General features: G+C 35.8%; 50 protein-coding genes (2 of these 50 only partly in view). 27 read left to right on the forward strand and 23 right to left on the reverse strand.

The annotated features are described in order from the left end of the window. From FNE73_RS02405 to FNE73_RS02425, 5 genes are all read right to left on the reverse strand, one after another. On the reverse strand, positions 1-1,391 hold the 5' portion of the coding sequence (locus tag FNE73_RS02405; protein WP_185147276.1) for a TonB-dependent receptor domain-containing protein. It extends 1,303 nt beyond the left edge of the window; 1,391 of the gene's 2,694 nt are visible here — the first part of the coding sequence; its start codon is at positions 1,389-1,391; its stop codon lies beyond the left edge, outside the window. A gap of 68 nt (positions 1,392-1,459) precedes the next feature. Further along, a complete protein-coding gene (locus tag FNE73_RS02410; RefSeq protein ID WP_228429842.1) occupies positions 1,460-1,819 on the reverse strand; it encodes a hypothetical protein in 360 nt (119 codons plus the stop codon). 23 nt (positions 1,820-1,842) lie between these two features. Continuing rightward, positions 1,843-2,493, reverse strand: a complete 651-nt coding sequence (locus FNE73_RS02415; RefSeq protein ID WP_143883804.1) for a hypothetical protein — start codon at positions 2,491-2,493, stop codon at positions 1,843-1,845. A gap of 79 nt (positions 2,494-2,572) precedes the next feature. Then, positions 2,573-3,259, reverse strand: a complete 687-nt coding sequence (locus FNE73_RS02420) for a response regulator transcription factor (protein ID WP_089741596.1) — start codon at positions 3,257-3,259, stop codon at positions 2,573-2,575. Between the two features lie 29 nt (positions 3,260-3,288). Then, positions 3,289-4,836: a sensor histidine kinase gene (locus tag FNE73_RS02425; protein WP_143883188.1), complete on the reverse strand. Its 1,548-nt coding sequence runs from the start codon at positions 4,834-4,836 to the stop codon at positions 3,289-3,291. Positions 4,837-5,037: 201 nt separating this feature from the next. Here FNE73_RS02425 and FNE73_RS02430 point away from each other — a divergent pair, with 201 nt between their 5' ends. The 4 genes from FNE73_RS02430 to FNE73_RS02445 all read left to right on the forward strand — a co-directional run bounded on the left by FNE73_RS02430 (position 5,038) and on the right by FNE73_RS02445 (position 11,185). Further along, the gene (locus FNE73_RS02430) at positions 5,038-5,526 is read left to right on the forward strand and encodes an SRPBCC family protein (protein ID WP_143883189.1); all 489 of its coding nucleotides are present in this window, start codon (positions 5,038-5,040) and stop codon (positions 5,524-5,526) included. A gap of 41 nt (positions 5,527-5,567) precedes the next feature. Continuing rightward, the gene (locus FNE73_RS02435; RefSeq protein WP_143883190.1) at positions 5,568-6,248 is read left to right on the forward strand and encodes an RluA family pseudouridine synthase; all 681 of its coding nucleotides are present in this window, start codon (positions 5,568-5,570) and stop codon (positions 6,246-6,248) included. 232 nt (positions 6,249-6,480) lie between these two features. After that, positions 6,481-8,931 carry a fibronectin type III domain-containing protein gene (locus FNE73_RS02440; RefSeq protein ID WP_143883191.1) on the forward strand — a complete coding sequence of 817 codons (2,451 nt, stop codon included), beginning with the start codon at positions 6,481-6,483 and terminating at the stop codon, positions 8,929-8,931. A gap of 151 nt (positions 8,932-9,082) precedes the next feature. Then, a complete protein-coding gene (locus FNE73_RS02445) occupies positions 9,083-11,185 on the forward strand; it encodes an Ig-like domain-containing protein (protein ID WP_143883192.1) in 2,103 nt (700 codons plus the stop codon). A gap of 66 nt (positions 11,186-11,251) precedes the next feature. On the opposite strand, the gene FNE73_RS02450 is transcribed toward FNE73_RS02445, so the two are convergent. The 3 genes from FNE73_RS02450 to FNE73_RS02460 form a co-directional block, all read right to left on the reverse strand. After that, positions 11,252-13,483: an outer membrane beta-barrel protein gene (locus tag FNE73_RS02450; protein ID WP_143883193.1), complete on the reverse strand. Its 2,232-nt coding sequence runs from the start codon at positions 13,481-13,483 to the stop codon at positions 11,252-11,254. A gap of 221 nt (positions 13,484-13,704) precedes the next feature. Next, positions 13,705-15,972 (reverse strand): aconitate hydratase, encoded by a 2,268-nt coding sequence (locus FNE73_RS02455; protein ID WP_143883194.1) that lies wholly within the window; start codon positions 15,970-15,972, stop codon positions 13,705-13,707. Between the two features lie 311 nt (positions 15,973-16,283). Beyond that, on the reverse strand, positions 16,284-19,067 hold the full coding sequence (locus FNE73_RS02460) for a bifunctional aconitate hydratase 2/2-methylisocitrate dehydratase (RefSeq protein WP_143883195.1): 2,784 nt from the start codon (positions 19,065-19,067) through the stop codon (positions 16,284-16,286). A gap of 303 nt (positions 19,068-19,370) precedes the next feature. Here FNE73_RS02460 and FNE73_RS02465 point away from each other — a divergent pair, with 303 nt between their 5' ends. From FNE73_RS02465 to FNE73_RS02520, 12 genes are all read left to right on the forward strand, one after another. Continuing rightward, positions 19,371-20,141 carry a WG repeat-containing protein gene (locus FNE73_RS02465; protein WP_143883196.1) on the forward strand — a complete coding sequence of 257 codons (771 nt, stop codon included), beginning with the start codon at positions 19,371-19,373 and terminating at the stop codon, positions 20,139-20,141. 246 nt (positions 20,142-20,387) lie between these two features. Further along, the gene (locus FNE73_RS02470) at positions 20,388-22,490 is read left to right on the forward strand and encodes a TonB-dependent receptor (RefSeq protein WP_143883197.1); all 2,103 of its coding nucleotides are present in this window, start codon (positions 20,388-20,390) and stop codon (positions 22,488-22,490) included. A gap of 199 nt (positions 22,491-22,689) precedes the next feature. Continuing rightward, the gene (locus FNE73_RS02475; protein ID WP_143883198.1) at positions 22,690-23,454 is read left to right on the forward strand and encodes an HU domain-containing protein; all 765 of its coding nucleotides are present in this window, start codon (positions 22,690-22,692) and stop codon (positions 23,452-23,454) included. Next, positions 23,442-23,969 (forward strand): acyl-CoA thioesterase, encoded by a 528-nt coding sequence (locus FNE73_RS02480; protein WP_143883199.1) that lies wholly within the window; start codon positions 23,442-23,444, stop codon positions 23,967-23,969. The genes FNE73_RS02475 and FNE73_RS02480 overlap by 13 nt, the downstream gene beginning before the upstream one ends. Before the next feature lie 22 nt (positions 23,970-23,991). Continuing rightward, positions 23,992-25,191, forward strand: coding sequence for a beta-ketoacyl-[acyl-carrier-protein] synthase family protein (locus tag FNE73_RS02485; protein WP_143883200.1), 1,200 nt, complete (start codon positions 23,992-23,994; stop codon positions 25,189-25,191). Next, complete coding sequence (locus FNE73_RS02490; RefSeq protein ID WP_143883201.1) at positions 25,188-26,249, forward strand: beta-ketoacyl synthase N-terminal-like domain-containing protein; 1,062 nt, start codon at positions 25,188-25,190, stop codon at positions 26,247-26,249. Before FNE73_RS02485 ends, FNE73_RS02490 begins: the two co-directional genes overlap by 4 nt. A gap of 143 nt (positions 26,250-26,392) precedes the next feature. Further along, positions 26,393-27,142 carry a polysaccharide deacetylase family protein gene (locus tag FNE73_RS02495; protein WP_143883202.1) on the forward strand — a complete coding sequence of 250 codons (750 nt, stop codon included), beginning with the start codon at positions 26,393-26,395 and terminating at the stop codon, positions 27,140-27,142. Then, entirely contained in the window at positions 27,142-27,768 is a 627-nt protein-coding gene (locus FNE73_RS02500) for a LolA family protein (RefSeq protein ID WP_143883203.1), read from the forward strand. The genes FNE73_RS02495 and FNE73_RS02500 overlap by 1 nt, the downstream gene beginning before the upstream one ends. A gap of 133 nt (positions 27,769-27,901) precedes the next feature. Then, positions 27,902-28,378, forward strand: a complete 477-nt coding sequence (locus FNE73_RS02505) for a hypothetical protein (protein WP_228429844.1) — start codon at positions 27,902-27,904, stop codon at positions 28,376-28,378. A gap of 1 nt (position 28,379) precedes the next feature. Continuing rightward, positions 28,380-28,754 carry a 3-hydroxyacyl-ACP dehydratase gene (locus FNE73_RS02510; RefSeq protein ID WP_143883205.1) on the forward strand — a complete coding sequence of 125 codons (375 nt, stop codon included), beginning with the start codon at positions 28,380-28,382 and terminating at the stop codon, positions 28,752-28,754. Further along, the gene (locus tag FNE73_RS02515; protein ID WP_143883206.1) at positions 28,751-29,236 is read left to right on the forward strand and encodes a hypothetical protein; all 486 of its coding nucleotides are present in this window, start codon (positions 28,751-28,753) and stop codon (positions 29,234-29,236) included. Before FNE73_RS02510 ends, FNE73_RS02515 begins: the two co-directional genes overlap by 4 nt. Next, a complete protein-coding gene (locus FNE73_RS02520) occupies positions 29,236-30,408 on the forward strand; it encodes a DUF2062 domain-containing protein (protein ID WP_143883207.1) in 1,173 nt (390 codons plus the stop codon). Before FNE73_RS02515 ends, FNE73_RS02520 begins: the two co-directional genes overlap by 1 nt. A gap of 217 nt (positions 30,409-30,625) precedes the next feature. Here FNE73_RS02520 and FNE73_RS02525 read toward each other — a convergent pair whose 3' ends face one another. Then, positions 30,626-31,825, reverse strand: a complete 1,200-nt coding sequence (locus FNE73_RS02525; protein ID WP_143883208.1) for an endonuclease/exonuclease/phosphatase family protein — start codon at positions 31,823-31,825, stop codon at positions 30,626-30,628. 240 nt (positions 31,826-32,065) lie between these two features. Here FNE73_RS02525 and FNE73_RS02530 point away from each other — a divergent pair, with 240 nt between their 5' ends. Then, positions 32,066-34,846 carry a TonB-dependent receptor gene (locus FNE73_RS02530; protein ID WP_143883209.1) on the forward strand — a complete coding sequence of 927 codons (2,781 nt, stop codon included), beginning with the start codon at positions 32,066-32,068 and terminating at the stop codon, positions 34,844-34,846. Between the two features lie 11 nt (positions 34,847-34,857). Then, positions 34,858-36,963, forward strand: a complete 2,106-nt coding sequence (locus tag FNE73_RS02535) for a DUF5689 domain-containing protein (protein ID WP_143883210.1) — start codon at positions 34,858-34,860, stop codon at positions 36,961-36,963. A 400-nt stretch (positions 36,964-37,363) separates the two neighbouring features. On the opposite strand, the gene FNE73_RS02540 is transcribed toward FNE73_RS02535, so the two are convergent. The 8 genes from FNE73_RS02540 to FNE73_RS02575 form a co-directional block, all read right to left on the reverse strand. Then, the gene (locus tag FNE73_RS02540) at positions 37,364-38,125 is read right to left on the reverse strand and encodes a sulfite exporter TauE/SafE family protein (RefSeq protein ID WP_143883211.1); all 762 of its coding nucleotides are present in this window, start codon (positions 38,123-38,125) and stop codon (positions 37,364-37,366) included. Beyond that, on the reverse strand, positions 38,116-38,568 hold the full coding sequence (locus FNE73_RS02545; RefSeq protein ID WP_143883212.1) for a FixH family protein: 453 nt from the start codon (positions 38,566-38,568) through the stop codon (positions 38,116-38,118). The genes FNE73_RS02540 and FNE73_RS02545 overlap by 10 nt, the downstream gene beginning before the upstream one ends. An 11-nt stretch (positions 38,569-38,579) precedes the next feature. Then, positions 38,580-40,034, reverse strand: a complete 1,455-nt coding sequence (gene ccoG, locus FNE73_RS02550; protein WP_143883213.1) for a cytochrome c oxidase accessory protein CcoG — start codon at positions 40,032-40,034, stop codon at positions 38,580-38,582. A 91-nt stretch (positions 40,035-40,125) separates the two neighbouring features. After that, the gene (locus tag FNE73_RS02555) at positions 40,126-41,004 is read right to left on the reverse strand and encodes a c-type cytochrome (protein WP_143883214.1); all 879 of its coding nucleotides are present in this window, start codon (positions 41,002-41,004) and stop codon (positions 40,126-40,128) included. Positions 41,005-41,014: 10 nt separating this feature from the next. Beyond that, positions 41,015-41,212, reverse strand: a complete 198-nt coding sequence (locus tag FNE73_RS02560; protein ID WP_143883215.1) for a cbb3-type cytochrome oxidase subunit 3 — start codon at positions 41,210-41,212, stop codon at positions 41,015-41,017. Positions 41,213-41,229: 17 nt separating this feature from the next. Beyond that, positions 41,230-43,491, reverse strand: a complete 2,262-nt coding sequence (ccoN, locus tag FNE73_RS02565) for a cytochrome-c oxidase, cbb3-type subunit I (RefSeq protein ID WP_143883216.1) — start codon at positions 43,489-43,491, stop codon at positions 41,230-41,232. A 5-nt stretch (positions 43,492-43,496) separates the two neighbouring features. After that, entirely contained in the window at positions 43,497-43,721 is a 225-nt protein-coding gene (ccoS, locus tag FNE73_RS02570; protein ID WP_143883217.1) for a cbb3-type cytochrome oxidase assembly protein CcoS, read from the reverse strand. Between the two features lie 110 nt (positions 43,722-43,831). Then, positions 43,832-46,210, reverse strand: coding sequence for a heavy metal translocating P-type ATPase (locus FNE73_RS02575; protein ID WP_185147277.1), 2,379 nt, complete (start codon positions 46,208-46,210; stop codon positions 43,832-43,834). Between the two features lie 89 nt (positions 46,211-46,299). On the opposite strand from FNE73_RS02575, the gene FNE73_RS02580 reads away from it, so the two are divergent. The 3 genes from FNE73_RS02580 to FNE73_RS02590 all read left to right on the forward strand — a co-directional run bounded on the left by FNE73_RS02580 (position 46,300) and on the right by FNE73_RS02590 (position 48,263). After that, positions 46,300-47,013, forward strand: coding sequence for a Crp/Fnr family transcriptional regulator (locus FNE73_RS02580; protein WP_143883805.1), 714 nt, complete (start codon positions 46,300-46,302; stop codon positions 47,011-47,013). Between the two features lie 108 nt (positions 47,014-47,121). Continuing rightward, positions 47,122-47,937 carry a 3-methyl-2-oxobutanoate hydroxymethyltransferase gene (gene panB, locus FNE73_RS02585; protein ID WP_143883219.1) on the forward strand — a complete coding sequence of 272 codons (816 nt, stop codon included), beginning with the start codon at positions 47,122-47,124 and terminating at the stop codon, positions 47,935-47,937. Continuing rightward, the gene (locus FNE73_RS02590) at positions 47,937-48,263 is read left to right on the forward strand and encodes a hypothetical protein (RefSeq protein ID WP_143883220.1); all 327 of its coding nucleotides are present in this window, start codon (positions 47,937-47,939) and stop codon (positions 48,261-48,263) included. The genes panB and FNE73_RS02590 overlap by 1 nt, the downstream gene beginning before the upstream one ends. A gap of 61 nt (positions 48,264-48,324) precedes the next feature. Here FNE73_RS02590 and FNE73_RS02595 read toward each other — a convergent pair whose 3' ends face one another. The 5 genes from FNE73_RS02595 to FNE73_RS02615 all read right to left on the reverse strand — a co-directional run bounded on the left by FNE73_RS02595 (position 48,325) and on the right by FNE73_RS02615 (position 52,433). Beyond that, positions 48,325-48,669, reverse strand: coding sequence for a hypothetical protein (locus tag FNE73_RS02595; RefSeq protein WP_143883221.1), 345 nt, complete (start codon positions 48,667-48,669; stop codon positions 48,325-48,327). Positions 48,670-48,681: 12 nt separating this feature from the next. After that, the gene (locus FNE73_RS02600; protein WP_143883222.1) at positions 48,682-48,876 is read right to left on the reverse strand and encodes a hypothetical protein; all 195 of its coding nucleotides are present in this window, start codon (positions 48,874-48,876) and stop codon (positions 48,682-48,684) included. A gap of 6 nt (positions 48,877-48,882) precedes the next feature. Beyond that, entirely contained in the window at positions 48,883-50,925 is a 2,043-nt protein-coding gene (locus FNE73_RS02605; RefSeq protein WP_143883223.1) for a S9 family peptidase, read from the reverse strand. Positions 50,926-51,012: 87 nt separating this feature from the next. Then, entirely contained in the window at positions 51,013-51,753 is a 741-nt protein-coding gene (locus FNE73_RS02610) for a uroporphyrinogen-III synthase (protein ID WP_143883806.1), read from the reverse strand. An 11-nt stretch (positions 51,754-51,764) separates the two neighbouring features. Further along, positions 51,765-52,433 (reverse strand): DUF4271 domain-containing protein, encoded by a 669-nt coding sequence (locus FNE73_RS02615; RefSeq protein ID WP_143883224.1) that lies wholly within the window; start codon positions 52,431-52,433, stop codon positions 51,765-51,767. Positions 52,434-52,510: 77 nt separating this feature from the next. Between FNE73_RS02615 and FNE73_RS02620 the strand changes: the two genes are divergently transcribed. The 4 genes from FNE73_RS02620 (at position 52,511) to FNE73_RS02635 (ending at position 55,962) form a co-directional block, all read left to right on the forward strand. Next, positions 52,511-53,227 (forward strand): polyprenol monophosphomannose synthase, encoded by a 717-nt coding sequence (locus FNE73_RS02620; RefSeq protein WP_143883225.1) that lies wholly within the window; start codon positions 52,511-52,513, stop codon positions 53,225-53,227. A 61-nt stretch (positions 53,228-53,288) separates the two neighbouring features. Then, entirely contained in the window at positions 53,289-53,663 is a 375-nt protein-coding gene (locus tag FNE73_RS02625; protein WP_143883226.1) for a DUF4296 domain-containing protein, read from the forward strand. A 46-nt stretch (positions 53,664-53,709) separates the two neighbouring features. Beyond that, a complete protein-coding gene (gene tgt / locus FNE73_RS02630; RefSeq protein WP_143883227.1) occupies positions 53,710-54,840 on the forward strand; it encodes a tRNA guanosine(34) transglycosylase Tgt in 1,131 nt (376 codons plus the stop codon). A 9-nt stretch (positions 54,841-54,849) separates the two neighbouring features. Further along, positions 54,850-55,962 carry an LptF/LptG family permease gene (locus tag FNE73_RS02635; RefSeq protein WP_143883228.1) on the forward strand — a complete coding sequence of 371 codons (1,113 nt, stop codon included), beginning with the start codon at positions 54,850-54,852 and terminating at the stop codon, positions 55,960-55,962. Here FNE73_RS02635 and FNE73_RS02640 read toward each other — a convergent pair. Continuing rightward, positions 55,956-56,669: a biotin--[acetyl-CoA-carboxylase] ligase gene (locus FNE73_RS02640; protein WP_143883229.1), complete on the reverse strand. Its 714-nt coding sequence runs from the start codon at positions 56,667-56,669 to the stop codon at positions 55,956-55,958. The two genes, FNE73_RS02635 and FNE73_RS02640, sit on opposite strands and share 7 nt — an antisense overlap. 85 nt (positions 56,670-56,754) lie before the next feature. Between FNE73_RS02640 and rsfS the strand changes: the two genes are divergently transcribed. Further along, positions 56,755-57,123, forward strand: a complete 369-nt coding sequence (gene rsfS / locus FNE73_RS02645) for a ribosome silencing factor (protein WP_143883230.1) — start codon at positions 56,755-56,757, stop codon at positions 57,121-57,123. A gap of 16 nt (positions 57,124-57,139) precedes the next feature. Next, positions 57,140-57,671, forward strand: partial view of an ATP-dependent zinc metalloprotease FtsH gene (gene ftsH / locus FNE73_RS02650; RefSeq protein ID WP_143883231.1) — the beginning only. 1,481 nt of this gene lie beyond the right edge of the window; the window shows 532 of its 2,013 coding nt (coding positions 1-532); its start codon is at positions 57,140-57,142; its stop codon lies off the right edge, out of view.

Here is a 57,671-nt window from a genome sequence, read left to right on the forward strand (position 1 = left end):
AAATGTGAGCCAAAACCTGAGTGTTCTAAATCATTGAAATTTAATAAATAAGCAGCATTGATCTGAGTTCCTTTGGGTCTGTCCAGAAAACTGTCGTTATTCATATCGGTATCTCCGAAAGTTCCGTTTCCATGAAGAAGGAAAGTCTGAGTCCAGTGATCGTTAATGGGTTCCACATGGGTAATGTTGGCTTCTGCTCTTCCGTTGAAATCCGCAAAAAGGTTGAGCGAAGTTTCCGATTTTTCCGAATGTTTGATTAATTCGGTATTGATCTGACCTGTAATGCTTTCATAGCCGTTGGTAACGGTGCTTCCGCCTTTGGTAAGCTGAATGTTTTCAATCCATCTTCCGGGTATAAAATTCAGTCCGTATGCAGAAGCCAGTCCTCTGATTTCCGGAAGCAACTCTTTAGTCAGGCTTGTGTATTTTTGGTCTAAACCCAACATTTTGAGCTGTTTCGTTCCGGTTACTGCGTTGCTGAAAGATACATCAACCGTTGCGTTGGTCTCAAAGCTTTCAGACAAATTGCAGCAGGCTGCTTTCAGCAGTTCTTTTTTATCAATATTAAAAACCAGTCCGGCGTCGTTTTTATTAATTGAAGTGGCAGCTTTTGAGCCTGTAATATTCACTTGCTCAATTTTTTTTTCTGAACCGGAATGTGAAGTGTGATCTTCTGAATCATTATGATTGATGTGATTTTGTTTTTGGGATTCTTCTTCAAAATGAACTTTAGGATTGGTCTCCCCAAAAGCAATATTGCGGTCATAAAGACAGCAGCCGGGGAGTTTTTTATACACTTCATCTGTGGTTTTGTACATCTCGTTATCATGACCAACATCAGCAATTTTCTTTAGAATTTTGTCTGCTGAAGTTTTTGATGAATCAAAATGTAAGATAACGCTTTGTTTTTCAGCATTCCATTCGGCTGAATCGGCTCCGGCATCCTGAGCGGCTTTTTCAATTCTTGCTTTACAAGAACCGCAGTTCCCTTTTACGAAAAATTCGTTCTCACTTTTTTTATGTTCAGAATGCGGCATTTCCAAAACGGAAGATTGTGTAGATCTCTCATAATGACAACATGCAGGAAGATTTTTGTAAACGTTATCATCAGCCTTATATTTTTCGTTGTCGTGACCGGCTTCTGCTACTTTTGACAGAATCTGGTCTGCTGAAATATTTTCTTTGGTTTCAAAACTCAACGTTTGCGAATCTATTGAGTATACAGCCGATTTGGCGCCAGCTTTTTTTGCAGTACTTTCAATTCTTTCTTTACACATTCCACAGTTTCCTTTCACCATAAACTGATGTTTGGTAAGATTTTGTGCAGAAATAGATATGGATAAAAATAACAGGAATGTTCCCAGAAATGTCCGGGTAATATATGATTTCATAAGTTTTCTAAATTAAATTAAATAAAATAGCTGTTCATTACATGCGTAATAAACCTGTGAATTGTTATTTAAGCTAATTTAGGCGGCTGCCAGATTTCCTTTAAACTGTCTGAAATAAAAGGGTCAATATACTGAACCTGTATTTTGGTAATGGTAGGAAAAGAAGTAAATTCTCCGAAGTTGTCTTTTGTGAAATTATTTTCCAGAAATGTATGACAGGTCATACAGAAAGAACAGCAGTCATCATTGCAGGATTGATGTTCTTTTTTTGATTCCTTAGAATGGTCACCTTCTGTATCGCAGCATGATTTTGTCTTCGATTCTGTTTTACAGCAATTTTCCTGCGAAACCTGCGCGTAGAAATTATCTTTAGGAATCAGAAAAATTCCTAAACATAAGATAATGAATAAAAAGCGGATGGGTTTCACAGTGCAAATTTAAGAAAAATTGTTTAAAGTGCTTCACCAACTTTTTTAGCACAGTCATGCCAAGGCTCACCGTGTGCAGGATTGAGTTTTGGTTTTGGTCCTGTATTGGCAACAGCAGGTTGCGGAGCAGGAACGGGAACTACTTGCGGAGCATTTTGTACAGGCGTGTTGCTTGGTGCAGGTTGAGCAGCAGGCTTGCTGTTTAAAGGCTGACCGACAGGAATATCACATCGGTGTCCCGGTTGTCCGTGAGGCGGATTCATTCCCGGCGCTGTTTTTACCTGTTTTCCATTATTGTCTATGGCAATTTTCCCCGGACTTACGGCATTGGGATCTATTTGTACCGAACCATTAGGGGAAACATTAATATTTTGTGCTGAAGAATTTGCAGGCTGAGCTGCGCTTCCATTGAGTGGCTGTCCTACAGGAATGTCACATCGGTGACCAGGTTCTCCGTGTGGAGGATTCATTCCGGGAGCTGTAACCATGGTTGATCCGGCTTGAGTATTAGATTTTATACCTGCCTGATCCATCAACGTTGTCTGAGGCTTGCTGAACGCTACATTAGGCTGTTGTGCAACTCCCTCTTCTTTTATATAAGTTGGCTTTTCGTCTTTTTTACATGAAACAGCAACAAACGAAGCTGCAAAAATTCCTAAAAGTAAATTTCTCATATCAAATCTCTTCATAAAAACAAAATTAGCAAAACATTTTGAATTGTTTTGCTAATTTAGAATTTATATAGTTTTTACTTTAATTTTTCACCAAAAGTCTAAAACCTTCTCCGTGGACGTTGATGATTTCCAACCCTTCATCATCTTTCAGAAGCTTACGCAGTTTGGCAATGTAAACATCCATACTTCTTGCGGTAAAATAATTTTCTTTTTTCCAGATTTTTCTTAATGCGAGATCTCTTGGCATAAAGTCATTTCTGTGGAGACACAGCAATTTTAAAAGCTCATTTTCTTTCGGAGAAAGTTTGTATTCTTTATCACCTACTCTTAGCTGTCTCAGCATAGAGTCAAAGAAAATATTGCTGATTTTAAACTGCTCCTGCTCTTCATTTTCAAGAGTGGAACTTCTTTGAAGGATTGCCTTTATTTTATACAAAAGCAGCTCAGTATCAAACGGTTTTGTGATGTAATCATCTGCTCCGAGCTGATAACCTTTCAGTATATCTTCCCTCATATTTCTTGCAGTAAGGAAAATGATGGGTGTATTTTTATCAATTTTTTTTACGTCTTCTGCTAAAGAAAATCCATCTTTTTTAGGCATCATCACATCGAAAATGCAGATGTCGAACTCATTTTCAGTAAATTCTTTCAACCCCTGTTCTCCGTCTACGGCAAGGGTAACTTCAAAATTATTGATGGTGAGATAATCTTTCAGTACTGCACCGAAACTCTGATCGTCTTCTACTAATAATATTCTGTTGCTCATATTTATATTTTTTAATTTATTATTTGATTTTAAGCCATTGGAAGTTTTATGATAAACTTGCTTCCTTTATCTTTCTGAGATTCTACAATAATCTGACCTTTATGAAGTTCTACGATTTTTTTCACGTAAGACAACCCTAATCCCTGACCTTTTACATTGTGGATGTTTCCTGTTTCTTCACGGAAAAATTTTTCAAAAATCTTGGTTTTATTTTGGGTTTCCATTCCCATTCCTTTGTCTGAAACTTCAAGAACGTAGAAGTTGCCTTCATTTCTCGTTTCTATTTTTATTTCCGGTGTGTTGGGTGAATATTTGTTGGCATTATCCAAAAGATTGACCAGCATATTGGAGATATGAAATTCATCAATTTTAAACTGATATTTTTCAGCATGGAAGTTCTGGGTAAGAATTCCATTCCGTTGCGCGACAATCAGTCCGAAAGATTCTGTTGTTTTCTTTATTAATTCCCGTACGTTGGTTTCTTTTAAAAATAATTTCACCTCATTTCGTTCAAGCTTAGACATGTTAAGAACATTTTCAACCTGTTTTTTCATTCTTAGGTTTTCCTGTTTGATGAGGTTTGAATAGTACTTTACCTTATCAGGGTTGGTTGCGATTTTATCATTAGCAAGAGAGTCTGTAGCTACAGAAATTGTTGCCAGAGGAGTTTTGAACTCGTGAGACATATTGTTGATAAAATCTGTTTTTACCTCTGCCAGTTTTTTCTGTCTCATCATGTAATTGATGGAAATGATATAAATTCCCAAAATGGTAAGAAGCGATAAAAAAGTTCCCAAAAGCATCGGCCAGTTATTCATTGCAAGAGAGTACTCTTTTTTAGGAAAGACCAAAGCCAGTGTATAAAGTGTTCTGTCTTTTGTATCGGTAAAAAGTGGATAGGAATACGAGTTGCTGTCCTTTTTTTCTTTAAATATTTTATTGGCAATATTCGTTAGTTTGTTGTTTCGGTCAGACACTCCATATCCAAAATCGGAGTTAATTCCTTTCATTCGAAGTTCTTTGGTGATGACAGAATCAAGAGTTTTCAAATCTACCCTTTTGCTGATGGGACGATTGGTGCCGGCTACTCTTACGAATTCTTTAAGCTCGTAGTCGCCACTTTCAATATCACTGTTGATTTCCGAAGTAAGAATCTCTCTTTTGGTTGTGTCTTTTTTTACTTTGTAAGCGGCGTCATCCGAATACATTGTGGTAAGACGTATAGAGTCTCCCAAAGAAGAAAGAGGGAGCTGTTTGGTTTCGATGATGTTTCTGTAATAAATGATTGATTTTTGTGTACCCGAATCCTGAGTCTGCTGAATGGTAGTAAGCGAAGGTTTATCTGAATTGGCTTTGATATTATCACGAAAATTAGAATAATATTCATTCAACAATTTATCAGCTTCTATTTTTGCAACATTATCTGACGTATTTTCCAAAGCGGAATACACTTTGTTGGAAAATTCCTGCTCTAAAGCTACATAGTAACCTTTAAGCCAATAAAACTGCAGAGTGACAAAGACAATTAATGAAATTGTCATAAAAACAGAGATTATAGGAATGAATTTGTTATTCATTGCATATTTTAATTAAAATTATAAATGTTAAAATTAAGCATTTTAAGATTTAGTAAACAAAATATAAGCCAAATTATTGTATTATTTTTCTTAAAAATATGGTTTTTAACATTTAATTATAAATATTGTTCGTTAACCTTAACGTATATTGTGAATTACTTATCTTAAAGATCTCAAAAATTTAATTTAAAATAAATCAATATGAATTCAGAAATTACTTTTACTCCAGATTTTGATTCTTCAAGCGTTTATGTGATGAAAGTTTATCAGCAGAATGTCACCACCATCTGGAGTCACTTCACCCAATCAGATTTACTTGCTTTGTGGTGGGCGCCAAAACCCTGGAAATGCGAAACCGTAAAACAGGAATTTTCTGAAAACGGAACATGGTTATACATAATGCTCGGTCCAAATGGGGAAAAACATTTTGCTAAAGCTCAGTATGGAGAGATCAAACCCAATAGAAGCTTTGACTGGACTGATGCTTTTTGCGATGAAAACGGTGTCATCAATGAAGAACTTCCTAAAGCAAAATGGTTGTTTGGTTTTACCGGTGTTGAAGAAGGAACTAAGGTTACCATCAATATTCATTTTGATTCGGAGGAAGAAATGAGATCAGTTTTGGATATGGGCTTTGAAGAAGGTTTCAAAATGGGACTTTTACAATTGGAAGAAGTTCTTCAGAAGTAATTATCTTTGCACTGGAAGAAGCAAAATTTTCTTCATTAAAAATGATTGGAGAGCAGATTGTATACGAAGACAACCACCTTTTGGTAATCAATAAAAAAGTAGGACAGCTTGTACAGGGTGACAAAACAGGCGATGAATCTTTATTGGAAGCCATCAAAAATTTCATCAAAAAAAGAGATAATAAGCCAGGAAATGTGTTTCTTGGTCTGGTTCATCGTATCGACAGACCCACTTCTGGTTTGGTCATTTATGCTAAAACATCCAAAGCTCTGTCACGCCTCACTCAAATGGTTAAAAATCGTGAAATCAAAAAAACATATTGGGCAGTTGTGGCAAAAGAGATGATTCCAAGAACGCAAAAACTGGTGCATTATCTGAAAAAAAATGAAAAAAATAATAAAGCCATAGTTTTCCCAAAAGCAACTGATGGCGCAAAAGAAGCTATTCTAACTTACAATGTGATCAAAAATTTAGATAATTATCTTCTTTTGGAAATTGATCTTGAAACAGGAAGACATCATCAGATTCGCGCTCAGTTATCAAAAACAGGAGTTCCTATTAAAGGAGACTTGAAATATGGTTCGCCACGCTCCAATCCAGATGGCGGAATTAATCTGCATGCCAGAAAACTTGAATTCATACACCCAGTTACTAAAGAAAAAATTGAAATCACAGCTCCGGTACCTCATAATGATGCGGTTTGGAGAGCTTGTGAAGAGTAGTAATCAGTCTTCTATTAAATCAATAAATAATACGAAACCGACACTTTTAATTAAAAGTTTTGGAAGAGAGATAGTAAATGTTAAAATTTTATATATTGCAAATAGTTAGCATTAATTGTGATTAATTTTATTAATGTCTCATTTTTTAATTGGTTAAATTGTGATATTGTTAATTTTAATATTGTGTGTTAAATAATAAATTCATACATTTATCAAAATTTAATCCATATTTATGAAACATTATTACAATTTCTTTACTTATCGGAAAAAAATAAAGAGTATTCATAGCTCTTTCATTTTGTTTGTTTTTTTCTTAATTGCATCGGTTCAGTTTTTTTCTGCACAATTGTATCAGGTTGCCGGTACATGTGCCAGTTTAGGAACAACCACTTATGCACTTAACAGCTCTACCAATGCTTCTGCTACTAATAGAATTGCGGTAATTTACCCTGCAAGTCAGCTTACCGGGATAGCTAATCAGCAGCTTACTGCTTTGTATCTGAAGAAATACACTTCTACAGATCTTGGCGGAACACCTAATTTGAAAATTTACCTTAAAGAAACATCAAATTTGGATTTTGGCACAGGTGCAATAGACTGGTCTTCTACAATAACTGGAGCAACTTTACTGTATGATTCAAATCCTGCAAGTGCAACAGCAGGAGCTGCGGGATATAAACCGTTACAGTTTTCTAATAGTTTTATGTATTCTGGAACCAGCAATCTTATGCTTCTAATGGAATACGTGAATACCGGAAATAGCACCAGTGTAACCTGGCAATATGAATACAGTACTGGTTGCGTGGATACAGGTAATGATAACACAACGAAATATATAAATACTACCAATGGAACATTGGGAGCGTCTTTGTCTTCAAGTAATTACAGAAGACCGGTCATAGGCTTTGATTATACAGTGACTTGTCCTGCAACAAGTGTTCCCACAATTTCAAACATAACAACTAATAGTGCTACTGGTACATGGGTTGCGGGTGGCTCTGAAAGTAATTGGGATTATGCGGTTTTGCCATCTTCAGCAGGTCTGCCTACTACATGGACCAATACAACAGCTACAACAGTTAACCTTTCCTTAAATCCTCAAACAGAGTATATATTTTACGTGAGAGCAAATTGCGGAGGAACAAACGGAGAAAGTGTGTGGAAAGCTAGTTTACCTTTTTATACTTTATGTGTACCTGTGGCTACGATGTTTGAGAATTTTGATTCTTACGCTACAGGAAGTATTGTACCTGTTTGCTGGGATAGAATTATTACCACTAATGGAAGTCAGACTATTAGTTCTACTACTCCGGCATCGGGAACCAGAAATATTTACCAATACAGTACTACTGCTCAAAACCCGACAGCGGTTGTTTTGCCTGAATTCAGTAATGTGAATGCCGGAACTCATTGGTTGAGATTTAAAGCCAGAGTAAGCTCCGCTACAGGAACATTGAATGTAGGTTATGTTACAGATCCTACAAATGCGAGTACATTTACTCTTATTCAGGCATTAACGATTGCCAATACGGCTTACGATTCTACATCAGAATATACGGTTATAATACCATCAACAATTCCGGCTAATGCAAGATTGGCAATAATGAATACGCCAGACGGCAAATCTTATTATTGGGATGATGTTTACTGGGAGGCTGTGCCAAGCTGTTTTGCCCCTTCTTCAGTCACGGTTTCTGGTATTACTCAAAACGATGCCTTGGTAAGCTGGGTTGCGCCTGCTACAGCGCCTGCTAATGGTTATGAAATTTATTATTCAAGTTCCAGTACGCCGCCTACATCCTCTACAGTGCCTAGCTTAACAGGAATTACAAGTCTTTCAGCTAATATAGCACCATTACAGCCGTCAACCAATTATTATGTTTGGGTAAGATCTGTGTGTTCTTCATCAGATAAAAGTAACTGGTCTGCTGAAGTAAGTTTTGCAACACTTTGTGGAGCTATTACAGGTGCTTATTTTGAAGATTTTGAAGGTTATCCGGGCGTTACTAATGGTAATACAGGTGGAGTACTGCCAAATTGCTGGACTAACCTTGGAACAGCTAACGGAGGTCATATCTCTAACAGTACTACAATTAGTGGAAACAATACTTTGTATTTATGGACTTCGGGAGCTCGTATTGCTTTTGTTGCATTGCCGGTAATGAGTACGCTGCAATCTGGCGATTATAGACTAAAATTTGATGCAAAAGCTTCTGTAACTGCAGGAGGTATTCTTGAAATTGGATATTTAGATACAGCTAATGCTTTCGTAACATTAACAACATTCAGTGTTAGTGCAGTTAATACTACTTTTCCTTTTTCTTTTGATATTCCTGTTCTTCCTGCCGGAGTTACGCAATTGGCGATTAAGAATCCTGGAACTCCTGCTAATAGTTTATCAATTGACAATGTTTCTTATGAACTTAAAACATTATCTACTTCTGAAACCGTAGTGAAAAATACTGTTAAGATTTATCCTAATCCTTTCACAGATATTATAAATATTGATAAGCCGGAATTGGTAAACTCAATTAAAATAATTGATTTATCTGGTAAACTGGTAAGAAATAATCTAAAGGCAGAATCTGTTTTAAGATTAAATGATCTTTCTCAAGGAATGTACATTCTAATTCTTGAAATGAAAGACGGGTCACGACAATCAATAAAAGTAATTAAAAAATAGAGTTTTAAATTTGATATTTTATAAAAGGCTTCAGAAATGAAGTCTTTTTTATTTATAATATAATTAAGTTCGTTATTTATAATAAATTTCTCAACATATAGTATATATGGATATTAAATGTTATATTTAATAATTATTTAATCTATATTCTATGAAAAAAATCTATCAGTTTTTCTTTTGTGAAAGAAAAAGAAAATTAAACCTCCTGACAGCTCTTATACTGTCATTTATATTGAGTTGTGAAAGTCTAAATGCACAAGTAAGTGCATATAGTTTTAGTCAGTCTTCCGGAACCTTTACTGCAATATCTGGTGGCACCGTTTTAGGGGCAGCAACTGGTAATACTGCTTCTACTAATCTTGGAAGTGGTATTTTCCCTGTTACTCTGCCATTTAATTTTAATTTCAACGGTATTTCTCACAATTCTATCAACGTTTCTGCTAATGGTTTTATATCATTTGGATCAGTTGTGCCAACTACAGGTTACTCTTCTCCTATTTCTGGAACCACAGCTTATGATGGTGCTGTAGCTGCATGGGGAAGAAGTATAAGCAGTTTTTTTGATGTAAATGGAAGAACAGGAAGTATTTCTTGGGCAACAGAAGGAACTGCTCCTAATCGGGAAGTTGTTATTCAGTGGTCTAATTTTAGGACTAATTCTGCGACGGCAGTTACAAGTGTTTATTCATTCTCATTTCAAATACGTCTCCAAGAAACATCCAATACTGTAAAGGTGGTATACGATTCAGGAAGTTTCCTAGTAGGAAGCACTGCTGTCTCAGGATCTGCACAGGTGGGTTTAAGGGGTAGTTCTAATTCTGATTTTAATAACAGATTAAACAGTACAACAACAGAGTTTTTTAATTCTGTAACAGGAACGGCGAACAATAGTGGTCAGGCTTTCAATACTTCCAATTCTGTTCCTGGGATGCCACCTGCGGGACTTACCTATACCTGGATTCCGCCTACCTGCTATATTCCTTTAGGATTTTCGGTGGTTTCTACTTCTACAAACACAGCTGATCTGGCATGGTCTGTTTCACCGTCATCACCTAATACATATGATATTTATTACAGTACAAGTAATACACCTCCAACATCCTCTACATCACCAACGATCCCAAATATATCGGGAACAAGTTATCAGATAACAGGATTAACTCCTTTAACGACTTATTATGTTTGGATAAGATCTAATTGTGGATCTGGAAATACAAGTGTATGGTATCCCGAAACTGTATTTTTTACAACAACATGTCTTCCTCCAAATGTACAGAGTTCTACGGGAGCAACAGTTTGTCCCAATCAGACAGCAACACTTTCTGCAACAGCTAATGCCGGAATTAATTTAAATTGGTATGATGCTCAGACCGGCGGAAATTTGCTTACCACCGGGAATACTTTTACCACGCCGGTGTTGACTAATACGACCAATTATTATGTAAGCGCATCATCTGGAAGCAGTGGTATCCAGACGGGAAAAGCAACTTATAACCCCTCTCCTTCAAGTGGTGCAGGAACTACAAATTTTGGTCTTGTATTTGATGCTTTAGGATTTTTTATTCTTGAAAGTGTTACAGTTTATCCGGTGAGTGCAAGTGGAGGCTCTGGTACACTTACAATTGATGTAATCAATTCAAATGGGGTAGTTGTGAATACAAAGACAGTAAATGTTACGGGTGCGCCAACAAGTGCCCCTGTTGCCCAGGTAATTACTCTTGATTTTCCGATATTTCCGGGTTCAAATTATAAAATACGTCCGGGTAGTTACACTGGTATTTCAGGTTTATTGTTTGATCCTTCTGCAAATGCACCGGCAGGAAATTATGGTTACCCATATACTGTGCAAAATTTAGTAACAATTCAAACCAGTACATTAACAGCAGCACCTACAAACACTGCAAGAAATGATTTGTACTATTATTTTTACGACTGGAAAATAGGAACTAAATGTGAATCTCCAAGAACAATGGTTACAGCAACTGTAGATTCTGCAGGCTGTCTTTCAACATCAGAAACGGCTAAGAAAGATGTTATTGCTGTATATCCTAATCCTTTTACGGATGTTGTAAATATAGATGGACCGGAGGTGATAAATTCAATACAAATAACTGATTTGTCTGGTAAACTTATAAAAAACAATTTGAAAGCCGAATCTGTTCTAAGTTTAAATGATCTTTCTCAAGGAATGTACATTCTAATTCTTGAAATGAAAGACGGGTCGCGACAATCCATAAAAATAATTAAAAAATAAAATTTGACAAACAAATAAACAGGCTCTCAATTCATGAGAGCCTGTTTTTATATCTATACTAAGGACCTATTGTCCGGTCTGTAATATCTCATTGCTTTCCTCTTTTTTACTGTTTAGAATATTAGAATCTTCTCTGGCAAGCTTATTTTTTGTAGGAATTTTATAATTGAGCGACAATCCAAAATTCCGGGTGTCATATTTTGTTCTTAGAAAAACATTATTTCCTCCGTCCGGATTATTGGTTCTGATCTGCATAACCTGACCGTTCAGAATATCATTACCAAATACAGAAACCGTTAAGCGGTTATCCATAAATTTTTTTGATAAGGTAATATCTAAAGAATTATTGAAAGGTTTTTCTGCCGTGAAATAAAAATATCCTGCTCTCGGTGTAAGATAGCTGTAATTAGCAGTCATTTTGATGTCTTTTGGCAAAAGAATCTGAGTCATTACGTTGAAAATCCAGAAGCCGTTATTCTTAAGATTATTTATGTCATGTTTCTGGTAACCTGCATACAAATACATAAAGTTGATTTTATCAGGATTAAAATCAAACTTCATGATTTCGCTAAGCGGCTTGGTGAAAATCATAAACGGAATAGGTAATCCAACATTAAAGTTGTGGATTTTCATTTCAGAAATATTCACCTGCTCGTTAAAAATGTTTTTACCTTCTCTACGGATAATCTGCGCAACTTGATTTTTGGCATTGCTTACGCTGTAACCAATAAAAGCATAATCAAAAGCTGAAATTTTCAGTTCAAAATTATCGAAAATGGTAGGCTGAAGGAAAGGGTTTCCGTTTACCTGCGTGTTTGGTCCCTGAAACGTATTATTGTTCGGGTTTAATGCAGAAATACTCGGCAGATTGATTTTCTTATTGTAATTAGCAAGCGCATATACCTGATTCATCACATTATACTGCACACTTGCGTTAGGAAAAAGCTTGAATTTGTTAAACGGAATTAAATCGTCTTCGATAATACTATTTCCCTTTTCAATTCTGGTAATCCCGGAAATGTCATAATTCTCTGCTCTTGCACCGGCAATAAAATCAAATTTCTTGTATTTTGCCTGAAATTCCAGATATGTTGAAGCTGTTTGTCTTTGATATTCCAGATTGGTTAAACCCTTACTTTCCGTATCAAAATTTTGTTTTTCATACAAACCGCCCAAACTTACTTTTCCTTCATCAAGTATTTTTAAAGGTTGGGAATAGTCTATTCTGAAATTGGCAATTCTCATGTCTGAACTGTTCTCCAGAACATTTCCGGCAGTAAAGTTGAAAGGTTCTCCGATAGGTGAATCTGTAAAGATTCCTTTTCTGAAAATATTATTCTGACCAAACTTACTGTCTGCTCTAGTATACCCAAACTGAAAGTCTAGTTTTTTATTTTTATCATCCGAAAAGCGTTTCTGGTAAGTTGCTACAGCTTCCTGTCTCAGATTATTGGTGTTTGCGGCATCAAAAGCATCAAAAGTAATTTCTCTGAAAAAATTCGGATTCTGTGATACTAAAATATCTGCTAAACCATTACTGGAAGTGTAATTACTGTTTTTGTTGTGATAAATATCGTAGTTGAGCAATAATCTGTCTTCGCCCAAATCAAAAGTCACTCCGGATTTTGCAAAATATCCTCTCCCGATTCTGTCGGTATTGGCAAACATTAGGTTGTCCTGATTAGAATTGAGCATACTTTCGCGGTAGTTTTGCCCAACACTCAGCTGCCACCCGAAAAGTTTATTTCTTGCATTCAGATTCAGTGAGTTACTGGTTCTGCTTCTGAATTTATCATAATTTGAAAAATTGTAGTTTCCGGAATAAGTTGCAGAAAGATATTTATTAGCATTTTTATTAGTAATAATATTCATAATTGCACCGCCTGACGTTGCGGGAAATTCTGCTCCTGGCTGCGTAATGACTTCAATTTTTTCAACAGAATTTGCAGGCATTCCTTCCAGAAAAGAATTGAGTTCGTTGCTGGAAATGTTTAATGGTCTTCCGTTAAGGTAAACATCCAATATCTTTCCTTGATACATCATTCCGGCAATATCTGTAGAAACCAGACCGGGAAGTTTTTTTATTCCTTCCAAAACATTTCCGTTGTTGAGGTGCGGCTGTTCGGAAAAGTCAAAAATCGTACGATCTGCTTTTTGTTCAACGGCTTTTTTAGTTTTTGTGATAACAACGCCTTCGATATCCTTTTCTTTTACTTTGAAATTTGTACTGTCTTTGGTGTTCTGTGCAAAATAAACTACAGAACTTAAAATAGAAACAGCAAATATGGTTTTCTTCATTACGTGAGTAAGTATACTTTGTTAGACGACGAAAAATCTTTTTTGTTACAGAATAAAATCTGAATCAGCTTAAAACATTACGTGTAAGAAAAGTCACCCTAACATCCGAACATGAAATTCCGATAGGTGAGAGTTACAGAATTAATTTTTTTAATAAAATAAAATAAAATAAGCAGCCTCCGAAGAAGCTGCTTTATTATATTCATTAATCTAACAATATATTAGTTTTCCTGTTGTTTGATTAAGTTTAGCGCAGACCCTGCTTTGAACCACTCAATCTGCTGATTGTTATATGTATGATTGGCGATAACGATATCTTTGGTTCCGTCTGTATGGATAAACTCCAAAGTCAATTGTTTTCCCGGAGCAAAGTCTTCTAGATCAAGGAAATTTACAATATCATCTTCCTGAATCTTATCATAATCTGATTCATTAGCAAATGTTAGCCCGAGCATACCTTGTTTTTTAAGGTTGGTTTCGTGAATTCTTGCAAATGATTTTACCAAAACAGCTTTTACTCCCAAATGTCTCGGCTCCATTGCAGCGTGTTCTCTGGAAGAGCCCTCACCGTAGTTTTGGTCTCCAACCACAATAGACGGAATTCCTGCAGCCTTATAAGCTCTTTGCACGGCAGGAACTTCACCGTAAGAACCATCCAGCTGATTTTTAACCTTATTGGTCTCCATATTGTAAGCATTCACAGCTCCAATCAGCATATTGTTTGAAATATTATCTAAGTGACCTCTGTATTTCAGCCACGGTCCAGCCATAGAAATATGGTCGGTTGTACATTTACCAAAAGCTTTAATTAAAACTCTTGCACCGTTAATATTTTTACCATCCCAAGCCGGAAATTCTTCCAGCAGCTGAAGTCTGTCAGAATTAGGATCTACCGCAACCTGAACTTTAGAGCCGTCTTCTGATGGAGCCTGATAACCGTTGTCTTCTACAGCAAATCCTTTTGCAGGTAGTTCAGAACCTTTTGGTTCGTCTAATTTTATCTGTTCACCCGCTTCGTTGGTTAAAGTATCTGTGATAGGATTAAAATCAAGCCTTCCTGAAATTGCTACAGCAGCTACCATTTCCGGTGAAGCTACAAAAGCGTGTGTATTTGGATTTCCGTCTGCTCTTTTGGCAAAGTTTCTGTTGAAAGAGTGGATGATTGAATTTTTTTCACCTTTCTCAGCACCCTCTCTGTCCCATTGCCCGATGCAAGGTCCGCAAGCGTTGGTGAAAATTCTCGCATTTTCAAATTTTCTGAATGAATCTAAAAATCCGTCTCTTTCTGCGGTAAACTTTACCTGTTCAGAACCAGGATTGATCCCTAAGATTGCTTTAGGTTTTACTCCTTTTGCAACGGCATCTTCTACAATAGATGCAGCTCTTGATAAATCTTCGTAAGAGGAGTTGGTACAAGACCCTATTAATGCCCATTCCACTTCAATAGGCCATCCGTTTGCTTCGGCTTTCGCTCTGAATTCAGCTACCGGAGTAGCCAGATCCGGTGTAAAAGGACCATTAAGATGAGGAGTGAGTTCAGAAAGATTAATTTCAATCAGCTGATCAAAATATTGTTCAGGATTTGCATACACTTCAGGATCGCCTGTCAAATGTTCTGCAATCTGATCTGCCGCATCTACAACATCCTGTCTTCCTGTAGCAGTTAAATATCTTCTCATAGAATCATCATACCCGAAAGTAGAGGTAGTGGCTCCAATTTCAGCTCCCATATTACAGATCGTTCCTTTTCCGGTAGCGGAAAGAGACTCTGCACCTTCGCCGAAATATTCTACAATGCAGCCTGTTCCTCCTTTTACGGTAAGAATTCCTGCAACTTTCAGGATAACATCTTTTGCGGAAGTCCATCCGTTCATTTTGCCCGTTAGTTTGATCCCGATTAATTTAGGCATTTTCAGTTCCCAGGGCATTCCTGCCATTACATCAACCGCATCTGCACCTCCAACTCCGATGGCAACCATTCCGAGACCTCCGGCATTTACGGTATGAGAGTCGGTCCCGATCATCATTCCGCCCGGAAATGCATAATTTTCGAGAACAACCTGATGGATGATTCCGGCTCCCGGTTTCCAGAAGCCTATTCCGTATTTGTCACAGACTGAACTTAAAAAATTGAAAACTTCTGAATTTTTGTTGATACCTTCCTGCAAATCTGCTTCTGCACCTACTCTTGCCTGAATAAGGTGGTCTGCATGAGCGGTAGAAGGAACTGCAACTTTGGCTTTACCAGCCTGCATAAACTGTAAAAGTGCCATTTGTGCAGTAGCATCCTGCATAGCAACCCTGTCCGGAGCAAAATCCACATAAGAATTTCCTCTTTCGTGTTCCTGTGTTGCATTGCCTTCCCATAAATGGGTGTAAAGAATTTTTTCTGAAAGTGTCAACGGCTTTCCTGTAATTTGTCTTGCAGCTGCAATTCTTTCAGGATAGCGTTCGTACACTTTTTTGATCATGTCAATGTCGAAAGTCATATCTGTTGTTATTTTTTCTTTTTGATTAATAACTGCTGTAGATTTATTTCAATAAAAGCAGAAATTCTCGTCAATATGCATCAAATTTCGTTCCTCAGAATCGACTTGATGATAAATATAATATATGACAGAGATTATTTATAATGATGAAGTTAAGGAAAAATAAATTTTTAGTGATTGATTTACATCAAAATAATTAAGATAGACCTAAAATAGAAATATTCTAAACAAGAAAAACAAAAGATTCTAATCCTGAGACTAAAATCTTTTGTTTTATACTGAAAAAGTCTTTCGACTGATGTTATGCTTTATTAGTGAGCACTTGTACTTGTTAACTCTTTGATTGGAGGTACAAATGTAGTCAGGTTAATTCCTTCTACAGCAGCTTTGTATTCTTCAATGTTTGGAATTCTTCCCATGATGGCTGATAATACTACTACCGGAGTTGATGCCAGCAAAGATTCACCTTTTTTACGTTCAGAATCTTCCACAACTCTTCCCTGGAAAAGACGGGTAGAAGTTGCTAAAACAGTATCTCCTTTTGCTGCTTTTTCCTGATTCCCCATACAAAGGTTACATCCCGGTCTTTCAAGGTACATCATGTTTTTATATTCAACACGTGCTTCACCTTTTGGAGCGTTGTCGTCAAACTCAAAACCTGAATATTTTTCTAAAAATTCCCAGTCGCCTTCCGCTTTAAGTTCATCAATGATGTTGTAAGTTGGAGCGGCAACAACAAGAGGTGCTTTAAATTCAACCGTTCCGTTTTGTCTTTCGATATTTTTAAGCATTTGAGAAACAATTTTCAAGTCTCCTTTGTGAACCATGCAAGATCCTACGAAGCCAAGATCAACTTTTTTCTCACCTCCGTAATACGTTAAATCTCTGATGGTATCGTGCGTATATCTTTTAGAAACATCTTCATTGTTTACATCCGGATCTGCGATCATTGGTTCTACAATCGCATCAAGATCAACAACTACTTCAGCGTAATATTTAGCATTAGCATCCGGAGTCAGAGCAGGTTTTTCACCTGATTTAATCTCAGTAATTCTCTTATTTGCTTTGTTGATTAATCCTTGAAGAACCTGATTGTGATTGTCCATTCCTTTGTCGATCATGATCTGGATTCTGGATTTTGCAATCTCTAAAGACTCTATCAAAGTATCATCCTGAGAAATACAGATAGATGCTTTAGCTTTCATCTCGGCAGTCCAGTCTGTAAATGTAAATGCCTGATCTGCAGGAAGAGTTCCAATGTGAACCTCAATAATTCTGCCTTGAAAGACATTTTCTCCACCAAACTGTTTCAGCATTTGAGCCTGAGTTGCATGTACAACATCACGGAAATCCATGTGCTCTTTCATATCGCCTTTGAAGGTCACTTTTACAGATTCAGGAATAGGCATTGAAGCTTCACCTGTTGCCAAAGCCAGAGCAACTGTCCCGGAATCAGCTCCGAAAGCAACACCTTTAGACATTCTTGTATGAGAATCTCCGCCAATAATAATTGCCCATTCGTCTATGGTAATATCATTCAGAACTTTATGAATAACATCCGTCATTGCGTGGTATTCTCCTTTAGGATCACGCGCGGTAATCAAACCGAAATCATTCATAAATTTCATCAGCTTAGGAATATTTGCCTGAGCTTTTTTGTCCCAAACGGAAGCGGTATGACAACCCGACTGGTAAGCACCATCAACAATTGGAGAAATGACGGTTGCTGCCATTGATTCTAATTCCTGAGCGGTCATCAAACCTGTAGTGTCCTGAGAACCAACAATGTTAACTTCTACACGTACATCAGAACCAGCGTGTAGAACTTTTCCTGGAGCCAAGCCAACTGCATTTCTGTTGAAGATTTTTTCAACTGCAGTAAGACCCTGTCCTTCGATAGAAACTTCTTTTGAAGGAGCGAAAACAGTTGGGATTTCAACCCCTAAAATCTGTGCCGCAATAGTTTGTATTTTTTTACCAAAAACGATGGCGTAAGAACCTCCCGCTTTGATAAATTCCATTTTTTGAGGAGTGAATGATCTACTAAGATCAATCAGTTCTGTATCTCCGTTATATAATTTTTTCTTTTTTGTATTGATGGTCAATACAGTTCCTGTTGCTACTGAGTAAGCCTGCTCAAGAACAACCTCGCCGTTTTCGTTACGTATAGGATCTCCGTATTCGTCAACTTTTTTCACCCAGTTTTTAAGGTCAATACCTATTCCTCCTGTCACATCCACTGTTGTAAGGAAGATAGGAGAAATGCCGTTTGTTCCGCCAACAATAGGAGCAATATTAACAAATGGAATATATGGGCTTGCTGGTTTTCCTGTCCAGAGAGCTACATTGTTTACTCCCGACATTCTGGATGAACCTACACCCATCGTTCCTTTTTCTGCAATCAGCATTACACTTGCATCAGGATGCTGAACCTGCAAAGCTTTGATTTCTGCCTGAGCTTCAGGAGTGATCATGCATTTTCCATGTAACTCCCGGTCTGATCTTGAGTGTGCCTGATTTCCAGGAGATAACAAATCTGTTGAAATGTCTCCTTCCCCGGCAATAAAAGTAACTACTTTAATTTCTTCAGGAACTTCAGGTAATTTGGTGAAGAATTCTGCTTTTACGTAGCTTTCCAGAATATCTCTGGCGATTGGATTGTTATTTTTAAAAGCTTCTCTTAAACGGTCTGTGTCTGCATCATAAAGAAAAACCTGTGTTTTAAGAACTTCGGCTGCCTGTTTTGCAGTATCTTCATTATTTCCTAATGCTAAATCAAGCAGAACTTCAATAGAAGGACCGCCTTTCATGTGAGATAAAAGCTCAAAAGCAAAAGTAGGACTGATCTCCTCTACAGAAGATTCTCCAAGAATAATTTCTTTTAAAAATTTTGCTTTAGCACCGGCAGCACTTGTAGTTCCGGGCAGAGTGTTGTAAATAAAAAAATTAAGCGAATCAGCTCTGTTTTCGTTAGCATGATCTTTAATTTGTGTAATAATTTCGCTTAATAGTTCAGCACTGTCAATTGGTTTTGGGTGCAGACCCTGAATTTTTCTTTCTTCAATCTCCTGGAGATAATCCTGATAAATACTCATATACTCTTTTCTTTTTTATACATTAGATTATACTTAATAATTTGATAAAACCGCATAATCTACATTTTCAATATCTGGAACTGCTTTTCGCTGATAAAATTTTGCTTAAAAAAAATCTTCAGCTTGCGTTTAGAATGGTTATTGATAATTTGAAATCAATAGTTTATCCTTACAGGCATTACATTACCAGACATTTAAAAATGATCCCAAAATTACAAAAAATTAGAATTTTGTAAGAATTAAATTATTTAGATTGTTTATAAATATGAATTTTTTATTTTATATTTTTGGCAAAAAATAATAATGAAGCTGGTGAAAAAAATTAAAATTTTAGTTATCGTGCTGTTTTCGGCAACAGCTTTTTGCCAGAACAGGCAAACTACCAAAAAGATAGTGAAAAAAGCAAGCGGACAGAATAATACAGCCACTTTACAAACAAAAAATACCGGTCTTCCTGTTGTTAACGAAAATATCCCATTATTAATTCCTAAAAAACTAAACGGAAAATCGGGTTTTGTCAATCAGAAGGGGAAATTTGTAATTGCGCCTGAGTATGATCTTGCCATGTTTTTTGGTGAAGATTGTAACCTTTTAAATTCACCAAATGAAAAGATAAAGCATTTTGGCAGCGAACTTTATGCAACTGTAGAGAAAAACGGTATAGCTTTCAGGATCAATAAAGCCGGAAAACGTGTTTATCAGTATAAAAATGATGATTTGGGAAGATGCAAATCTGACCTGAAAAAAGCTTTGTTTCATGCTTATATTCTGAATGGTAAATATGGCATCATTGAAGATGCTAAGTTTAAAAATCCTTCGGATCATTCTCAGTTTAAGATTTATCCGAAATATCAATATTTATATGTTCTGGAAGGAGATGATACCGCCAATCCTATGATTATTGCAACTCACAATGATAAATTTGGAGTGATTGATGTGGATAATAAAATTGTGATCCCGTTTGAGTATTCAGATATAAAAAGAAATTATAGCTGGAAACTGGGCAAAATGTTTGAAGTAACCAAAGACGATAAAAATTATTACTTCATCGATTCTTACAACCGGTCATACTGATAAAAATTTTATTTTAATTTAATTGTAAAAAGTTGTACTTTTGCCGCTGAAATAAAGGGGTGCTCCTGTCGGGGCTGAGATTATACCCAATGAACCTGGAACAGGTAATGCTGTTTAGGGAATTTTGTAAGTGTACCAATGTATCAGTTTATCAATGTTTTGGCATTGCTGCATTGTTAAATTTTCAAATTGTTACATTTTTTTAATCGCCCCTTTTATTCCATTAAATTTTAAAAATTTATAAGAATGAAAGGATTATTTTTTTTAGGGCTTACCGCAGGCTCGCTGAGTTTTTTACAAGCTCAGAATTCAGACTCTCTTAAGATAAGAGAAATTGAAACCGTCAGTTTTACCAAAAGGCTACCGGTTGCAAAAGAGATTATCAGCGTTCAGAAAGATCTAGACAGTAGAAATCTGGGGCAGGATCTGCCGATTCTTCTCAAAAATCAGACTTCAATTATTTCAACATCAGATGCAGGAAATGGAGTAGGGTACACCGGCTTCAGGATTCGTGGTGTTGCAGGAAGAGGGATTAATGTCATGATGAATGGTGTTCCGTTTAATGATTCCGAAAGCCAGGGAACTTTTTTCGTGAATGTTCCGGATTTAACGAGTTCCGCATCACAAATTGTCATTCAGAGAGGAGTCGGAACTTCCAATAATGGTGTTTCCGCATTCGGAGCAAGCATCAATGTAATTTCAAAAGAACCGGAAGAAAAATTTTATTTCAAAACTGATGACAGTTACGGATCTTTTAATACCTACAAATATTCAGCAGAAATAGGCTCCGGAAAATTCTGGAAAGACCGATTGTCGGTTATGGGAAGATATTCTCATATTCACTCTGACGGATATATCGACAGGGCGTTTTCAGATCTTAATTCGTACAACTTTACCGCTTTATTTGAAGAAGGGAAAACCAAGCTTCGTCTGATGGCATTCGGAGGGAAAGAAAAAACATATCAGGCTTGGAACGGAGTCGACAGAAAGACATGGGAAACCAATCCCAGGTATAATTTTTCAGGAGCAATTTACGATGCCAGCTGGGAAAATATTGTAGGGTTTTACGATAATGAAACGGATAATTACAGACAAAACCATTATCAGCTTTTGTGGGAACAGGGGCTGAATGAACGATGGAATCTTGAAACAACACTTCATTATACCAAAGGAAGAGGATATTATGAAAATTACAAACAGGGAGATCCTTATGCAAGATACAATCTGCCTGATTTTAACGGTGAAGAATATTCGGACTTTATCAGAAAAAAATGGCTCAACAATGATTTTTACGGGATAGTCTCTACTTTGTACGGAAAATTTGATAACATAGATCTGAATTTTGGTCTTGTCGGAAATCAGTATTTTGGCAGACATTACGGGAACGTGAAAGATGTTTTTGTTCCTCAGATACCGCAGCATGAGTATTACCGAAACCGATCTGTAAAAAATGAAGTTGCCGGATTTGCTAAAGCTTTGGTGAAAATTAATGACTTTGAACTTTTTGGAGATCTACAGCTTAGAAATATTGATTATGATACCAAAATTCTTTTGCAGGGTGACGATGAAGGCGCAGATTTGAAAAGAAACTGGCTTTTCTTTAATCCAAAAGCAGGAGTAAATTACAGATTAAACAACGGAAAAGTATTCCTTTCGTATGCTCATGCACAGCGCGAGCCCAATCGTGACGACCTCATCTCCAATAATAACGTGAAGGCAGAGAAGCTTCATGATTTTGAAGCCGGAATTGAAAAGCGTTTTGGTGCGGTTGAGTTTACTGCCAATCTTTATTATATGTATTATATCAATCAGTTGGTTTTAAACGGACAGATCAGTAATATCGGAGAATTTATCAGAACTAACTCAGGGAAAAGCTACCGAAGAGGAATTGAGGTTGGAGCTTTGACAAAATTAGGAAAACAATGGGAAGTTTCCGGTAATGTAAGTTTAAGTCAGAACAGAAATTTGGACTTCCGCATTGAAAACCAAAACGGCATCAACAATTTAGGAAACACGGAGATTTCTTTCTCTCCTAATGTTATTACCAATCTAAGCCTGAAATATAATCCGACTAAGAATTTTCAGTTTGCGCTGATCAATCAATATGTTGGCAAGCAATATCTTGATAATACAGAAACTCCGGATTTACAGTTGAAAGACTATTTTCTTACTGATTTTAATGCACAATATCAGTTTAAGATCAATAAGCATGATGTTGCACTGAAGCTTCTGGTTAATAATATTTTTGATCAGAAATATGTAAACAATGGTTACGTGTATGACGGACCAATTTACTTTGCTCAGGCAGGAATCAATTTTATGTTTGGAATCAGCTGGAAAATTCAATAATCATAAGAACACTGCTTCACACTTATATCATAGTTACATTAATTTTTTTTAAAGACTGTTGAGGCAGTCTTTTTTTATTTTAATAACTCAAAGCATTGATAAATTAAATATTTTCAGATCATTTTTACCAATAATTAAGAAACCAACTTACAGAGAAACATTTAAAAAAGTCATGAAAAAATCATAAATTTGCTGCCAAATGAATATTTCAGCATACATTTTAGAATATCTGAAGCAATTCGGAACCGTTATTGTTCCGCAGTTTGGTGTATTCACTCTGGAAAACTCCAAAGCAGTTATCAATTCTGAAAACGGAAGTATTCTTCCGCCTTCCAGCAAAATCGCTTTTCAGCCGGATTATCAGATTCAGCATGATGATTTTATCAGCTTTTTGAGCCGTCAGAAAGACATTTCAAAAGCTTCAGCAGAAAGAGAACTGGAGCTGCAGGTGGATTTCTGGAAGAAAAGAATGCAGTCTGACAAAACTTTAGAAATTTCCGGTCTTGGAACCGCTTTTATAGAAGACGGAAAAATTTTATTCAAAGGAAATCGCTTAGAATCAGATTATCCGGATTTTTATGGTTTGGAAGAAATCCGCTTTTCAGATATTAATGATAAGCCCGCTGAAGTTTCAGAAAATAAATCTGAGAAAGATTACAGGTTCAATAAATCAGTGTTATGGATATTTTTATTCATCATTCCGGTTTTAGGAATACTATATTTTGCTTACACTCAGCAGGAATTGCTTTTTGGCAAAAAATCTTTTGATGATCTTTCTGTACAGACAAAAACACAGAGAATTGAGAAAAAAGCTCCTGTAAAAATAGATTCTGCCCAGATGAGACGGCAGGATTCTATAAAAGCTTTTAAAGCAGATTCATTAAAGCAGGACTCTGTAAAAAAGCAGGCTGCAAAAAACTGGAAAGCAACTTCATATAAAAGAAAGTCACGATGGCAAAAATAAAAAAAGCGTCAGAATCTCTTACGGTAATGACTAATATTGTTCTTCCGAACGATACCAATCAGCTCAGAAATCTTTTCGGAGGAGAGCTTTTGGCAAGAATGGACAGATGTGCTTCTATTTCTGCAACAAGACATTGTGAAAGAAGAGTCGTTACAGCATCTGTAAATCATGTTTCGTTTGATCATCCTATTCCGGAAGGCGGAATTGTGGTGATGGAATCTAAAGTATCCCGCGCATTTTCAACATCCATGGAAATCTATGTGGATGTCTGGCTGGATGATCCTATCAACCGCAAAAAAATTCAGACCAATAAAGGAATCTATACTTTTGTGGCTGTAGACGAATTCAACAGACCTATACCGATTCCTGAGATGGAACCTGAAACGGATCTTGAAAAAGAAAGATATGCAGCTGCACTAAGAAGAAAAGAACTCTCTCTGATTCTTTCCGGAAGAATGAAGCCGGTAGACTCTGTGGAACTGAAAAAGCTTTTTCAGGAGTCGCAGGAAAAATAATTCTGAAAAATCCCCAAAGTACATGAGTCATAAAATTGCCATTACAGGAATGGGCATCATTTCCGCTATTGGAAACAATGTGGAAGAAAATCTGAATTCTTTAAAAGCCGGACAACACGGAATTTCCGACATCACTCTGTTTGAAACACGCCATAAAGGAAATATTAAAACGGGCGAAATCAAATTATCTAATGACGAACTTGCAGAAAAACTTCACCTGAATGAAGATCATCATGCTACGAGAACCGCTCTGTTGGGAATGGTGGCTGCAAAAGAAGCGATAGAAAGTTCCGGAATTTCGGATATTAACGAATATAAAACAGGACTGATTTCTTCAACCAGTGTTGGAGGAATGGATGTTACCGAAAAATATTTCTACACTTACGAAGACTTTCCTGAAAAACAACAATATATTCATTCTCATGATGCAGGAAATTCATCCTTGCTGATTGCTGATTATCTGGGACTAAAAGGCATGGTTTCCACCATCAGTACCGCCTGTTCATCGGCTGCCAATGCAATAATGATGGGCGCAAAATTAATCAGAAGTGGAGTTTTAGACCGTGTAATTGTGGGCGGAACAGATTCTCTTTCAAAATTTACATTGAATGGTTTCAATACACTGATGATTTTAACGGATTCTTACAACACCCCTTTCGATAACGACAGAAAAGGTCTGAATCTGGGTGAAGCAGCCGCTTTCATTGTTCTGGAATCTGATGAAATTGTAAAAAAGGAAAATAAAAAAGTTCTGGGTTATCTTTCCGGATACGGAAATGCCAATGATGCGCATCATCAGACTGCTTCTTCAGAAAATGGACAAGGTGCGTTTTTAGCCATGGAAAAAGCTTTAAAAGTTTCGGGCTTAAATAAAGAAAATATCGATTATATCAATGTTCACGGAACAGCAACCCCAAATAACGATTTGTCTGAAGGAATTGCGATGATCCGGATTTTCGGGGAAGGCAATGTTCCGGAATTCAGTTCTACAAAAGCTTTTACTGGTCACACACTGGCTGCAGCGGCAGGAATTGAAGCGGTGTATTCTCTTTTGGCAATTCAGCACAATCTTATTTTCCCGAATCTGAATTTTAAAAGTAAAATGGCAGAATTTGATTTAACTCCTGTAACGGAACTTAAAGAGAAAAATATCAACCACGTTCTATCCAATTCGTTTGGTTTTGGAGGAAATTGTTCAACTTTAATTTTCTCAAAATCATGAGTGCCGTTTACATCAACAGTGCAGCTTGTATTTCGGCTCAGGACACTTTAAACGAAAATTTTTTCTATCATTTAAAGCCGGAAAATTCATCTCAGGTTTTAAAAGCGATTGAACCCAATTATAAAGAATTCATTCCGCCTGCGGCGAGCAGAAGAATGTCTAAAACAGTTAAAATGAGTTCCGTAGCTTCACAATACGCTTTGAAAGAAGCCGGAATTGAAAATCCTGATGCCATTATTGTCGGAACAGGAATGGGATGTTCCCAGGATTCTGAAAAATTTCTGAAAAATGTATTGGATAACCATGAAGAGTTTCTGACTCCAACTTTTTTTATTCAGTCGACACATAATACCGTTGCGGGACAAATTGCTCTGGGATTACAATGTCATGCGTACAATTTTACGTATGTTAATACCTCTTCTTCATTAGAGTTTTCTTTTTTGGATGCAAAATTACAGATCAATGATGGTGAAGCAAAAAATGTTTTGGTTGGTTCCACAGACGAACAGACCGAAAGAGTGATGGAACTTTACAAACTGAATAAAACCATTAAAAAAGAAAAAAACCTTCCTATTGATTATCTGAATTCTGAAACAGAAGGGGTAATTTGGGGAGAAGGAGCAAGTTTTTTTGTTTTAGGAAAAGAGAAAACAGAGCATTCTTACGCTCAATTAAAAGATATTCAAATCAGCAGCCGATTGGATTTGGAAGAAACTCAACAGTTTATTGAAGATTTTTTAGCTAAAAATGATTTAACGAATAAGAATATTGATGCCGTAATTTTAGGATTCAGCGGAGATGCAAAATCGGATATTTATTACAAAAATGCAATGGGTTTGTTTGAAAATTCGGTTTTACTCTATTACAAACATTTAAGCGGCGAATTCAATACGGCAAGTGGATTTTCAACATTTATGGCTTGTCATATTCTTAAAAATCAGGAGATTCCGGAAGCAATGATGATTAATTCAGTGAAGAAGGACGAAGTGAAAAATGTTTTGCTTTATAATCATTTAAGAGGAAACGATCACAGTCTGGTTTTGCTGGAGAAGGCTTGATTATTAAGCTAAATGTAAATTGCTTTGTCATTCTGGAAGAATCTAAACAATATTTTCCTTTTAACCATTGAGATTCCTCCGGAATGACAAACATACTTTCAGAAATCAGTTAACAGCTTAAGGTAAATTTGAAATACTAAAATATGAAACATTATCAGTTTATCATTTTTTATATTTTCCTGAACCTTATTATTTATGTATTTCAAGGTACGATTTGGGTGTATGTTTTCTGTTTTATCCTATTTTCGGGAGTGGTTATTTGGGGTTCTTTTGATATTACTTTAAGATATTTTGTCAATTCACTTACACACAAAAGAACCAAAATAAAAGAAGTCGCTCTGACTTTTGATGATGGTCCGACGGAATTCACGCCGAAATTTTTAGATCTGTTAAAAGAAAACAGTGTAAAAGCAACGTTTTTCTGCATTGGAAAACAGATTCAAAAATATCCGGAAATCTTTCAAAGAATTATTTCTGAAGGTCACACCATTGGAAATCACACTTATTCTCATTCTAAAAATACAGGGTTTTTATCAACTTCAAAAATGATTGAGGAAATTGAAAAATGTGATGAAGTAATGCTAAAAATCGGAAATATAAAAACAAATTTATATCGACCACCTTTCGGAGTTACCAATCCGAATATTGCAAAAGCCATCAAAAAAACAAAGAAAAATAGCATTGGTTGGAATGTTCGATCTTTGGATACTGTAATTATTGATGAGAAAAAAATATTGAGAAGAGTAACGAAAGACTTAAAAAGAGGAAGTATTATTCTGCTTCACGATACTTCGGAAAAGACGTACCAGGTTTTGTTAGAATTATTGTTATTTTTGGAACGTGAAAAATATTCAACTTTTACAGTTGATTCTTTGATTAAATTAAAAAAATAATGTTAAAAAATATAACTTTTGTAGCATTTCTGTTGATTTCAAGCTTAGTTTTTGCTCAGAATACAGCAATGACGAGCAACGAATCTAAAGCATTCGTTACAAAAATATCATCCGAAAGTCAGCAGATCAAAACCCTGCAAAGTGATTTTGTTCAAACAAAAAAAATGGATTTTCTGGATAAAAATATTGTTACACAGGGTAAAATGTCATTGAAGTCTCCCAATACTTTAAGCTGGAAGTACACTAAACCTTATCAGTACAGCATTATTTTTAAGGATAATAAGATTTTCATCAACGATCAGGGCAAAAAGTCTTCTGTGGATGCAAAAAGCAAAACATTTGAAAAAATCAATAAACTGATTGTCGGAAGCTCAAACGGGCAGATGTTTGGTGATCCTGAATTTATTGTGCGGTATTTCAAAAATGAAAATTACAACATCGCCAGATTTATTCCCAAATCTTCCCAGCTGCTGAAATACATTAAGGAAATAGAACTTTATTTTCCTAAAAATCAGTCAACGGTTTCTCAGGTCAATATGACAGAAGCTTCGGGAGATACGACGAATATTGTTTTTAAAAATACCAAGATCAATGCGCCGATTGCTGCTTCGGAATTTAGTTTATAGCCTGATTTTCATATTGTTTGTTTCGTGTAGAACATACAAACTGAAAGATGTACAACCATTGCCACTTCACAAAAGTTTCAAAACCGAAAATCTTTTTTTCACCTCACCTCAAGATTACATTTATAAATGCCAAATGGAGGTTTATGGAAATAATATCAGCGGAATCATAATCATTAAAAAAATAAACAAAAATACACACAGAGTTGTTCTTACAACAGATTTCGGGAATAAGATGATTGATTTTGAAATTTCGGATAATGATTTTAAACTCAATTATGTTCTGCCAGATTTAGATAAAAAAATGGTGATTAATTTTCTTAAAAATGATTTTCAGGAATTGTTAAGACAAAAATACATTCTGACCGAGAGATTTGAAAACAATGAGTCTATTATTGACATTTCAAAAGACGAAAACAAAACGTATTATTTATTTTACGGAAAAAAAACTGAAATGTTGACACAAATTGTTTACACTAAAAAAAATAAGGAAAAGATCAATTTTACATTTGAGGCAAAATCACCTACTTTTGCTGACAAGATTGAGATTCAGCACAAAGATTTTAAAATCAATATTCAATTATTACAAATTACAGAAAACGAAACTGAATAAAATGCAGACCATACTTACAGATTTTTATACTTTAGACAGCTATGAAATGGCAGGAAACGGCAGTTATACTGCGAAAATCAGACTAAATAAAGACCATGATATTTTCAAAGGACATTTTCCTGGGAATCCTGTTACACCGGGAGTTTGTATGATGCAGATCGTAAAAGAACTGACCGAAGAATTTACGGGTAAAAAATTGTTTTTGAAATCTGCGTCTAATGTAAAGTTTATGGCAATTATCAATCCTTTTGAAACTCCGGAACTCACCATGAGTCTGGATATCAGTGAAAACGAAAATGATATTAAAGTAAAAAACACGACAGTTTTTGGCGAGACTATTGCATTGAAAATGTCTGTAAATTATACCAATATATGAAGCTTTTAATTTCTTTATTTTCAATAGTATTTTTGTTTTTTCAAAATGGTGATCTTGAAGCGTTGAGAAACGCCTATTCAAAGGCAAATTCTTCTAATGAAGGAGCAAAAAACTTTATTGAGCTTGCTGATAAGAAAAATTCTTCAGATCCTATAACTTCTGCATACAAAGCAGCAGCGCAAATTCTTGAAGCCAAAATAACAACAGATAAGAATAAAAGAAAATCTTTTGTAAAAACAGGGGCAACTTCATTAGAATCTGTGATTAAAAATAATCCTAACAATATCGAACTGAGAGTTATCAGAATGAGTGTACAGGAAAATATCCCGAAAATTGTTGGTTATTCTAAAAATCTACAGGATGATAAAGCGTTCATTATCAGTAATTATTCTACTCAAAATAAAGCTTTGAAAACATACATCCGCAAATTTGCTATGCAGTCTAAAACGATGACTGCAGCTGAAAAAAATTCATTAAGATAATGACACTTTCTGAAATCAGGAATGCAATTTCGGATAAGAAAATCTGCGTTCTTGTACCTACTTACAACAATCATAAAACTTTAAGAAGAGTACTTGACGGGGTCTTAGATTATACAGAAAACATTATTGTTATCAATGACGGTTCTACAGATTCTACTTTAGAAATTTTAGAAAGCTATTCTAAGATTTTAACCATTAATCTTCCTGAAAATAAAGGTAAAGGAAATGCACTAAAGACAGGTTTCAGAAAAGCAAAAGAAAACGGGTTTGATTTTGCCATTACAATTGATTCTGACGGACAGCATTATCCAAATGATATTCCTGTATTTGTAGATGCCTTACTTGCTGAGAAACAAGATGTTTTGCTGATTGGAAACCGAAATATGTCTCAGGATGGAATTCCTAAAAAGAGCAGCTTCGGGAACAGGTTTTCCAATTTCTGGTTTTGGTTTGAGACAGGGATTAAGCTGGAAGATACACAGTCCGGCTACAGATTGTATCCGTTGCATAAAATTCCTAAGAAATATTATACTCCAAAGTTTGAATTTGAAATTGAAATTATCGTAAGAACAGCTTGGAGGCATATTCCGGTAAAGAATGTTCCGGTAAAGGTATTATATGATCCGGCTGAGAGAGTTTCACATTTCAGACCTTTCAAAGATTTTACGAGAATCAGTATTCTGAATACGATTTTGGTTGTCATTACCTTAGTTTATATCATTCCGAGGAATTTTATTAATAATTTCAAAAAAAAAAGCTTTAAAAAATTCATCCAGGAAGATGTATTGGAAAGCGAGGGCAGCAACAGAATAAAATCATTTTCAATTGCTTTAGGCGTGTTCATTGGTCTGACTCCGCTTTGGGGATTTCATACATTATTGGTCATATCGCTTTCAGTTTTGTTTAAACTCAATAAGGTTTTAGCATTTATCGCTTCCAATGTGAGCTTGCCGCCGTTTATTCCGTTTATTATTATTGCTTCTCTTATACTGGGATCTCCTTTTGTAAGCGGTGAAAGTGATCTTATACATCAGGAATGGAATTTTGATCTTGTAAAAAACAATATTCTCCAATATGCAATCGGAAGTTTTATTCTCGCATGCATGATGTCGGTTATTTCAGGAGTTGCAGTTTTTTTATTTTTAAACAAAGTAAGTCCTGATAATAAATAAAATTTGATAGTTCTATTATTAAGCTAAGGCTCCTACAAACTCTGCCTGACATAGCTAAATCAAGCGTTTAGTAGTAGAGTTGTCACACTGAGCTTGTCTAAGTATCTATTATAATCTCTGATTTTTCAGACTATAAAATAGTGTCAGTTTATTTTCGGGCAATTAGTAAATAAAGAAATTATATAAAAAAAACACTCTGTAAAGAGTGCTTTTTGTTTTATTTTTTGATGTATTCTTTCTGAACAATCGAAACAGCAGGGAAATGGTCGCTGTATCCTCCGGTAAATCTGTCACCGTCCCAGGATCTGAAAGGGTAGCCTTTCCATTGTCCTTCTTTATTGATCAAATAAGACGGAGCAAAAACCTCAGCCTTGAAAATGGTATAAGTAGGAGTGATTTTTTCGTCTGAATATAGGTTTTTAGAAACAATAATCTGATCAAATAAATTTGGAGAATCTCTGTAAGCTAATGAAGCAACTCCGGCTTTGAACAGTTTATACATCAGATTATAATATGGTGTTTTTTCTGATAATTCTGACGGGCTTGCTACTGCTCCCAGATGTTTTTTGAGACTCGGACTCACCGGATCATCATTGAAATCTCCCATTGCAAACATTTTAATGCCAGGATTTTCTGCTGCAATTTTATCCATTTCATTTTTCAAAACTGTAGCAGCAGCATTTCTTTTGGGTTGAGATACTGCTTCACCACCTCTTCTCGAAGGCCAGTGATTCATAAAAACTGCAGTTTTTTCGCCATCCAGATAGCCAATTGCAACCAAAACATCTCTTGTGTATTCTCTTCTTCCTTCTTCATTGTAGTTTTTAATTTCTTTGGTATAAGATTCTTCAAGTACAAATCTATTTTTCTGATAGATCATGGCAATGTCTATTCCTCGGGCATCATAAGAATTATAATGTACAATTCCGTAATTGCTTTTTGCCAGTACAGGCTGTTTGATAAGATCTTCAATTACCTGACGGTTTTCAACTTCAATCAGTCCGCAGATTACAGGGTTATCATTGGTATATTGCCTCCCAAGTTCAGAAATTACCTTGGCTTCGTTTGCCAGTTTTTGGTTGTAGTACTTGGAACCCCATCTTTTGGGGCTGTTTGGTGTAAAATCATCTGCAAGTACCTGTTTTCTTATTACTTTTTTGCCTACAAGAAGCTCGTTGCTCCATTCTCCTTTGTAATCTTCAGTTGTTTCAAGGTACTTCAGAGAATCTACAGGTACACTTCTGTGAAATTTTGGATTAGAAAAAGGCAGAGTACCGTCTATGTAATCTGCAGAAATGATGGTATCCCATAAGTTTTCAACATTCAGGAAACCAACTGCAGCTCTTTTCACTTGTTTCTGCTGGGAAAATCCTACAGTAAAACATAATATTGCGAAAATTGATAAGAATTTTTTCATGATATTTATTAAATTCAAAAAATTGAGGCGCTAAAATTACACATTTTTAAAATAACTGAAGATTAAATTATCCTTAATAAACCTTTTTTTGATTTCAATCATAAAAAGGCGTGTTTATTAAGATAATTATTAAGTGTTAAGATTATTTAATAGAATAAAGCATTAAAAATGTTTGAGTTAATGAAAATAATACTAAATTTGTTGCCCCTTAAATAAAGAAGGTGCTAAAATAAGTTTATTATGATTAAAAAACTATCCCTAATCTCTTTGTTTACTTTGCTTCCTGCATCGTATTACTATGCGCAAACTACTGTTTATGCGTATGTTAAAGGTCAGGACGGTAAACCTGTGGAGAGAGCAGAGGTTGATCTTGAACAATCTGTAAATGACGTTACCGCAGACAAAATTGGTTATTTTCAGTTTGTAGATTTAATGCCCGGACATTATCTTATTACGATTTCAAAACCAAACTTCGAATCTAAAACATTAGAATTTGATGTTACGGCTAACGAAAAAAGAAAAGATTTAGGTGTAATTGTATTAAACAACAGCGTTGGAAATGATGCCGGTGTTGTTGTGATTGATGATTCTCAGGGAGATTCAGAAGACGGAGGCTCTGCGATGCAGCCTACAGTTGGTCTTTTGAGTTCGGGTAGAGATGCATTTCAGAATGTTTCTGCGTTTGAACTGGGTGCTTACTGGTTCAGACCCAGAGGTGTTGATAACCGTTTTGAAGATGTTGTTTTCAATGGAGTTTCTATGTCTAAAAATGATGACGGGAGAATTGATTTCAGCAACTGGGGTGGCTTGAATGATGTAACGAGATATCCTTACGAAAACGTAGATAATCTTACGCCTTCAGAATATACTTTCGGTAATCTTGGAGGGGTTGTTTATTATAATACCAGAGCATCATCTTACAGAAAGCAGACTTCTCTTGCTTACTCATTTACCAATAGAAGTTACCTGCACAGAGCAATGGCAACTTACTCTACCGGAATGAGCAAAAAAGGTTGGGCATTCACATTCTCAGGAAGCAGAAGATGGGGAGATCAGGCAATCATAGATGGTGTTTATCAGGATTCTTATGCTTACTTTGCTGCTGTAGAAAAGAAATTCAGTGATAGGCACTCTATTAACTTTACAGGCTTTGGATCACCAACTTACAGAGCATCTAACTCGCCAAACACACAGGAAGTGTATGATATTATGGGGAAAAACTATAATTCATTCTGGGGATGGCAAGATGGTGAACAAAGAAACTCAAGAATCAGAAAAGTTTTTGAGCCGATGTTTATGTTGACAGACTATCTTAAAATAGGTAAAAATTCAAACTGGATCAATACGGTTTCTTATCAGATAGGCAGCGATGCACGAAGCAGATTAGACTGGTTCAGAGCTAAAGATCCGAATCCTACTTATTACAGAAATCTTCCAAGTTTTGGTAATTTTACAGTAGATGAGTTTAAACAGAATTCACAGATTAACTGGTTAGATTTATACAGTCAAAACAACAATATTATAGAAGGAACATATAATATTGGGTTTGATGCTCAGGGAAATCCTATTCAAGTAAAAGGAAAGAGAGCTGCTTATAGTTTGGTGGAAGATGTGAATCAAGATAAAACATTTAATTTCGCCTCACATTTTGATACAAGATTAAAAGATAACTGGAAATTAAATATTAATTTTAATTATCAGAATTTAAAATCTGATAACTTCAGAAGAGTAAAAGATCTATTGGGTGCCGATTTTGCATTTAACTTAAATCCTTTTAATAATGATTTACAATACAATGCAGATGATCCTAATTATCTTGTAAGAGTTGGAGACAGAACGCAATATTCTTATGAGTTTACAAGAAATCATTATTCATTAAATGTTTCTTCGGAAGTAGATTTCAATAAATTTAATGTAGTTGCATCCATTTTCAGTTCTTACTCAGAATCACAGAGAGACGGACATTATAGAAGCGGAATCACCAGATTTGCGAATAATTCAAAAGGTAAAAGTGCCATTTATGATGCTTTGGATGCCGGGATGAAAGCAAAGGTTACTTATAAAATCAACGGTAAAAACTTTATTGTTTATAACGGTGCATTTTTTAGCCTGGCTCCGACCCTTAATGAGATTTATATCAATCCAAGAATGGTTGATTATGTAACTCCGGGAGTTAAAAATCAGATTATCAATTCTAATGACCTGAGTTACATTACAAGAGGTCAGGTTGTAAAGTTAAGATTAACCGGTTTTTACACCACGATCAGTAATTCCACAGAAATCGCAAGATATTATGCTGATGTGACGGATGCTATCGGAACTTCTTTAAACACTTTAGTAAATGAAGCGATGACAGGTGTGAACAAGAGATATATGGGAGTGGAATTGGGATATGATATTAAAATTACCCCAACTTTGAACGCCATAGGTGCTGCAAGTATCGGAGAATATAAATTTACTTCTAATGCTGATGTTTCTACCTTTGATGATCTTAATGGTTTCAGGGGAGAAGAATTCTGGAAAGGACAGGCAAATATCAAAAATTATAAGGTAGCCGGAACTCCTCAAAAAGCGTTTTCATTCGGGTTGAAGTACAATTCACCTAAATATTGGTGGGTTGGAGCCTCTGCTAACTATCTGATGGATCAATATCTGGATTTTTCAGCGTTAAATAAAACTCCATATATGTATATCAATCCGGCAACAAATGATCCTTACGAAGGGGTAACGCCGGAACTTATTCAGCAGCTTACAGCTCAGAAGAAATTTGATGATCAGTTTATGCTGAATGCCAATGCAGGAAAATCTTTCCTTATCGGAAAATACAGAATGGGAATCAGCGTATCTGTAAACAACATTCTAAACAACAGAAATTATGTAACAGGAGGATTTGAGCAAGGTAGAAATGTGAGATTTCCTGATGCTCTTGAAGACGGACAAAGACAATATCCATATTTTGCACCAAAATTATGGTATGACAGAGGAACAACATTCTTCACAAATGTTTATTTAAGATTCTAATATATAGTAAAATGAAAAAATATCAGTCCATTTTAAAATATTTCTTCGTGATGATTGCAGCTATGATTATTTCTGGTTGTGTACACGATGATAAGTATGATGAGCCAAATCTTGAAGGCGTACAATGTATTCAGGATTTCACTGCAAATACGACACTAAAGCAGTTAAGAGAAAAATATACATTAAACAACCCTACGGGTGCTGCATATGTTTTTCCTGCAGATACAACACCCAATGATTCTTCAGACGATCTTTACATACAAGGATACGTAAGTTCAACAGATGAAACGGGGAACATTTATAAAACCATTTACATTCAGGATGCTCTTGAAAATCCTACGCATGGTTTTACAATCAGCGTAGACGCAGTAAGCAATTATACTAAATTTCCACAAGGAAGCAAGATTTATGTAAAACTTAATGGTCTTGCAGTAGGAGTTTATGGAGGTGTGGTACAATTGGGAATGAAAACAGGAGCAGAAACTCAAAATGGTGCTGTATCTCGTATACCAGAAAAAATGGTACCGTTCAGCATTTTCAGATCTTGTAATATCATTGGAAAAATTGTTCCTAAGATTATGACTTCTGCTCAAATGATTTCTACAAATGATCAATTTATTGGTTGTTTAATTCAAATGAATAATGCAGAATTTGACAGCAGAATCCTGTGTACTAACTTTGCTCCAAACGGAGTTACTGTAGACAGAACAATCAGAGATAACACATCATCAACAGCTAGAGTTGTAAGAAACAGCGGTTACGCATCATTTGCTAGTCAGATTCTTCCTTCAGGAAATGGTAAATTTGTAGGTATCTACAGTAAGTTCAACAGTACTTATCAGATGTATATTAATAAGGTTACTGATCTTGAAATGAATAATTTCCCTAGATTAGACGGCATTGCATCAAATCCTTGTGAGTATAGTGATAATGGTTTAACGCAGAAAACGGTTGCTGAGGTTAAGCAATTGGCAACCAATCCTCTTACATTAATTACCGGAGATTTTGTTTTAAAAGCGAAAGTAATTGCTAATGACAAAACAGGAAATCTATTCAAATATATTTATGTAGAAGACGCAACCGGAGGTATCAGAGTAAATATTGACAAGAATGATATGTTTAATGATTCTAGATTTGTAGTTGGGAAAGAGGTTTATATAAAACTTAAAAATCTTTATGTTGGAGCGGTTTCTGGAGAGATTCAGTTAGGAAGTCCGTTTAACGGTGCGGTTGGAAGAATTGCCGAAGCAGATGTTTACAAGTACTTCTTTGATTCTAAAAAACCAACAACTGCGGTTATACCTACAGAAAGAACAATTACTCAAATTAGTATGGCAGATGTTGGTAGATGGGTAAAAATTAGAAATCTTCAGTTTATTGAAGGAGATTTGGAAAAAGTATATGCTGCATCAGCTGCTACCAACAGAACTCTAGAAGATTGTTCTGGCAATAAAATTTTTCTTAGAACAAGTAATTTTGCTGATTTTGCCGGTCAGGTTATAGAATCAGGAAAAGGTGATGTGTATGGTGTTCTAAGCGTTTTCAACGGAACTTATCAGCTTTGGATTACAGATCTTTTAGGTGCAGATTTAGATAATCCAAGATGTGATGGTTCAGTATATGTTCCACTTCCTGTTTTATACAGTGAAAACTTTGCAGCTGGAGGATTTAATGCAGACTGGACAACAGTAAATGTTTCAGGAGCTCAGGTATGGACTACTTCTAACCAAGGGAACGGAACAAATTACTATGCAGTAATGAACGGTTTTGCAGGAGGTAACAATGTAAATGAAGACTGGCTGATTTCTAAATCTGTAAGTTTGGTTGGGAAGACTAAAGCAGCCGTAAGCTTTACAAGTGATGTAAGATACAACGGTAATCCTTTACAGGTGTATGCAACAGAAAACTATACAGGAAACCCTGCTACAACAAACTGGGTGCTTTTACCGGCAACATTAGATACCAACAGCGGTGCATTTGGAGACTGGGTAAGTTCTGGTAATGTAGACTTGTCAGCATTTTTAGGAAAAAATGTGAGAATTGCATTCAAATATACTTCTACAACCTCAGGAGCTCCAACCTGGGAAATTGATGATTTTAAAATCAAAGGTGAATAACCATCAGTAAAAGTTATAAAGAAGAGTCCGTCTCACAACTAGTGTAGACGGACTTTTTTTATGATTTCTATTGATCTACAGTCTTGTAATGGTTTTGTATCAAGATTTTCAATTTACATCATCTAGCTGTGAAACCAACTCTTTTTTAATTTAATCTGAGTTTGGAATAAGTTTTCTTAAACATAATGTTAAACAGAGAGATTCAATTATTAAAAACTTTCAAGAAGTAAAAAATCTTTTGTTTTTCTTTGCTATAAGTTAATATGATGCGATAAATCAATTATTTAAATTTATTTCTTATCCCGAACTGAGGTTAATGTAAAAGATAAAGTGTTGTGCTTTCACAAAGAATAATTTCAAAACAGCCATTAGAATTGTTATTAAATAACAGCTTAAGCATTTAATGACAAGTTTCAGGATTATGTTGATGATTGGGATCTGTATTCGTACAGTTTATATCGTGACCGGGAGATATTTTCATTGCTTCCTTTTTTGGGGAAACGTACGGAATTCCCAGTTCCAGACCTCGTACAATAAAAAGACCGCCTAAAATAATCATCACCACCGGAACTACTTTAAGTACTTTTATCCTAAATGTCTGGCTCATCAGATTACCCACCAATACAACCGTAAACATAAAAGGAAGAGTTCCCAATCCGAATAAGCTCATGTAAAAAGCTCCCTGCCAAATGCCGCCACTTGCCAGACTTGCTGTGAGTGCCATATAAACCATTCCGCATGGCAAAAATCCGTTCAAAATTCCGGTTGTAAATCTTGACCGGTAATCTGCTTTTTGGAGTAATTTTCCTAGGTTAGATTTTACTTTAAAAAGAAATTTCGAAATAAACGGAATCTTTGATGCGAAATCTTTTCCGCCAAACGAAAATAAAGCCATAATGATAAGCAAAACTCCAACACCAATGGTAAGATAGCGTTGGAATCCTGCCATTTCAAATCCTTCGCCTATAATACCCAGAATACCGCCGAGTAGAGTATAGGTAAAAATCCTTCCAAACTGATAGGTCAGATTCTGAAGATAATAATTAGTTGCTTGTTTCTTGGTCAAACCCATTGATAGCGCAATAGGGCCGCACATTCCGATACAGTGGAATCCTGATGCGAAGCCTAAGCCCACTGCAGATATAATCAATGCTATTTCCATATCACGTCATAGTCCAGTCGATAGTCGGTTTTATCTTTTGTCCAGCTCAGTCTCAAAGTGTAGTTTCCTTTAATTAAGACAGCCGCAGGGATCGTGAAAGAATTGTCTGACTCAAGCTGAACAGTTTTTTTTATATCTAAATTCTGATCATCTGATCTGTTTAATACAAAACTGACTGTTGAATTGGAGTTATTGATTTCCAAAGGAAATGTAATGGTAATTCCTTTTGTTGATTGGGAATACACTGGTTTTTCTTCCAGTTTATCCGCACGGTTTTTTGCATCAATTACCGATTGATACTGAAGCTCTTCTTCATAATAATGCTCAGTAACCATTTCCGAATTTTTTTGACCGTTCGGAAAAAGAAACAGCATTGACAAAATAAATATAATAAATGAGGCAAGTGCTAAAACAATACCGTGCCCCCAAGTGAAATTTTTCATAATTTTTTTCTTTAAAACTGTAATTTAAAAGGTCCTTCAAAATAAGTCTGGTACGAATCAATGAGCTTGCCGTTCATGTCATACACCCCAATGGTAATATTTTGTTTAGATAAATTCATTTCTGCTTCCGGGAAACTGATGCTGATGGTTCCTTTGGCTATTTTATCACGTTCAACCGTAATTTTACTGGAGCCGCTGAAACCTATTTCTGCATGAGAAGGCTCAATAACTTTTATAGTAACAATTTTTTTATCGTTAGTCTTATTGAGAAATGTATAATTATATGTATTGGTAATTTTTCCTTCTCTTACGAAGAATGTACTTCCTGCTGGTTTGATGAATTTTGCTTCCATTTCGCCGCGGTTATAAAGTAAGAAACCTAAAAATCCTATCAATAACATCAGTACCACAGAAAAGCCTTTCATTCTTCCCGTGAATTTGAAAGGAATCTGTTTTTCTATTTCGTTTTCCGAAGCATATCTTATCAATCCTTTTGGCAAGCCTACTTTTTCCATCACTTCATCGCATGCATCAATACACGCTGTGCAGTTCACGCATTCCAGCTGTTGACCGTCACGGATATCAATTCCTGTCGGGCACACTACAACACACTGAAAACAGTCGATACAATCTCCTTTTCCCGCAGCTTTTCTGTCTTCGCCTTTTCTCCATTTAGAACGGTTTTCGCCTCTTTTAAAATCGTAAAAAACATTGATGGTGTCTTTATCAATCAAAACTCCCTGCAATCTTCCGTACGGACAGACTAAGGTACAAACCTGTTCTCTGAACCATGCAAAAACAAAATAAAATGCAGCTGTAAACAGGATCATTACCATGAAATTGGTAGGATTGGCAAAAGGTCCCTGTGAAATAATATTGAAAACTTCCTCATATCCCACAATATACATAAACATGAAGTGTGTGATAATTAAGGAAATGATAATGTATATCGACCACTTTAAACTTCTTTTCCAGATTTTTTCACTGTTCCATTCCTGTCTGTCCAGCTTCATTTGCTTATTACGGTCTCCTTCAATAGCATATTCAATTTTACGAAATATAGACTCTAAAAAAATTGTCTGAGGACATATCCACCCGCAGAAAATTCTTCCGAATGCAATTGTAAAAACGATAATGAAAATAAGTGAAGCAATAGCACCCAGCGTAAGAATAAAAAAATCTTGAGGATAAAAAGGCTGTCCGATAATAAAAAATTCTCTGTCGATGACATTGAACATGAAAAACGGATTACCGTTAATTTTAATAAATGGAATTGAAAAATAAATCAGCAACAAAATAAAGCTTACTAAATTTCTGTAGTTGGTATACTTTCCTTTAGGTTTTCTGGGGAAAACCCATTTTCTTTTACCAGACTGTTCCATTGTGCCTATAGAATCTCTATAGGTTTCAGGATCTAATACCTGACCCTGTCCGCCGCGAACGGCTTCATTCTCTATTTTTGACATTTTTGGTATATTTTAAAAACGAAAAAAACATAATCCGTTACTATTTTTATCTAATAACAAATTATGTTTTTTCATATATTTTTAAATTTAATTACTGTTTTTCCCAATTCGCTTCATCCCCGTAAGGAGGAGCTCCGCCTTCTGCCGGAGTAATCGGCTTTTTAAGCTGATTGATTGAGTAAACATATGCCGCAACATTCTGAATGTCTGTACCTGTAAGAACTCCGTTTTTACCCCAAGCCTGCATCGCAGTTCCGGTAACTCCGTTTTCTACGATATGGAAAACATTTTTAAAGAGTTTTTTCTCAGGTTGGTTTTTCCAGAAGTTATCGGTTAGGTTAGGACCAATTCCACCTCTTCCCCCTTCAGAGTGACAAGACACACAGTTAGTTTTGAATACTTCTTCTCCTGCTGCAATATTATCTTCAGAAAATTCTGCGCTTTCAAGAGTCACAGGCGGCTGATCTGCTAAATATGCAGCAACGCTTGCTTCCTGTTCCTTATATTCTTTTTCGTATTCCTTAATCGGACTTGCAAAATCTGTGAAAGAAAAAGCAAATACATAGACGATACAAAAGGCAGTTCCGAACCAGAATAATCCAACCCACCATTTAGGAAGCTGGTTGTCTAGCTCCATAATGCCATCAAAGCCGTGGTCAATAAGAATATCTTTTTCTTCAGTTTCAGATTGCTTTTTAAATGCAGCCATATACTGTCTCTTTAGAAAAGGTATTTTCTTTTCAGCGAGATATGTCGCTTTTTCTTCATCTGATAGTTTCCCAAACTTCTTGTTTTCGATTAAATCTCCGATTGCACTGTGTATGTACGCCAATATTCCGCCAATGATTACAGTACCCCAGAAATAAAGGGATGAAAAAAACGAATAACTTTGTACAAACAGATAATAAAAAACAATTAAAAGTCCTGTTATAATTAAAATGTTTACAAAAACCGGTGTTCTTTGTTTCATAATAAGTAGTTTAATTTTTTAAATTAAAATCATCCTCGTCATCCCCAAGCGGTGCATGTTCTTCCTCTTTGTAATATTTTTTGGGTCTGCTGAACACATATATTACAAGAGCTACGAAAAACAGCATAAAGAATATCAGCGCCAGAGTCTGATAAAAACCAGCATTATCAGTATTGGATAATATGTCTTTAAAGTTTTGAGGAATCATCAGTAACTTTTAATATTTTAGTTATTACTCGCTGTTTTTATTTCAGTCGTTTTAATATCTGTACCTAATCTTTGCAGGTAAGCAATCAAAGCAACAATTTCTTTCTTCTCAAGTTCACCTTGTGGTCTTTTCGCATATTCGTTTTTCAAATCTGCTGCTTCCACAAAGATGTCTTTTACAATACTCGCAGCCTGATTATCTGCCCATTTATCAGCAGAATCAATTTGAGCTTTTGTATAAGGCACATCATATACTTGCTTCATAAAAACAATTTTGTCTACCATTTTTGAACGGTCTAAATTGTTTGAAATCAACCAAGGATAACGAGGCATGATAGAACCCGCTGATGTAGATCTTGGGTTGTACATATGCTTATAATGCCAAGAACTTGGGTTTTTACCACCTTCTCTGTGCAAATCCGGCCCTGTTCTTTTAGAACCCCAAAGGAAAGGTCTGTCGTATACAAACTCTCCGGCTTTGGAATATTGTCCGTTTTTACCGTTAAATCTTACAATTTCATCTCTGAATGGTCTTACCATTTGTGAGTGACAGGCATTACATCCTTCACGGATATATAGATCTCTACCTTCAAGTTCAAGCGGAGAATAAGGTTTTACCGCTGATATTGTTGGTACACTTTTCTTTAATGAAAGGGTCGGAATAATCTCAACCATACTTCCTATAGAAATTGCTACGAAAGATAAGATACCCAATAATAAAGGCATTCTTTCCAGCCAAAGGTGAGTACCTTCTCCCTCTTTTCTCTTGTTGCTGATATTAGCTAACGCAGGAGCTTCTGCAGGAACTTCTTTTTGGAATGATCCTTTTTTGACGGTCATATAAGCATTAACAACCATTAAAAGTCCTCCTGAAAGATATAAAAGTCCTCCTACAAATCTCATTTTATAATATGGAACGATAGCTGTAACAGTATCTAACCAGTTTTTCCATAAAAGAGTTCCGTCCGGATTAAACTGTTTCCACATCAGACCTTGCGTAAATCCTGCAATATACATTGGTACCGCATAGAAAATAATACCTAATGTTCCTAACCAGAAATGCCAGTTTGCTAATTTTACAGACCATAGTTTTGTTCTCCACATGATCGGGATCAGATAGTAGATAACACCAAACGCCATAAAACCATTCCATCCTAAAGCACCTAAGTGTACGTGTCCAATTACCCAGTCAGTAAAGTGACCAATCTTATTGATGTTTTTAGTAGCTAAAAGCGGACCTTCAAAAGTTGCCATTCCGTAACATGTAACGGCTACAACAAAGAATTTAAGAATAGGATTTTCTCTTACTTTATCCCAGGCTCCTCTTAAGGTTAACAAACCGTTGAGCATTCCACCCCATGATGGTGCAATAAGCATAATGGAGAACCCTGTTCCCACCGCCTGAGCCCATGCCGGCAAAGCAGTATACTGAAGGTGGTGAGGTCCTGCCCAAATATAAACAAAGATCAATGACCAGAAGTGAATGATTGATAATTTGTATGAAAATACTGGTCTGTCTGCTGCTTTTGGCAAGAAATAATACATCAAACCAAGAACCGGTGTTGTCAGTACAAATGCAACAGCATTGTGACCGTACCACCATTGTACAATCGCATCTTTTACTCCTGCGTATGCTGAATAGGATTTCCATCCTGCGAAAGACAACGGAACTTCAAGGTTATTGAAGATATGAAGCATGGCAACCGCAATCCACGTACCGATATAAAACCAAATCGCAACATACAAATGGCGCACTCTTCTCTTTCCGATGGTTAAAAACATATTAATTCCGAAAACAATCCATGAGAATGCAATCAAAATATCAATTGGCCATTCGTGTTCAGCATATTCTTTAGAAGTGTTGATCCCCATAAAGAATGTGATGAAAGTTGCTACAATCATGATTTGCCATGTCCAGAAATGAATCCATGAAAGGGTATCACTGTACATTCTGGTTTTAAGCAATCTTTGTAGCGAGTAGTAAACTCCTACATAAACGATATTACAAACAAATGCAAAAATTACCGTTGTGGTGTGAAGCATTCTGATTCTTCCAAAACCTAGCGCACCGTTGGTATTTATTAAGCCTTGTATGTTTCCTGACGCCAGACTTTTGATTGTTTCGTCATCGGTCCCGAACAAAAATTCAGGAAGCTCAGGATAGAAAAGCATCAATGCTGCCGTAAGCCCGAATACGAAACCGATAATTCCAAAAACTATGGTTGCGTATAGGAATGCACGAACAATACTGTTGTCATAACTAAACTTTTGTGTCTCCATATTAACTATTCACTTTTTTCTTCAAATTTATTACTATCACCTTTTTTCTTTTCGCTGTCGCTGCTCGAAAGGTCTTCTGTTTCCTTGATTTCTTCATTATCAAAGAGGATTCTCACAGCAGGAGATTCATCATCTTCAAACTGTCCTTTTCGGGCATACACTATAAATACGACCAGAAAAACAGCAGCCAAAGAAACGCTGCACAGGATCATTAAATATAGAATATCCATCTGACAACAAAATTAACCTATTTTCGGGTTTCAAATTTAGTGAAAAATAATGACTTTCGTCACGAAATACGGGTTTTGGTTAATTTAAAACCAGTCTAAATAAGCGTTTTTTATGCTGCTTTTTTAAAATGTTTTCTGCCTAAAATCCATGTGGAAATTGTAGTAAAAGTGATCACGGTAATAGAACTTATGGGCATGATGATGGCGGCGAAAAGCGGACTCATGTTTCCGGTTACGGCAAAGCTGAGACCTACAATATTGTAAAGAAAACTGATTACGAATGTTAATTTGACAATGGTAATAGATCCCTTGCAGACATTAAGGTAATGATTAAGCTGCGTCACTTTTTCTCCATTCATGATCACATCTGAGGACGGTGTAAAGCTATTGCTGTCGTCTGAAATTGCAATTCCTACGTTGCTTTGTTTCAATGCACCGGCGTCATTCAGTCCGTCACCGAGCATGATTACTTTAGAGCCTTGATTCTGAAGGTTTTGGATGTAATTTAATTTGTCTTCAGGGCTTTGATTAAAAGCCATAGAGCTGCAATTCGGAATAATTTCTTTCAATTGGTTTTCTTCTGATGAATTATCGCCGCTCAGAATATAAATTTTATACTGAGTAAGTTTTGTAAATAAGTTTTTGAGGTTGTCGCGATATTCATTTTTGAAAATATATTTCCCTAAAAACTGATTGTTTTTGCTGATGTAAACCGCTGTTTCTAGGTTTTTTGACTCCTGATTGTTGTATTTTGCCGAGCCAATTTTGTATAAATTTCCTCTGATGTATGCTTCGTATCCTTTTCCGGAAATTTCCTCGAAATTTTCTACGGGATAATATTCGTCGGGAACATTCAGATAGTCATACAGAGATTTGGATAACGGATGATTTGAATTTTTAACCAGGCTTTTAATGTTCAATAGATCAAATTCCTGAATATCAGCTCCTTCGTATTTTAAATTTGATTTTTTTCTGTGCGTAATTGTTCCTGTTTTATCAAAGACAAGAGTATCAACTTTAGCAATTTTTTCTATAGTTAAGGTGTCTTTTACATAAAATTTATTTTTGCCCAAAATCCGCATGATATGTCCAAAAGTGAAAGGAGAGGATAGCGCTAAAGCACATGGGCAGGCAATAATGAGAATGGCAGAAACAACCTGAAACATTTTTTCAAGATCAATAAAATACCAATATGTTCCTGCAACAACAGCAATGCCTAAAATAATGAATGTGAAGTATTTACTAATGTTGTTGATGAGTGTGTCAAGTCCCGTTTCATGTTTTTTAAACGCTTCTTTGTTCCATAGCTGGGTGAGATAACTCTGATCCACATTTTTGATAACTTCAAGCTCAAGAGAGGAACCAATCTGTTTTCCTCCGGCGAAAATTTTATCCCCGGGATTTTTAGAAATACTTACGCTTTCACCCGTAATAAAACTGTTGTCGATATTACCTTTTCCGCTGATTAGGATTGCGTCTACCGGAATGATTTCCTGATTCCTTACAAGAATTCTGTCTCCAATTTTAATTTCAGAAAGCAGAATGTTTTCCTGTTTCCCGTTAAAATCAACTTTTGTTACCGCAATTGGATAGAATGATTTATAATCTCTGTCATAGGATAGTGAGCTGTAAGTTCTTTTTTGGAAAATTTTTCCCAAAAGCATAAAAAACAACAGTCCGCATAAAGTGTCAAAATATCCGGGACCGTAATCGGTTGCAATTTCATAAATACTTCTTCCAAACAGGACGAAAATTCCTAATACAATCGGAACGTCAATATTAACAATTCTGTTTTTTAAGCCATACCAAGCTGATTTGTAATAATCTGACGCAGAGTAAAAAACGACAGGTACAGACAAAAGAAACATTAAAATTCTGAATAAACCTTTGTAATGCTGCATCCAGAAATCTTCGCCACCAATGTACTCTGGGAACGCCAGAAACATTCCGTTTCCGAAAGCAAAGCCGGCAACGGCAAGCTTCACCAGCAAAGATTTATCTAGGTTTTCTTCATTTTTATCTGCTGTTTCCAGATTTATGGCTGGTCTATAGCCAAGATTGGTGAGGAATTTAGCAAGTTCGCTCAGCTTCAGCTGGTTATGGTCAAAAGAAATCTGTAGCGTTTTTCTGGTGAAATTTACCTGAGAGTATTTAATATCTTTGTGTAAAGTATGAAGGCTTTCTAAGAGCCAAATGCATGAAGAGCAATGAATTACAGGAATTCTAAACGTCACGAGACTGGTATTGCCTTCAGAGAAATCAGTTATTCTGTCAAAAATTTCCTGAGTGTCTAAATAATCAAACTGAGATGAATCGTCTTCTGAAGGTCGGATTCCTGCTTTTTTATTAAGCTCGTAAAAATTACTTAGATTGTTGGTATTCAGAATTTCATAAACAGATTTGCAGCCTGTACAGCAGAAAATTTTTTCATCGAAAGAAATTCTCTCCTTTTCTATCTCTTGCCCGCAATGAAAACAGTTCTCGCTCACCTTCATAAATTATTGACTTACAAAATTATAACAATTTTTTTTGTTTATCGGATTAAAATGTTCTATTTTTGTGATAAATGTCATATAAAATGTCGCAGGAACAACAAATTGCCATTGAAGAAAGATTTGCAAGAGTTTTCAATGATAATTCATTCAAAGAAAGGCTCAGCAGTGCAGATTTTGAAAGATATATTAGAGCTAAAAAAAAGCTGACTTTCGGTAAGCATGATATCATTTTTGAAGACGGAGAAGCACCGAAAGGTGTTTTCGTTTTAGAAAAAGGAGCAGCAAAACTTTCAAAATCCGGAGCGTTCGGGAAAGATCAGATTCTGAGATTCATCAAAGAAGGCGATATTATTGGATACCGATCTTTGCTTTGTGGTGAAAATTTTCAGGCTAAAGCAGAGGCAATGACCGACATTGAAGCTACTTTTTTACCTGCAGATGTTTTTATGTATCTCCTTGAAGTAGATTCTCAACTTTCATTTGTAATGCTGCAGAAGATTTCTTACGAACTGGGAGAATCTTCTAATACCATTACTTTTTTAGCACAAAAAACAGTGAGAGAAAGACTTGCTGAAATATTGCTGCTTCTTGAGCAAAAACTAGGAACTGATCCTGAAGGTTTTATCAAAATTTCTTTAACCAGAGAAGAAATAGCCAATATTATTGGTACTGCAACAGAAAGTGCCATCAGATTGATTTCCGAATTTAAAGGAGATCATCTCATTGAAGTGGATGGCAGAAACATTAAAATCCTGAATCACGAAAAACTGATGAAACTGGGGCACGTTGTTTTATAAAGAACAGAGATGATTGATTGCTGATAAATCAATCATCATTTTTTTTGCTCAAAACTTCTGACGAATAATCTTTCATCACTTATTATCTATCACTCATCATTAATTATTATGTCTGTACATTCTGAAATAAAAAAAGTTACGACTGAAACCTTACGAAAAATGAAATTCGATAAGGAAAAAATCACAATGCTCACCGCTTACGATTTTACCACTGCAAAAATGGTAGATGCAGGCGGAATAGATGCTGTACTTATCGGTGATTCGGCGGCAAATGTAATGGCTGGTTTCGAAACAACGCTTCCCATAACACTGGATCAGATGATTTATCATACACAAAGTGTTGTAAGAGGTATAGACAGGGCATTAATTGTGGCGGATCTTCCGTTCGGAACTTACCAAAGCAATCCGGATAAAGCACTGGAATCTGCTGTAAGAATGATGAAAGAAGGTGGTGCTCATGCTGTTAAAATTGAAGGAGGAAAAGAGATTTCAAAGTCTATCAAAAAGATCATCAATGCCGGTATTCCAATTATGGGACATTTGGGATTGACTCCACAATCTATTTATCAGTTTGGAACCTACAAAGTAAGAGCTAAAGAAGATGCTGAAGCAGAAAAACTGATCAGTGATGCAAAACTCTTGGAAGAATTAGGATGTTTTGCGGTTGTTTTAGAAAAAATTCCTGCTGATCTGGCTAAAAAAGTTACAGAGAGCATCACAATTCCTACCATCGGAATTGGAGCAGGACCCGACTGTGATGGTCAGGTTTTGGTGTACCATGACATGATCGGTATGAACAAAGGTTTTTCGCCCAAATTTTTGAGAAGATATCTTGATCTGTATACGGAAATTACCGGGGCTGTTTCACAGTTTGTAAAAGATGTAAAAACATCAGATTTTCCAAATAAAAATGAAAGCTATTAATGAGAAATAATTTACAGGCAGCTCAGGGAATTTTGTCGATTTTAGCCATCATCTGTATTGCTGTAGGATGGTTTAATCTTTTTTCGGAGGATATCAATTCTTTTCTCTCCAGAAGATTGTTCTATATTCTGATAGGTCTAAGCTTTATTTTGCAGGCTCCGACTTTAATCAACAATAAATTTACTTATCCGATGTATGCGGCAGCTGCATTATGTATTGTCGGTGCTTTTTTACCATTGGATTCTCCCTTTGCCTCCATCAAAACACTTGGTCTTTTAGGGGGAATTGTTATTTCGTTTACCAATAGGTCGCAGTATAACAAATAAACAAAAACCAAATAAAATATTTTAATCCATTAAAGTTATTACAGAAACTTTAATGGATTTTTTAAATCAGTTCTTCATCCTGAAAATACTGAATGATTGCTTTTTTCATCAGAAGCTGCTGTTCGTTGGGCTTTAATTCAGGCAGTTTTTCTACTTCCTCAAAATGAGGATAGCCATCATCGTCATAATGCGAGAATTTGAAATATCCGAAAGGTTCAAGCAAACGGCATACTGCTATATGAAGAAGATTTACTTTGTCGTCTTTGGTGTATTTTTGCTGTCCGCTTCCTAATTCCTGTACTCCGATTAAAAAAAGATAGGTTTCTATCGGTGCATTTTTCTCAGTATCAAAATTTTCACTGAAAAACTGTTCTACTTTTTGCCAGTATTCTGATTCGTTGATCATAATTTTTATCAATTAATTGTCATTTTCATTCGCCTTATCATTCTCTGAGTTTTGCTCATCCTGTTTTCTGGCAAGATCAAGCAATTCGTTAAATTTCTGATTTTTTCTTTCCTGTATGTATTCCTGTTTTTCAATTCTTCTTATTTTACTTTTTTGAAAAAGATAATATGAAATAAAAAGGCAAAGAAAGATAATTGCAAATGTCATCGGTTTCTATTGTTTGTCAATTTTTAATAGAAATGCGTATTCCAGCGCATCTTCCTTTAAAGATTCAAATCTTCCGCTTGCTCCTCCGTGTCCGGAACTCATATCAGTTTTGAAAATCAGGATGTTATCATCTGTTTTCAATTCTCTCAGTTTTGCCGTCCATTTTGCAGGTTCCCAGTATTGCACCTGAGAGTCGTGAAAACCTGTAGTGATCAGAATATTCGGATAATCTTTAGCTTCCACATTGTCGTAAGGCGAATATTCTTTCATGTAATGGTAGTATTCCTCATCATTTGGATTTCCCCACTCGTCGTATTCTCCGGTTGTTAAAGGGATGGTTTCGTCAAGCATTGTGGTTACAACATCTACGAAAGGAACCTGTGCTATAATACCGTTGAATAAAGAGGGTTCGTAATTCATCACCGCACCTACCAAAAGTCCACCTGCGCTTCCACCCATAGCATACAAATGTTTTGAGGAAGTATAATTTTGCTTAATCAAAAACTTTCCGGCATCTATAAAATCAAAAAAAGTATTTTTTTTGAATAACATTTTTCCGTCTTCGTACCATTCTCTTCCCAGATATTCTCCGCCTCTGATATGGGCAATGGCATAAATAAATCCTCTGTCGAGAATTGATAGCCTTACATTAGAGAAACTTGCATCAACGGTATGGCCATAACTTCCGTATCCATATAAAAGAAGCGGAGTTTCGGCTGATTTTTTTGTGTCTTTATGATACACCAGAGAGATAGGTATCCTTGTTTCTCCATCTCGGGAATCTGCCCAGATTCTTTCAGAAATATAATTTTCCGGATTAAATTTTCCACCTAAAACTTCCTGCTGCTTCAGCATTTTGGTCGTTTGATCTTTCATATTATACTCAAACGTTGTGCTTGGTTGGGTGAGTGAAGTATAACCGTAGCGGAGAACTTCCGTATCAAACTCAAGATTAATGCCGATGTAAGCGGTGTAAGTAGGATCTGTAAAGCTGAGATAATGAGATTCCTGATTTTTTTCGTCGATAATTTTAATCCGGAGTAAACCTTGTTCTCTTTCTTCTAATACAAGATAATTTTTAAAAATCTCAAAACCTTCCAGTAAAATTTCAGGGCGGTGAGGAATCACATCCACCCAGTTTTCCATACCGCAGTTATTGATTTTTGTTTTTACCAGCTTAAAATTGGTAGCATCATCAGCATTGGTAATTATATAAAACTCATCTTCATAATGTTCCACAGAATATTCCAGATTATCTATTCTTGGCTGAATGACTTTCCAATCAGCAAAAACATTATCTGCGGGAATAAAACGATGCTCATCTGAAATTGTGCTGGAACTCGCCATGAAAATATATTCCATAGATTTTGTCTTGAACACGTTTACGTCAAAAGTTTCGTCCTCCTCATGAAAAATCAAAACGTCTTCAGCAGCATCTGTTCCTAATTGATGTCTGAAAACCTGAAATGCACGCAGGCTTTCATCTTTACGGATGTAAAATACATGCACATTATCATTCGCCCAGACTGCTTTTCCTGTGGTGTTTTCTATTACATCAGAAAGAATTTCACCGGTTTTTAAATCTTTAAAATTGAGCGTATAAATTCTTCTTCCTACATTATCAGAGGAAAAAGAAGCTAATTGATTATTGGGACTCACCGCAACATTGGCTACTTCAAAAAATTCTTCTCCTTCTGCGAGGATATTTACATCAAGTATAATTTCTTCTTCATGGTCAAGACTTTTATATTTTCTGCAGAAAATAGGATATTCTTTACCCTCTTCGTAACGAACGATATACCAATAGCCATTAAAAAAATAAGGCAGTGACTCATCATCCTTTTTATATCGTGCTTTCATTTCCTCGAAAAGTTCTTCCTGAAGCTGTTCGGTATCTTTCATTATAAAATCCGAATAGGCATTCTCCGCTTCTAGGTATTGTATCACTTCGGGATTCTCTCTTTCATTCATCCAGAAATAAGCATCTGTTCTCTTATCTCCGTGTATTTCAAGTGTTTTTTCTATTTTTTTTGCCTGTGGAGCTTTCATCTGATCTAATTCTTGTTCAAATGTAGTTAAAAAAAAACCATCTTACCTGCTATGAGGAAGACGGTCTTGTCGTGTAAAGATTTTAACTTATTTGTGTAAAACTTTAATGTATTTTTCCAATGCCATTGTCATGGACGGAGTTTCTTTAGTTGGTGCCATTAAATCTACTTTCAGTCCTGCTTCTTCGGCAGCGGCAGATGTTGTAGGACCAAAAACGCCTATTTTGGTATCTTCCTGCTTAAAATCCGGAAAGTTTTGCTGTAAAGATTTGATTCCCTGCGGACTGAAGAAAATCAGCATATCGTAATCTTTTATAGTGATATCCGTAAGGTCACTGCAGACAGTTCGGTACATGATTGCTCTTTTCCAGTCTACATTAGATGCCTCCATTGTTTTTACAATATCCGGACTTAGAAGGTCTGAAGATGGGAGCAAATATTTTTCTGAGGGAAATTTTTTAAAAAGCGGTAAAAGGTCCGAAAAATTCTTTTCGCCAAAGCTTATTTTTCTCTTTCTGTAAACAATGTGCTTTTGGAGATAATTGGCAATTGCTTCCGACTGACAGATGTATCTCATCGTATCCGGAACTGCAAACCTCAATTCTTCTGCAAGCCTGAAATAATGGTCAATAGCATTCTTACTGGTAAAAATAATACCGGTATACTGTGTAAGGTCTATTTTTTGTGTTCTGAGTTCTTTGTTGTCTACACCTTCTACGTGGATAAACGGGCGGAAGTCAATCTTTATTTTTTCCTTCTTCGCAATTTCCAGATAAGGAGAAGACTCACTCGGCGCTGGTTGAGAAACCAATATTGATTTTATTCTCATCATGTACTCTATTAAATAAATAATAACTTCCATAGCATCAGAATTGGTGCCATTTGGAGCGTGCAAATATACAAAAATTTATAATACCATTTTTGGGGTAAGATGTTGTTTCTGTGAAACAAATAGAAAAATACCTTGAAAATGAATGTGAAACAAAAAAAACTGAGATAATATACAAATGCTTCATTTCTGTCGATCGGGAAATAATAATGCGCTATGCACAAAATAATCAGCAGAATAGAAAAGATGAAATAAAATTTGGTTGACGTAAAATAAAAAATGCTCCACTTTTTCCCGTCACCAATAGATTGGTAAAAAAGATATCCGAGTACAGCTCTTGTGATATAAAAAAGAGATACAATAATTACGGTGTAGCCAATTTTATTCAGTTGGTATCCAAATGGCTGAATGTCTGCAATATATTTCGGAACAAAAGGAATGTACTGCGAAACCAAGACACTCATGCAAAGTGCCGTTACTATAGAGGTAATGATCCAGCTCGGGAGATTATTGCTTGCATCATAATATTTCTGAAGCAGAAAGTCTTTGAGATTTGCATCACGTTCCACCACATTCATCATAAAAATGTATAGAAAGATACATACAATAAGGGTGAAAACAACCCAATCATTATTTTCGGGTATTCTTACGTGGTTCACAAAATTATGGATTGATGGCAAGAGAATATTTTTTTGCAAAATTATAGATTATTTTGTATAAAATAAAAAGGTTAAATAAACTATCTTTGCAAACTGAAATGAAAAAACTGGTCATCATTCCGACTTACAACGAAAAAGAAAATATTACCAATATTATTTCTGCAGTTTTTGCGTTGAATGAAGACTTTCATATTTTAGTGGTTGATGATTCTTCGCCTGATAAAACAGCGGATATCGTAAAAGATCTTCAGACAAAGTTTCCTCATCACCTGCATCTTTCTGTGAGACACGTGAAAGACGGATTGGGAAAAGCTTACATTCATGGATTCAAATGGGCACTTCAGAATCAGTATGATTATATATTTGAAATGGATGCTGATTTTTCACATGATCCGAAAGATCTTCCCAGACTTTTTGAAGCTTGTAAAAATGCAGATATGGCGGTCGGATCTCGCTATTCTAAAGGAGTAAATGTAGTCAACTGGCCAATGGGAAGAGTTTTGCTTTCTTATTTCGCTTCAAAATACGTAAGGTTTATTTTGGGGCTTCCGATTCACGATACAACAGCGGGTTTCGTTTGTTTTTCAAGAAAGGTGCTGGAAGAAATAGGATTGGATAATGTGAAATTAAAAGGATATGGTTTTCAGATTGAAATGAAATTCAGAACTTTCAAAAAAGGATTTAAAATTGTAGAAGTTCCTATTATTTTTACCAACAGAATTTTAGGCGAAAGTAAAATGAATGGCGGAATTATTCATGAAGCCGTTTTCGGAGTTTTAAACTTAAAGTGGAAATCTTTAATCAACAGGTTGTAAAATCAGAATTGTTCACAAACTATTATAATTGAGATACAATTTCTTTAATACAAATATATATATGAAAAAGCTTATAGGATTTTTTACTTTTCTGTTGGTTTTTTCCTGTACGGAATATATAGATAAGCCCAAAAATCTTATTGATCAGGATAAGATGGCAGAGATTATTGCAGAAATGGCTATCAACGATCAGATAGTTTTTCTTTATCCGGACAAAAATCTGGAAAGCGGAACGAGATATATTCTTAAATCTTATAATATTAAAGCAGATGACTTTGTTGAAAGCTATAAATATTATGTTATTAAACAAAAGATGAAAGGCATCGTAGAAGATGCTCAGGAAATTCTTAAAGAAAAAGATCCAAAAGCTGTAGAGAAAGTAAAGAAAGAATCTGAACAGGTCATTAAGGATGTTCCCAGGCTTGAGCGCAGATAATTTTTCACCATCATTGAGAAATACGGATCGTATTAAATGTTATATAATGAATTTTTTTAATATAGAAAAAACCTCAGAAGGGAAAGCAAGAGCGGGTGTTTTGTCTACTGATCACGGAAATATTCAGACTCCTATCTTTATGCCGGTAGGAACAGTTGCAAGTGTAAAGACGGTGCATCAGAGAGAGATTAAAGAAGATATAAAGGCGCAGATTATCCTTGGAAATACCTATCATCTATATCTTCGTCCGGGAATGGAAGTCATGCAGGAAGCCGGAGGTTTGCACAAATTTATGAATTGGGATCTTCCCATTCTTACAGATTCAGGAGGTTTTCAGGTGTTTTCGCTTTCAGGAAGCAGAAAAATGTCTGAAGAAGGTGTGAAATTCAAATCTCATATCGACGGAAGCTATCATTTATTTACTCCGGAGAAGTCTATGGAAATTCAGAGACAGATCGGAGCAGACATATTTATGGCATTTGACGAGTGTGTTGCCTATCCGTGTGATTACAATCAGGTAAAATTATCAATGGAGATGACGCACCGCTGGCTGAAAAGATGTATTGACTGGAACGAAAAAAATCCTGAGCTTTATGGTTATAAACAACGGTTTTTTCCGATTGTTCAGGGTTCTACATATTCAGATTTAAGAAAAATTTCGGCAGAAGTAATTGCCGAAGCCGGTGCTGAAGGAAATGCAATTGGCGGTCTTTCCGTTGGGGAGCCGGAAGAAGAAATGTACAGAATCACGGATGAGGTTACGGATATTTTGCCTAAAGAAAAACCTAGATATCTGATGGGAGTAGGAACACCGTGGAATATTCTGGAATCTATCGGTCTCGGAATTGATATGATGGATTGCGTGATGCCAACCAGAAATGCAAGAAACGGGATGCTTTTTACATGGCAGGGTGTCATCAATATGAAAAATGAAAAATGGAAGAAAGATTTTTCGCCATTGGATGAGTTTGGGACAAGTTTTGTAGATCAGGAATATTCAAAAGCCTACGTAAGGCATTTATTTGTATCTAAAGAATACCTTGCAAAGCAGATTGCTTCTATTCATAACCTTGCATTTTATCTTGATTTGGTAAAAGTGGCGAGAGAGCATATCTTAGCAGGAGATTTTTATCAATGGAAAGATTCTGTAGTTCCTGTATTGAGACAAAGACTTTAAACATTATTTATGCTTAAAATAATAGACGGATATATCGTTAAAAAATACCTCGGAACCTTCGGGTTTATGTTGGTATTGCTGTCTATTGTCGTTTTGGTAATTGATGTACAGCAAAAAATTCCGCGAATAGAAAGAGCTACAGAAATAGATCCAAAGCTGGATGTTAGTTATTTTTTGGTTAATTTCTATCCGTTCTGGATTATAAACCTTGTTGTTACATTTTTGGCAATTCTTGTTTTTATTTCGGTTATTTATTTTACGTCAAGAATGGCAAATAATACCGAAATTGTTGCCATAATAAGCAGCGGTGCAAGCTTTCACAGATTTGCCAGACCATACCTGTTGACTTCATTGTTCATTGCGGTTGTCTCATTGGCAATCAATCATTTTGTGTTACCGTGGGCGAATATCAAGAAAAATCAACTGGAAGCCTATACTTACAACACCGCAAATAAAGAAAAAATTCTTGGTACAGCTGCTGTTTCTGCTCAGCTGAGCAAAATGGAGTATATTTTTGTCAATTCCTGGAACAAAAGAGAAAAAAGAGGGTATGGCTTTCTTTATCAGAAATTTGATAAAAACAGAAAGCTGATTTACGAGCTAAAGTCTACCGATGTTTTCTGGGAGCAGGAGAAAAAGAATTTTGTACTCAACAGTTATCTGGAAAAGACCATTAATAAAGACGATTCCGAGAAATTGGGGCAAGGTTTTGAGATAAGAAAAAATTTCGGACAGGATCCTGAAGAATTATTTCCAAATGAGCTTTTAGGGCAGAATAAGACTACTCCGGAACTTATTAAATTCATCGAAAGGGAAAAAGAAAAAGGAAACAGCAATCTCAACTCTCACCTGAACGAGTTTCACCAGCGTACTTCAATGCCGGTTTCTATTATCATATTAACGTTTCTTGCGCTTTCGCTTTCTTCACAAAAGAAAAGGGGAGGTTTGGGAATCAATCTGGCTATAGGTATTTCTCTGGCTTTCGTTTTTGTATTTTCTTTTGAAGCCTTAAAGGTGGTTTCAGAAAACAAAAGTATGTCTCCGGTACTGGCAATGTGGTTTCCAAATATCGTATTTTTTCCGGTTACTTTGTTTTTGTATCTGAAGAGGGCTAATCAGTAAAGAAGCTTGATCTCTTTCAGATAGAAAGCCTGCAGTCCTGTTTCCAGTTCAATGCAGATTTTTCCGTTTTTTTCTGCACTTCTTATGATGCCATTTTGTTTTGATCCTCCTATTTCAAAAACAGAAATTTGATCTTTACGGAACAGATGGTAGTTCAGATGAATCATAATTTCGTCTTCCGAAGGAATATTTTTTAATTTTTCAATGAAATATTTATGGAAGTTTTCAATGAAGTTTTTCAGATTAAATTTTTGTCCGGTCTGGGTTAAAATGGATCCGGCATTAGATATTTTATCGAAGTTTTCCTGTAAGATATTAATTCCGATTCCGGTAATGAAATAAGCCGTTTGGCTAATATTCTTTTTTTCAATCAAAATCCCGGCAATTTTCTTTTTGTTTAAAATAATATCATTGGGCCATTTAATCTGTACCTGTTTTCCTGTCAGGTTGGCAATATAAGTCTGTACGCAAATTGCGGTATAATAATTGAACAGAAAGTCGGAGTGATGAAAAGCTGATTTTTTTACTGCTAATGTGTAAGCCAGATTCTTTTCCGAAGACGAAACCCATTGTTTGCCGTATTGTCCTCTGCCGTTTGTCTGACAGAAAGTGTAAAGGGCTTTAAAATCTGAAGTATTATAAAGTAAAATACCGCTTATTTCGTCATTAGTAGAAGAACATTCATTTACATAAAAAAGGTCATCCATTTAAGAAAACTTTAAGACTTTAAACGGCTAAAAATAAGGCTAAAGTGAAAGAAAAACAATAAATTTGCAGATTATATATATATTAATGAGTAAAACAGCAGAAAAGCAGGCACTAATAGATAAAATTATCGAGGCTATCCAAGATGTGAAAGGAGAAGATATCATGATTTTTGACCTTACCAATATCGAAAATTCAGTAGCAGAAACATTCATTATCTGCAGCGGAAATTCAAATACACAGGTTTCGGCATTAGCGGGAAATGTTGAGAAGAAAGTAAGAAACGAACTTCACGACAGACCTTGGCATGTAGAAGGTACGGAAAATGCTATGTGGGTTTTGGTAGATTATGTTTCGGTGGTAGTACATATTTTTCAGAAGCAGACCAGAGAATATTATGATATTGAAGAACTTTGGGGTGATGCTAAAATCACAAGAATTGAAAACGCAATATAAATTTTAAAAGTAATAAATGAATAATAAAGGATTTAACTGGTTTTTCCCAATAATGATTATAGCTCTTTTGCTATTTTTTGTTGCTAATTCGTTTGGTGACAGCGGTGCAAAATCTATGGACGAAGATACATTCTTCAGAACAATGCAGGCGGGAAAGATTCAGAAAGTTTTAATAGACAAACAGGCGCAGAAGGCTGATGTATATTTAACGAAAGAAGCAAAAACAGAAACTGTACAGGCTAATAAAGACAAAGCACCTGCTGCATTCCCTTCTTTCGGGATGTCACCAAAGCCAGACTATACATTGAAGTATGGAGACTTACAGTTGTTTCTCTCAAAGTTTGAAACGCTGAAATCTGAAAATCCAGCTATAAAAACAACCAAAGATTATGCAGAAGGTGAAAGCCCGCTGATGGGATTTCTTATTCAGGCATTAGTATGGATCGGTATTTTGGGGCTTTTTTATTTCATCCTTTTCAGAAAAATGGGAAGTGGCGGTGGTCCCGGTGGACAGATTTTCTCAATCGGTAAATCTAAGGCTAAACTTT

The organism is Chryseobacterium binzhouense (assembly GCF_007474545.1).
Classification (GTDB): domain Bacteria; phylum Bacteroidota; class Bacteroidia; order Flavobacteriales; family Weeksellaceae; genus Chryseobacterium; species Chryseobacterium binzhouense.

Coding starts and splice junctions, on each gene's coding strand:
- FNE73_RS02415 (WP_143883804.1), bottom strand. CDS start 2,493: ATGAGAAATTTACTTTTAGGAATTTTTGCAGCTTCGTTTGTTGCTGTT.
- FNE73_RS02420 (WP_089741596.1), bottom strand. CDS start 3,259: ATGAGCAACAGAATATTATTAGTAGAAGACGATCAGAGTTTCGGTGCA.
- FNE73_RS02425 (WP_143883188.1), bottom strand. CDS start 4,836: ATGAATAACAAATTCATTCCTATAATCTCTGTTTTTATGACAATTTCA.
- FNE73_RS02430 (WP_143883189.1), top strand. CDS start 5,038: ATGAATTCAGAAATTACTTTTACTCCAGATTTTGATTCTTCAAGCGTT.
- FNE73_RS02435 (WP_143883190.1), top strand. CDS start 5,568: ATGATTGGAGAGCAGATTGTATACGAAGACAACCACCTTTTGGTAATC.
- FNE73_RS02440 (WP_143883191.1), top strand. CDS start 6,481: ATGAAACATTATTACAATTTCTTTACTTATCGGAAAAAAATAAAGAGT.
- FNE73_RS02445 (WP_143883192.1), top strand. CDS start 9,083: ATGAAAAAAATCTATCAGTTTTTCTTTTGTGAAAGAAAAAGAAAATTA.
- FNE73_RS02450 (WP_143883193.1), bottom strand. CDS start 13,483: ATGAAGAAAACCATATTTGCTGTTTCTATTTTAAGTTCTGTAGTTTAT.
- FNE73_RS02455 (WP_143883194.1), bottom strand. CDS start 15,972: ATGACTTTCGACATTGACATGATCAAAAAAGTGTACGAACGCTATCCT.
- FNE73_RS02460 (WP_143883195.1), bottom strand. CDS start 19,067: ATGAGTATTTATCAGGATTATCTCCAGGAGATTGAAGAAAGAAAAATT.
- FNE73_RS02465 (WP_143883196.1), top strand. CDS start 19,371: ATGAAGCTGGTGAAAAAAATTAAAATTTTAGTTATCGTGCTGTTTTCG.
- FNE73_RS02470 (WP_143883197.1), top strand. CDS start 20,388: ATGAAAGGATTATTTTTTTTAGGGCTTACCGCAGGCTCGCTGAGTTTT.
- FNE73_RS02475 (WP_143883198.1), top strand. CDS start 22,690: ATGAATATTTCAGCATACATTTTAGAATATCTGAAGCAATTCGGAACC.
- FNE73_RS02480 (WP_143883199.1), top strand. CDS start 23,442: ATGGCAAAAATAAAAAAAGCGTCAGAATCTCTTACGGTAATGACTAAT.
- FNE73_RS02485 (WP_143883200.1), top strand. CDS start 23,992: ATGAGTCATAAAATTGCCATTACAGGAATGGGCATCATTTCCGCTATT.
- FNE73_RS02490 (WP_143883201.1), top strand. CDS start 25,188: ATGAGTGCCGTTTACATCAACAGTGCAGCTTGTATTTCGGCTCAGGAC.
- FNE73_RS02495 (WP_143883202.1), top strand. CDS start 26,393: ATGAAACATTATCAGTTTATCATTTTTTATATTTTCCTGAACCTTATT.
- FNE73_RS02500 (WP_143883203.1), top strand. CDS start 27,142: ATGTTAAAAAATATAACTTTTGTAGCATTTCTGTTGATTTCAAGCTTA.
- FNE73_RS02505 (WP_228429844.1), top strand. CDS start 27,902: ATGGAGGTTTATGGAAATAATATCAGCGGAATCATAATCATTAAAAAA.
- FNE73_RS02510 (WP_143883205.1), top strand. CDS start 28,380: ATGCAGACCATACTTACAGATTTTTATACTTTAGACAGCTATGAAATG.
- FNE73_RS02515 (WP_143883206.1), top strand. CDS start 28,751: ATGAAGCTTTTAATTTCTTTATTTTCAATAGTATTTTTGTTTTTTCAA.
- FNE73_RS02520 (WP_143883207.1), top strand. CDS start 29,236: ATGACACTTTCTGAAATCAGGAATGCAATTTCGGATAAGAAAATCTGC.
- FNE73_RS02525 (WP_143883208.1), bottom strand. CDS start 31,825: ATGAAAAAATTCTTATCAATTTTCGCAATATTATGTTTTACTGTAGGA.
- FNE73_RS02530 (WP_143883209.1), top strand. CDS start 32,066: ATGATTAAAAAACTATCCCTAATCTCTTTGTTTACTTTGCTTCCTGCA.
- FNE73_RS02535 (WP_143883210.1), top strand. CDS start 34,858: ATGAAAAAATATCAGTCCATTTTAAAATATTTCTTCGTGATGATTGCA.
- FNE73_RS02540 (WP_143883211.1), bottom strand. CDS start 38,125: ATGGAAATAGCATTGATTATATCTGCAGTGGGCTTAGGCTTCGCATCA.
- FNE73_RS02545 (WP_143883212.1), bottom strand. CDS start 38,568: ATGAAAAATTTCACTTGGGGGCACGGTATTGTTTTAGCACTTGCCTCA.
- ccoG (WP_143883213.1), bottom strand. CDS start 40,034: ATGTCAAAAATAGAGAATGAAGCCGTTCGCGGCGGACAGGGTCAGGTA.
- FNE73_RS02555 (WP_143883214.1), bottom strand. CDS start 41,004: ATGAAACAAAGAACACCGGTTTTTGTAAACATTTTAATTATAACAGGA.
- FNE73_RS02560 (WP_143883215.1), bottom strand. CDS start 41,212: ATGATTCCTCAAAACTTTAAAGACATATTATCCAATACTGATAATGCT.
- ccoN (WP_143883216.1), bottom strand. CDS start 43,491: ATGGAGACACAAAAGTTTAGTTATGACAACAGTATTGTTCGTGCATTC.
- ccoS (WP_143883217.1), bottom strand. CDS start 43,721: ATGGATATTCTATATTTAATGATCCTGTGCAGCGTTTCTTTGGCTGCT.
- FNE73_RS02580 (WP_143883805.1), top strand. CDS start 46,300: ATGTCGCAGGAACAACAAATTGCCATTGAAGAAAGATTTGCAAGAGTT.
- panB (WP_143883219.1), top strand. CDS start 47,122: ATGTCTGTACATTCTGAAATAAAAAAAGTTACGACTGAAACCTTACGA.
- FNE73_RS02590 (WP_143883220.1), top strand. CDS start 47,937: ATGAGAAATAATTTACAGGCAGCTCAGGGAATTTTGTCGATTTTAGCC.
- FNE73_RS02595 (WP_143883221.1), bottom strand. CDS start 48,669: ATGATCAACGAATCAGAATACTGGCAAAAAGTAGAACAGTTTTTCAGT.
- FNE73_RS02600 (WP_143883222.1), bottom strand. CDS start 48,876: ATGACATTTGCAATTATCTTTCTTTGCCTTTTTATTTCATATTATCTT.
- FNE73_RS02605 (WP_143883223.1), bottom strand. CDS start 50,925: ATGAAAGCTCCACAGGCAAAAAAAATAGAAAAAACACTTGAAATACAC.
- FNE73_RS02610 (WP_143883806.1), bottom strand. CDS start 51,753: ATGAGAATAAAATCAATATTGGTTTCTCAACCAGCGCCGAGTGAGTCT.
- FNE73_RS02620 (WP_143883225.1), top strand. CDS start 52,511: ATGAAAAAACTGGTCATCATTCCGACTTACAACGAAAAAGAAAATATT.
- FNE73_RS02625 (WP_143883226.1), top strand. CDS start 53,289: ATGAAAAAGCTTATAGGATTTTTTACTTTTCTGTTGGTTTTTTCCTGT.
- tgt (WP_143883227.1), top strand. CDS start 53,710: ATGAATTTTTTTAATATAGAAAAAACCTCAGAAGGGAAAGCAAGAGCG.
- FNE73_RS02635 (WP_143883228.1), top strand. CDS start 54,850: ATGCTTAAAATAATAGACGGATATATCGTTAAAAAATACCTCGGAACC.
- FNE73_RS02640 (WP_143883229.1), bottom strand. CDS start 56,669: ATGGATGACCTTTTTTATGTAAATGAATGTTCTTCTACTAATGACGAA.
- rsfS (WP_143883230.1), top strand. CDS start 56,755: ATGAGTAAAACAGCAGAAAAGCAGGCACTAATAGATAAAATTATCGAG.